This window comes from Pseudomonas sp. AC016, assembly GCF_979253365.1.
This window is the reverse complement of record NZ_CEEDCC010000001.1, coordinates 3154055-3208538: the sequence shown is the minus strand read 5'-3', so window position 1 is coordinate 3208538 and position 54484 is coordinate 3154055. Positions and strand designations below refer to the sequence as shown.

Here is a 54484-nt window from a genome sequence, read left to right as displayed (position 1 = left end):
GACGATATCGCCGCGTCGCACGTGGGCCAGCAGGGTGCCGATGGTTGCCAGTTGCGGGCTGACCGCGACATCGATCTCCCCGCCTTGCACCAGATCCACATACGCCGAGTTGTTGATCAGGGTCATCACCTTGCGTGCGCCCAGCCGTTTGGCGAGCAGCGATGACATGATGTTGGCTTCGTCGTCGTTGGTCAGGGCCAGAAACAGGTCGGTGTTGCCGATGTTTTCCTCGATCAGCAGATCGCGATCCGAGGAGCTGCCCTGCAGCACGACTGTGTTGTCCAGGTTCTCCGAGAGGTAACGGCAGCGTGCCGGGTTCATCTCGATGATCTTGACCTGATAGCGGCTCTCGATGGCCTCTGCCAGGCGCTCGCCGATGTTGCCGCCGCCCGCGATCACGATGCGTTTGTAGCTCTCGTCCAGACGGCGCATCTCGCCCATCACCGCACGAATGTCAGCCTTGGCGGCAACGAAGAATACTTCGTCATCGGCTTCGATCACGGTGTCGCCCTGCGGCAGGATCGGACGGTCGCGGCGGAAAATGGCGGCGACGCGGGTTTCAACATTGGGCATGTGCGCCTTGAGCTGGCGCAGTTGCTGGCCCACCAGCGGCCCGCCGTAGTACGCCTTGACCGCGACGAGCTGAGCCTTGCCCCCGGCAAAGTCGATCACTTGCAGGGCGCCGGGGTACTCGATCAGGCGCTTGATGTAATTGGTGACCACCTGCTCCGGGCTGATCAGCACGTCCACCGGAATGGCGCTGTTGTCGAACAGTTCCGAGCGCGTCAGGTACGCGGCTTCACGCACTCGGGCTATCTTGGTCGGCGTATGAAACAGCGTGTACGCGACCTGACAGGCAATCATGTTGGCTTCATCACTGCTGGTCACCGCAACCAGCATGTCGGCGTCGTCGGCCCCGGCCTGGCGCAACACGGCCGGATATGAGCCTTTGCCCTGCACGGTCCGAATGTCCAGCCGGTCGCCCAGGTTGCGCAACCGGTCACCGTCCGTGTCGACCACGGTAATGTCGTTGGCTTCGCCTGCCAAATGCTCGGCCAGCGTGCCGCCGACCTGACCTGCACCCAGGATGATGATTTTCAACCGTTCACTCCGTGGAAATTCCTGGGCACTGTTGCCCGTTGCATCTTCAAGCCCGCGTTGCGGCGATCTTGATCAGTTTGGCGTAGTAGAAACCATCATGACCGCCCTGCTGGGCCAGCAACTGGCGACCATGCGGCTGCTTGATACCCGCGTCACTGGCGATGTCCAGTTCCCTTGCCCCTGAAGTACGGGCCAGAAAGGCTTCGACCACTTCGGTATTTTCCGTTGGCAATGTCGAGCAGGTCGCGTAGATCAGCATGCCGCCCACCTCAAGCGTAGGCCACAGGGCGTCTAGCAGCTCGCCTTGCAGTGTCGCGAGCGCGACGATGTCGTCTGGCTGACGCGTCAACTTGATGTCCGGATGGCGACGAATCACGCCGGTTGCCGAACAGGGCGCGTCTAGCAGGATGCGCTGGAACGGCTTGCCGTCCCACCACTGCGCGGTTTCCCGTGCATCGGCGGCGATCAATTCGGCATCCAGACCGAGGCGGTCGAGATTCTCGCGAACACGCACCAGACGCTTGGCCTCCAGATCTACGGCGACCACGCCGTTCAACTGCGGCTGGACTTCCAGCAGGTGACAGGTTTTGCCGCCCGGAGCACAGCAGGCGTCGAGCACGCGTTGGCCGGGCGCGAGTTCCAGCAGGTCGGCGGCCAGTTGCGCTGCTTCGTCCTGAACGCTGATCCAGCCTTCGGCAAAACCGGGCAGTGAACGCACATCACAGGGCTCGGCCAGCACGATGCCGTCCTGACTGAACGTGCAGGCGCTGGCTTCAAGGCCTGCTGCCTTCAACAACTCAAGGTATTGATCGCGGCTGTGGTGGCGACGATTGACGCGCAGGATCATCGGCGGATGCGCATTGTTGGCGGCGCAGATTGCTTCCCAGTGCTCGGGCCATGCCGCTTTGAGGGCTTTCTGCAGCCAGCGCGGGTGAGCGGTGCGGACGACGGGATCGTGTTCCAGCTCGATCAGCAGCGCCTCGCCTTCGCGCTGGGCGTTGCGCAATACCGCGTTGAGCAGACCTTTGGCCCATGGCTTTTTCAGCTTGTCGGCGCAGCCCACGGTTTCGCCAATGGCGGCATGAGCAGGTATGCGGCTGTAGAACAGTTGATACAGGCCGACCAGCAGCAAGGCTTCGACGTCAGCGTCGGCAGCCTTGAACGGCTTTTGCAGCAGTTTGGCCGCGAGCGCCGACAGACGTGGCTGCCAGCGTGCGGTGCCGAATGCCAGATCCTGAGTCAGGCCGCGATCACGCAACTCGACCTTGTCCAGTTGGGTGGGCAGCGAGCTGTTGAGCGATGCCTTGCCGCTGAGTACGGCAGCCAGAGCCTTGGCGGCGGCCAGACGCGGGTTCATTGACCCAGCACCGTGCCAACGGCGAATTTCTCGCGACGGCTGTTGAACAGATCCGTGAAGCTCAACGGCTTGCCGCCCGGCAGTTGCAAGCGAGTCAGGCGCAGGGCGTTCTCGCCGCAGGCGACGATCAGGCCTTCCTTGCTGGCGCTCAGAATCGTGCCTGGTGCGCCCTGCCCTTCGGCCAGATAGGCGGCCAGGACTTTCAGCGCTTCGCTGTTCAACGTGCTGTGACAGATCGGCCATGGATTGAATGCACGCACCAGACGCTCCAGCTCATCGGCCGGACGGGTCCAGTCGATACGCGCTTCGTCCTTGTTCAGTTTGTGGGCGTAGTTGGCCAGGCTGTCGTCCTGAACCTCGCCGATCAGCGAACCGTCTGCCAGACCGGCAATGGCTTGCAACACCGCAGGCGGGCCAAGCTCAGCCAGACGATCATGCAGCGTGCCGCCGGTATCCTGCGCCGTAATCGGCGTGACGGCCTTGAGCAGCATGGGGCCTGTGTCGAGACCGGCCTCCATGCGCATCACCGTCACGCCACTTTCGGCATCACCCGCCTGAACGGCGCGCTGGATAGGCGCGGCACCGCGCCAGCGTGGCAGCAGCGAAGCATGGCTGTTGATGCAGCCCAGACGCGGGATATCCAGCACCACCTGCGGCAGGATCAGGCCGTAGGCGACCACCACCATCAGGTCCGGCTTGAGGGCCGCCAGTTCTGCCTGAGCTTCGGGGGCTCGCAGCGTCGGTGGCTGCATGACGGGCACGTTGTGCTCGAGCGCCAGCTGCTTGACCGGGCTGGGCATCAGTTTTTGTCCGCGACCGGCCGGGCGATCAGGCTGGGTGTAGACCGCAACGATCCGATGAGGGCTGTCGAGCAGGGCCTTGAGGTGTTCGGCGGCGAATTCCGGAGTGCCGGCGAAGACGATGCGCAGTGGCTCAGTCATGGACTTTCTCGTTCTGAAAAAAGAAAAAGGCCTTCGACAGGCCTTTTCGGGGTGATGACGGATCAGGCGTTGAGCTTGTGCTGCTTTTCCAGCTTCTTCTTGATCCGGTCACGCTTGAGGTTGGAGAGGTAGTCGACGAACAGCTTGCCGTTCAGGTGATCGCACTCGTGCTGAATGCAGATCGCCAACAGACCTTCAGCCACCAGTTCGTAAGGCTCGCCATCGCGGCCCAGCGCCTTGACGCGAACCTTCTGCGGACGGTCGACGTTCTCGTAGAAACCGGGCACCGACAGGCAGCCTTCCTGATACTGATCCATTTCATCGGTCAGCATTTCGATTTCAGGGTTGATGAACACGCGGGGTTCGCTGCGATCTTCGCTCAGGTCCATGACGACCACACGCTTGTGGACGTTGACCTGGGTCGCTGCCAGCCCGATGCCTGGCGCTTCGTACATGGTTTCAAACATGTCGTCGACCAACTGGCGAATGCCGTCGTCTACTATCGCCACAGGTTTGGCGATGGTGCGCAGGCGCGAATCGGGAAATTCGAGGATGTTTAAAATAGCCATATACGTAAGAGCTGCACTGTTAAGGTAAAGTCAATGTCGGCTGCGGGCTCGGACGTCAAAGCGGGCAGCCCATGATGGGACTCTATTGTTCACGCGAGGCAACATGATAAAGGGATTCACCGCATGAGGAAATCACTACTCGCCTTGCTGCTGTTGACCGCCAGCGGTCTTGTCCAGGCGCAGGTGCAACTCAGGGAAGGCCATCCGCAGAGTTATACCGTCGCCACAGGCGATACGCTCTGGGATATTTCCGGCAAGTTTTTGCGTGAACCGTGGAAATGGCGTGAGATCTGGCGCGCCAACCCGCAGGTGCGTGACCCCGACCTGATCTATCCGGGCGACACGCTGTCGCTCTCCTACGTTGATGGCCAGCCACGTGTGACGCTGAACCGGGGGGAATCCCGCGGCACGATCAAATTGTCACCGCGTGTGCGCAGCACGCCCGTGGTCGAAGCGATCCCCAGCATCCCGCTGGGCGCTATCAACGCCTTTTTGATCAGCAACCGGATCGTCGACAACGCCGAGCAATTCCAGCAGGCCCCTTACATTGTTGCCGGTAACGCCGAGCGCGTGCTCAGCGGCAGTGGCGACCGGGTTTACGCACGCGGCACGCTGGATCCGGCCCATACCGTTTACGGCATTTTCCGTCAGGGCAAGGTCTACACCGACCCGGACACTGACGAGGTGCTGGGCATCAACGCCGACGACATCGGCGGCGGCGAAGTCGTGGCCACCGAGGGCGATGTCTCCACTCTGATGCTTCAGCGCTCGACGCAGGAAGTGAGGCTGGGCGACCGCCTGTTTGCCAGCGAAGAGCGCGCGATCAACTCGACTTTCATGCCCAGCGCTCCACAGACTCCTGTTGAAGGATTGATTCTGGATGTGCCTCGCGGCGTGACCCAGATTGGCGTCATGGATGTGGTCACGCTGAACCGAGGGCGGCGCGACGGTCTGACCGAAGGCAACGTGCTGGCGATCTACAAGACCGGCGAAAAGGTACGTGACCGGGTAACCGGCGAGTCGGTGAAGATCCCGGACGAGCGGTCGGGGCTGCTGATGGTGTTCCGCACCTACGACAAGCTTAGTTACGCCTTGGTCCTGCACGCAAACCGATCTTTGGCCATTATGGACAAGGTCCGTAACCCATAGCGCCATGTTGCAGTTTTGATACGGAATTTTCCTGAGAGGCGCTCACTTATCAAATTGTTGTCAACAGAGTTATCCACAGGTTTGTGCACTGCTTGAGGTGCACAATTGATCAAGGACGATCTCATGCCGCTGTTCGAAAAAGCCGTTCCGTCTCCTTCGGAACTGGAAGCGCGTCTTCGCTTGCATCGCTTGCCAGAGGTCGGGCTGAAACGCTTCTCCCGCCTCATTGATGCCTTCGGCAGTGCTTCAGCGGCACTCGCTGCACCGGCCAGCGCATGGCGGGCACTGGGTCTTCCTACCGCCAGCGCAGAGGCTCGCCGCGACCCGTCGGTACGCGACGGTGCAAGCGCTGCATTGGCCTGGCTGGAGCGTCCCGGCCAGCATTTACTGATGTGGGACGACCCTGGCTACCCCGCCCTGCTGGCGCAGATCGCTGATCCACCGCCTCTGCTGTTCATTGTTGGAGACCCTTCGATCCTTGATCGCCCGCAGTTGGGAATGGTCGGCAGTCGGCGCGCGTCCAGACCAGGGCTGGACACCGCCGCCGCGTTTGCCCGAAGTCTGGCCGGCGCCGGTTTTGTGATCACCAGCGGTCTGGCACGTGGCATCGACGGTGCCGCGCATCAGGGCGCGCTGGATGTCGGAGGCCTTACAATCGGCGTCCTGGGCACGGGACTCGAAAAACTTTATCCACAGCAGCATCGGACACTCGCCGCGCAGATGGCCGCGCAGGGCGGCGCGGTGATTTCCGAGTTCCCGTTGGACGCGGGACCGCAGCCCAGCAACTTTCCGAGGCGCAACCGGATCATCAGCGGCTTGTCCCTTGGCGTGCTGGTTGTCGAAGCCAGTGTCGCCAGCGGCTCGCTGATCACGGCACGTCTTGCGGCGGAACATGGACGCGAGGTTTATGCGATTCCGGGCTCGATCCATCACCCAGGTGCCAAAGGCTGTCACCAGTTGATTCGGGATGGCGCGACACTGGTCGAAACGGTCGATCACATTCTGGAAGGCTTGCAGCACTGGCATGTGACCGCACCCGACACCGCTGAGTCTGCCTCGCTCCCCGTTTGCGATCATCCCCTGCTCGATTTGCTGCATGCGGCTCCTCACACCAGCGAAGGCTTATCGGTATCGATCGGTTGGCCGCTGCCCAAGGTGCTGGCAGCCCTGACCGAGCTGGAACTCGATGGACGGATCAGCAGTGAAGCCGGACGATGGTTCGCCAGAGCGCCCTGAGGTTAAACTGCCGCCAGGATTTCGTGGAGAGATGACAATGGTCAGCAGTTGGCGTGTGCAACAAGCCGCTCGTGATATTCGAGCCGGAGCGGTCATCGCCTACCCGACCGAAGCTGTCTGGGGGCTGGGGTGCGACCCGTGGGACGAAGAGGCGGTCTATCGCCTGCTGGCAATCAAGTCACGGCCTGTGGAAAAAGGCCTGATTCTGATCGCCGACAACATTCGCCAGTTCGACTTTCTGTTCGAGGACTTTCCCGAGCTGTGGCTGGACCGTATGGCCAGCACCTGGCCCGGCCCCAACACCTGGCTGGTTCCCCATCAGAATCTGTTGCCGGAGTGGATCACTGGTATTCATGAGACTGTCGCCTTGCGCGTGACGGATCACCCTACGGTGCGTGAGCTGTGTGCGCTGGTCGGTCCGTTGATCTCCACGTCCGCCAACCCTGCGGGTAGGCCTGCTGCCAAGTCGCGGCTGCGCGTTGAGCAGTATTTCCGTGGCCAGATCGATCTGGTGCTCGGCGGCAGCCTGGGCGGCCGCCGAAACCCCAGCGTGATTCGCGATATTGCGACAGCGCAGGTCGTTCGCGCAGGCTGAGCCAGGCGCGAACGGAGGCACGCTTCACGGGATCAGAATGGTCGATCCCGTGGTGCGACGGGCAGACAGCTCAATGTGCGCCTGGGCCGCATCAGCAAGCGCGTACTGCTTGATCTCGCCAACCTTCAGTTTGCCGCTGGCGAGCATGTCGAACAGTTCGTCGGCCATGGTCTGGAGGTTTTGCGCGTTGTTGGCGTAGCTTCCCAGCGTCGGGCGCGTGACGTAGAGCGAGCCCTTCTGCGAGAGGATGCCCAGGTTCACCCCGGAGACCGCTCCCGAGGCATTGCCGAAGCTCACCATCAGACCGCGCGGTGCGACGCAATCCAGCGACGTCAGCCAGGTGTCCTTGCCTACGCCGTCGTAGACCACCGGGCATTTCTGGCCATCGGTCAGTTCCAGTACCCGTTTGGCAACGTCTTCATGACTGTAATCAATGGTTTCCCAGGCGCCCAGCGCTTTGGCGTGCGCTGCTTTCTCCGGCGTGCTGACGGTGCCGATCAGTTTTGCGCCCAGCGCCTTGGCCCACTGGCAGGCCAGCGAGCCCACGCCGCCAGCGGCTGCATGGAACAGAATGATCTCGCCCGGTTTGACCTGATACGTCTGGCGCAGCAGGTATTGAACGGTCAGTCCCTTGAGTATCACGGCGGCGGCCTGTTCGAAGCTGATCGCGTCGGGCAGCTTCACCAGATTGGCTTCAGGCAGCGCATGAACATCGCTGTAACTGCCGAGCGGTCCGGTGCCGTAGGCAACCCGGTCACCGACCGCAAAGCGCGTCACTTCATCGCCCACGGCCTCGACCACGCCTGCCCCTTCGGTGCCCAAGCCGGATGGCAATTCGGGCGCGGGGTACAGACCACTGCGGTAGTAGGTATCAATGAAGTTCAGGCCGATGGCCTTGTTGCGCACAAGCACTTCCTTCGGACCGAGCGCTTCGGGCTCGAAGTCGATGTATTCAAGTACCTCGGGTCCTCCGACGGTGCTGAACTGGATACGCTTTGCCATTGTTCTCTCCATGATGATTAAACTGACTGCAAAGCGCCTATCCAACTCCTTCCCCAGACCCTCGTCAACTGCCACGCCCGCCCGCCGATGGTATGCTACGCGCCAATTTGCCTGCGCCGCTTGTGTTCCATGGGCTCAGCCGTTTGAAGTCAGCCGTAAGGGATCGCCATGAGTACCCGTACCGAGGCCGTGAAGGCTTACCTGCTCGACCTGCAGGATCGCATCTGTACTGCGCTTGAGCAGGAAGATGGCAACGCGCACTTCGTTGAAGACGCATGGACTCGCCCGGCAGGCGGCGGTGGCCGTACGCGGGTGGTCGAGAACGGCGCGGTCATCGAGAAAGGCGGCGTGAATTTTTCCCACGTGTTCGGCAGCAACCTGCCGCCTTCGGCGAGCGCGCATCGTCCCGAACTGGCCGGGCGTGGTTTCGAGGCCTTGGGGGTGTCGCTGGTCATCCATCCGCACAATCCGCATGTGCCGACGTCGCACGCCAACGTACGATTTTTCATCGCCGAGAAAGAAGGCGAAGAGGCGGTCTGGTGGTTCGGTGGCGGCTTCGACCTGACGCCCTACTACGGCGTCGAAGAAGACTGCATTCACTGGCACCGGGTTGCCGAGCGGGCCTGTGCGCCGTTTGGCGAAGACGTCTACCCGCGCTACAAGGCCTGGTGCGACAGCTACTTCCACCTCAAGCACCGCGATGAACCGCGCGGGATTGGCGGTCTGTTCTTCGATGATGTGAACCAGTGGGATTTCGACACCAGCTTTGCGTTCATCCGGGCGATTGGCGATGCGTTCATCAACGCCTATCTGCCGATCGTGCGTCGCCGCAAGGCCAATGCCTACACCGTGCAGCAGCGTGAGTTTCAGGAGTTCCGCCGTGGGCGCTATGTGGAATTCAACCTGGTGTACGACCGCGGCACGCTGTTCGGTCTGCAATCCGGCGGTCGTACCGAGTCAATCCTGATGTCGTTGCCGCCGCAAGTGCGCTGGGGCTACGACTGGAAAGCCGCGCCGGGCAGCGAAGAGGCCCGCCTGACCGAGTACTTCCTGACGGATCGGGACTGGCTGGCCGACGAGTGATTGCATAGTGCAGTGAGTGAAAGACTGTGGAATATGCCTCTTTTTCTCTGACATAGCGGTGTCTGGCAGCAAACAGAAAATGTGTGAGGCGGCTTGCCGGCGATGCAATCTTCAGGCGCCCCTTCAGTGACTGACACGACGCCTTCGCCGGCAAGCCGCCTCCCACGTCAGACAGCGTTTCTTCAGCAGGCTGAACGTCGTTTGCCAGACCGAGCGCTGCGATACATCAACAGGAACTCCAATGGATCAGTACGTCGTCTTCGGTAATCCCATCGGCCACAGCAAGTCGCCGCTGATTCATCGTCTGTTTGCCGAGCAGACCGGGCAGGCGCTTGACTATCAGGCGTCGCTCGCACCGCTGGACGATTTCACTGCGTTTGCCCAGGCTTTTTTTCAGCAGGGACGTGGCGCCAATGTCACGGTGCCGTTCAAGGAAGAAGCCTTTCGCCTTGCCGACCGTCTGACCGAGCGTGCCCAGCGCGCAGGTGCGGTCAATACGCTGAGCAAGCGGGATGACGGCTCCGTGCTGGGGGACAACACTGACGGCGCCGGTCTGGTGCGGGATCTGACCATCAATTGCGGCGTCAGTCTTCGCGGGCAGCGCATTCTGCTGCTGGGCGCGGGGGGGGCCGTCCGTGGCGCGCTTGAACCGTTGCTTGCACAACAGCCGCTGGCGCTGGTAATCGCCAATCGCACGGTGGAAAAAGCCGAAAGACTGGCTCAGGAATTCGCGGACCTGGGCCCGGTGTTTGCCAGCAGTTTCGACTGGCTTCAGGAGTCCGTGGACGTGATCATCAACGCCACCTCCGCCAGCCTTGCCGGTGAATTGCCGCCGATCTCGCCCAGCCTGATCGAGTCGGGCAAGACCTTCTGCTACGACATGATGTACGGCAAGGAGCCTACGGCATTCTGCCGCTGGGCCACTGAGCAGGGCGCTGCGCAGTCGGTCGATGGCCTGGGGATGCTCGTCGAACAGGCTGCCGAAGCCTTTCTGCTATGGCGCGGTGTCCGTCCGGATTCAGCGCCGGTGCTGGCTGAGTTGCGCAGGCAGTTGGCGAGCTGACGCACGTAATGATCCCGACACTGATCGACTTCAATCCTCAAACACAATCGGGCATTGATCAGCCCCTTCCAGCTTGTGCAGTTCCTCGATCACTTGCGGTCTTGCGTGGCGCAGCACCAGCGCCCTGCCCTGTCTGTTCAGTCGACGCGCTTCCTGATGCAGCATTTCAACGCCCGAGTAATCGATGAAGTTGATCTGTTGCGCTTCGATCACCACGCGCTGACCCTGGGTGCGTTGCAGGCGGGTCTGCAGGTAGTGGCTGGCACCGAAGAAGATTGAGCCGCCGACCCGCAGAATGTCCTCGTCACCTTCACGCAGTTGCTGCACGCGAGGTTGTGAAGTGCGTTTGAGGTAGAAGAATAGCGACGCCAGCACGCCCGCATAAATCGCGGTCTGCAGCTCCAACAGCAACGTGGCCAGACAGGTCAGCGCCATCACGAAAAACTCCGAGCGGCTGACCCGGAACAACGCGGTGATGCCACGACGATCAATCAGTCCCCAGCAGATCAGCAGAATGGACGCCGCCATGCTGGGGATCGGGATATGCGCGATCACTGAGGCTCCGGCAACCGCAAACAACGCGACCCACAACGCTGAAAACACTCCGGCCAAAGGCGAGCGGGCACCGGCTTCGTAGTTGAGTGCCGCGCGGGTGAACGAGCCTGCCGACAGATAGCCCGAGAACAGCGGACCGATCATGTTCGACAGACCCTGTGCCCGAACTTCCTGGTTGGCGTTGAGCATCTGTTGCGAGCGCGTCGACAGCGAGCGGGCAATCGACAGGCTATTGACCAGCCCGAGCATGCCGACTGCCACGGCCGTCGGCAGCAGTTTGAGGATCAACTCGGCATCCAGCGGCAGAGGGGCGAAGGGTGACAGGCTTCCGGCAAAGGCGCTGACCAGCCTGACGTGGCCGAACATTGCAGGCCACAACCAGACCAGCAGGCTGCTCGCGACCAGCGCGATCAACAGCGTGGGCCAGCGTGGCACCAGCGATTTCAGCACGATGCCCAGCGTCAGCGTCATCAGGCCCAGCGCGAGCGACACCGTGTCAACCTCACCCCGGTGTTCCAGCAGCGCTGTGAGACTGTCGAGGGCTGTGGTCTGGCTAGGCAGGTCGATGCCCATCAGATTGGGCATCTGCCCCAACGCGATCACGACAGCAGCCCCCAGCGTGAATCCGATCACAACGGAGTGCGAGACGAAATTCACCAGCGCGCCAAAGCGCACCATGCCAAGCAACAACTGGAAGACCCCGGCAATGAACGTCAGCAACAGGATCAGGGTGATGTAGTCCTGACTGGCCGGAACCGCAAGCGGGCTGACGCTGGCGTACAGCACGATGGAGATGGCGGCGGTCGGGCCGCAGATCAGGTGCCACGAAGAGCCCCACAGGCAGGCGATGATCACCGGAACGATAGCGGCATACAGACCGTATTCGGGAGGCAGCCCGGCGATCAGCGCGTAGGCGATGGATTGCGGCAGGGCCAGAATGGCACCACTCAAGCCCACCAGCGCGTCACGTCCGACGCTGGCGCGGGTCTGCTGAGGAAGCCAGGCCAGAAAAGGCAGGAATTTATGGCGGTTGAGCCAGCGCATCGGTCCCTCGTGATTGGTGGGTTGCCGTCAGATTACACGTCTGTGGCTGCACCCGGTTGTGCCCATATCCTGTGTTCGTTTTCAGTGCATGACCGCGTAGCCTGTGGGATGCCTCACCAGGTCTTCGACGTATCGCTGTCGCGCAGCAAACTAGGTGGGAGCGGACCGGGCGGCGTTCCGCTTGTCCGCGAATGCAGTATTTCAGCCACCGCATATGCGTCGGATGTACTGGCCTTTCGCGGACAAGTCCGCTCCCACAAAATCCAGTTTCTTCAGTGGCTTAGAGGTTGTTTGATAAGAGCGGACTTGTCCGCGAATGCAGTATTTCAGCCACTGCATATGCGTCGGATGTACCGGCCTCTTCGCGGACAAGCGGAACGCCGCCCGGTCCGCTCCTACGTTTCATAAACCGTGGACGGGTAGCAACTGCCACACCCTAATTCATCACATAACACTTCGACGTCGCGACGTTCTGGTCCGAGCCCATTCCGGCGCCTTTGAGCATGCAGATGGCATAGTGTTTCTTGTTGAGCACCGTCACCACCGGGCCGTCCTGCGCAACGTATGAAGAAACCACGTGGGCGCCGTCATTGAGCATCTTCTCCAGCGAAACGTCGGTCGCCTCCAGCTTGGTCGGGACTTCCAGCGCGTTGCCCGGCACCTTGGCCCCGGTCTCTGGTGGCCAGCCCGCCGCCGAGGCAAAAGTCGTACTGAGGACAAACGCCAGCGACAGCGACATCAGTAATTTATTCATCAGTATTCTCCAGTTCTGCAGGTAAGTACTGCACGGCCCATGAGCGTTCATGGCATACAGCGACGACCGTGTTTAGCACGTACCCGCGCACGCTTAAGAAACGTGAGGAAAACTTAATCTGCCGCTGCCCGCCTTATGGCTCAGCGAAAACGCCTGCTTAAAGCTTCGCCTTCACCGCTGCCAACCCTTCCTTATCGTCGATGGTTTTCACCCCATCCAGCCATTTCTCCAGCACCGCCGGGTTGGCCTTGATCCACGCCGTGGCGGCCTGGTTATTGCTGACCTTCTTGTTCACCACATCGGCCATGATGGTGTTTTCCATGTCCAGGGTGAAGCTCAGGTTGGTCAGCAGCTTGCCCACGTTCGGGCAGGCTTCGGCGTAGCCTTTGCGGGTCAGGGTGAAGACCGAGCCGGTGTCACCGAAGTATTTCTCGCCGCCCTTGAGGTAATGCATGCCCTTGATCTGCACGTTCATCGGGTGTGGCGTCCAGCCCAGGAACACCACGAAGGACTTACGCTTCACGTTGCGATTGACCTCGGCCAGCATTGCCTGCTCGCTGGATTCCACCAGCTTCCAGCCACCCAGATCGAACTCGTTCTTCTTGATGATTTCCTGCAACGACAGGTTGGCGGGCGCGCCGGAGCCGATGCCGTAAATCTTTTTGCTGAACTTGTCGGCGAATTTGTTCAGGTCGGCAAAGGTGTGCACACCCGCGTCCCAGACGTAGTCAGGCACGGCCAGGGTAAATTCGGTGCCTTCCAGGTTTTTCGCCAGTTGCGTGACGTCACCGGTGGCCACGAATTTGTCGTAGAAGCCCTGCTGCGCCGGCATCCAGTTGCCGAGAAACACATCCAGCTGCCCGTCTTTCAGGCCACCGTAGGCAATCGGCACCGCCAGGGTGTCGATCTTGGTCTTGTAGCCCAGTCCTTCAAGCACAACGCTGGTAATTGCGTTCGTTGCTGCGATGTCGCTCCAGCCCGGATCGGCCATTCGGACCGTGCTGCAACTCGTCTCCGCAGCGTGAGCCGCGACACTGCCCAACGTCATGACACTGACCGCCAGTGCGGTGAATAGCTTTCTCATTCGGTTTACCCCTTTTGGTTTTTTTGGTGTGGGCAGTGTCAGGGTTGTGGATAACGTGCCTTGCGCTCCAGATCGTCCAGATCAATGTGGTTGCGCATGTATTGCTGACTGGCGTCGACCAGTGGCTGGTGATCCCAACTCTTCAGCTTGCCGGTTGCCAGCGATTTGGCGACGAAGCGCCGTCTGCGCTGGCTGGCGAGCACCTGATGGTGTATCGCCGGTATGTCCCATTTGGCCCGAGCCTCGGCCAGGAAGTCGTTGAACAGTTGCTGGTAATCAGGGGACTGGCTCAGGTCCTCCAGTTCCTTCGGATCGTTCTTCACATCGAACAGCAGGCAAGGATCCTGCTCCGAATAGATGAATTTGTAGGCGCCGCGGCGGATCATCATCAGCGGGCTCGTCGTGCCTTCGGCCATGTACTCGCCAAAGACTTCATCGTGACCGGCCTTGCCTTTCAGATGCGGCATCAGGGAGCGGCCGTCCAGGGGCAGGCCTTTGTCCAGCTTGCCGTTGGCCATGTCGACAAAGGTCGGCAACAGGTCGGCGGTGGACACTGATGCCTTCACGCGACGCGGTTTGAACTGGTCCGGCGCGTAGACCACCAGCGGCACGCGCGCAGCCATCTCGAACCAGTGCATTTTGTACCAGAGGCCCTTCTCGCCCAGCATGTCGCCGTGATCGCCGGAGAACACGACGATGGTGTCTTCGGCCAGTCCGACTTCAGACAGCGTCTGCATCAGTTTTCCGACGTTCAGATCGATGTAGCTGCAGGCGCCGAAGTACGCACGCCGCGCATCACGAATCTTGTGCGTCGGCATGGGCTTGTCCCACAAATCGTAGACCTTGAGCAGACGTTGCGAGTGCGGGTCCAGCGCGTTCTGGTTGGCGTGCAGGGGCGGCATCGGAATCTCGACGTCGTCGTACAGGTCCCAGAACGGTCGGGTGATGGTGTACGGATCGTGGGGATGAGTCATGGAGACCGTCAGGCAAAACGGCGCATTACCGTCTTCGCGAACATGGTCGTACAGGTACTGCTGGGCCTTGAAGACCACTTCTTCATCGAAATCCAGCTGGTTGGTGCGCACGCATGGCCCGGCTTGTAGTACCGACGACATGTTGTGATACCAGCTCGGGCGTACGTCCGGCTCGTCCCAGTTCACGGACCAGCCGTAATCCGCCGGGTAGATGTCGCTGGTCAGGCGCTCTTCGTAGCCGTGCAACTGGTCAGGGCCGCAGAAATGCATCTTGCCGGCCAGTGCAGTCTTATAGCCCTCGGCACGCAGGTAGTGAGCGTAGGTCGGAATGTCAGCCGGAAAGTCGGCGGCGTTGTCGTACGCACCGATCTTGCTGGGTAACTGGCCGCTGACCAGCGTGAACCGCGAGGGTGCGCACAGCGGGCTGTTGCAATACGCCGAATCGAACACAACGCCTTGAGCGGCAAGGCGGGACAGGTTCGGCATCAGAATCGGAGAGGGGGCGTAGAACGGCAACATTGGCGCGGCCATTTGATCGGCCATGATGAACAGAATATTTTTGCGCTTCATGTAATCGCGGCATCCCATAGTGAACAGTTATGCGAAAGTGCTGGTAACGAGAATGAAGGCCATAGTAGCTGTGGTAAAGCCCATATGAAGAAATACCTAGGATAAGCTGCGCTTATGTATGAATCCCTCGGTGAGCTGTCACTGGATCTGTTGCGCTCGTTCGAGGCGGCTGCGCGCTTGCGCAGCTTCACGGCAGCGGCCATCGAACTGGGCACCACGCAGCCCGCCGTCAGTCAGCAGATCAAGCGGCTTGAAGAGCAGTTGGTAACCCGATTGTTCGACCGCATCTACCGGGGCATCGAGTTGACCGAAGCGGGCGAGGTCCTGTTCAGTCACGTGCAGACCGGCCTGCAATCCATCGAGAGCGGTCTGGTGGCGATCACCGACCAGCGCCAGCATGAGGTGCTTCAGGTCGCCACGGATTTTGCCTTTGCGTCCTACTGGCTGATGCCCCGCCTGCACCGTTTTCACAAGCTCAACCCGGACGTGGACGTCAGCCTGGTGACCAGCGAGCGCACCCACAGCATGCTGCGCCCGGATATCGACGTCGCGGTGTTGTTTGGTGATGGGCGCTTCAAGCAGGGCGAAAGCCATTGGCTGTTCAGCGAAGAGGTGTTCCCTGTGTGCAGTCCGCAACTGACTGCGGGGCGAGCACTGCCGTTGCCCCATGACACCTTGCGTGAGTTTCCGCTGCTGCACTTGCGCGGTGAAAGCAACAACAACTGGTTCGACTGGGGCGGCGTATTTCGGGCGCTGGACATTCCTCAGTCACCGGCACCCGGACAATTGCGTTTCGACAATTACACGCTGTTGATCCAGGCCGCGATTGGCGGTCAGGGCGTGGCCATCGGCTGGCGGCATCTGGTCGATGATCTGCTCGAGCAAGGCCTGTTGTGCCGCCCTATCGCGGCTTCGGCGGTTTCCGGTTACGGGTATTACGTGGTGCTGCCCCAGCGCAAACGCCGTGTGCAGATCGTTCAGCAGTTCGTCGATTGGTTGGCCAGTGAACAGACGCTGAGCGGTGTTTCCCTGGCGGGCAGACCGTTACCTTCCATTGCAGTGTGATCGGATTATTTCCAGGTCAGGGAGGACCTCATGTCGGGTATTCAGGGAGTGTCTTCTAAGACTGACAAGCCTCACCCAGCCTCTCTTTGCATGATGCTATGTCGAACGACAGGCAAAATCAGCGGTGTAACATTGCCCCGCCAAAACGTGACCGACTGGTCCGTTGAAGTGCAGATCAGTGAAAAGTGATCATTCATTTGCCTGAATATCAGGCATCAGATGCAGTCGCAGCTCGGGTTTTCGGGCTTGCACTGAATGCTGAGAGACCAAGACAGAGGATCATGAGAGATGCCGGATTTAATCATCGAAGGCAAGAAGCTTCACTATTCTGATCAGGGCAGCGGGCCGGTTCTTTTACTCGGGCACAGCTATCTCTGGGACCGGAACATGTGGAGTGCGCAGATTGACCTTCTGGCCAGCCATTATCGTGTGATCGTGCCGGACCTTTGGGGGCATGGTGAATCCGGTGCGTTTCCTGACGGCACACGGAATCTGAGCGACTTCGCCCGCCACGCGCTGGCATTGCTCGACCACTTGAACATCAGACGCTGCACCATCATCGGCCTGTCAGTCGGAGGCATGTGGGGCGCAATCGCTGCGCTTTCCGCGCCTGAACGTATCAACGGGCTGGTGCTGATGGACACCTATCTGGGCAGTGAGTCGGAGGCCATGAGAGCTTACTACTTCTCTCTGCTCGACAAAGTGGAAGCTGCGGGTGCCTTTTCCGAACAGTTGCTGGACGTGGTGGTGCCGATCTTCTTCCGTCCCGGCATCGATCCACAGTCTCCTGTCTGCCAGAGACTGCGAACGGCGCTGGCGAGCATGAGCTCCGAGCAATTGCGCCAGACTGTTGTGCCGGTCGGTCGCATCATTTTCGGACGCGAGGACCGACTTGGGCTTCTGCATCAACTGGACGCCGACACCACCTTGATCATGTGCGGCGATGCCGACATTCCAAGGCCGCCAACGGAAACCCGCGAGATGGCTCGCCTGATTGGCTGCCCCTATGTGCTGGTGCCCGAGGCCGGGCATATCGCCAATCTGGAAAACCCGGAGTTTGTGTCAGGTGCTCTGATGGCGTTTCTGGCCGGGCTGCATCAGAGGACTGCGTAGTGTGTTTCCCACGTTGGAATGCGTCCCGCGTGGGATGCGGACTTGTCCGCGAAGACTTTGTTTCAGGCGCTGTATAGGGATCGGATGTACTGGCCTCTTCGTGGACAAGTCCACTCCCACTTTGCGTTCTCAGCTTGAGATGCAGAGTTGTCCATGAAGGTGCCGGATCAATTCAGCACGCCATCCAGAATCGCGTACACAATCCCTGTGCCGACGGCGATCAGCACGACATCGGTGCCCAGACGACGCCATTCATATCCCTCGTAATGCGGTAGATATTGCAGCGAGCGGCGGTCCAGTCGTTTGCCGTAACCCGGTGGCAATGGCCGGCCTTTGGCGATATGAATACCCGGCGGCAACGGCTGACCACGGCCAATGACGTCACGGTGTTGCTGGAACGTCTCGCGCACCGGTCCGAAGTCCTGAGGCGGGCCGCGACGATTGTCCTGATGGGCTGGGCCCGGACCTTTGCCGTTGCCGCGATTGCCGGGGCCGTCATTGTCGCGCGGGCCTTGCTGGTGACCGCCACGGTTGTCGTCCGGACCGTTGCCACGCTGATCGGGCGGCGCGGCCTGGAGCAGCTGACTGGCGCTGATCATCAGGATGCCCAAGCCTGTGATGATGCGGTTTGGCAGTTTCATGGAGGTGCTCCTCAGCACTACGCGATGCAGCAAAAAGGGGGTCATGACCTGGTCATGAACCCCTCGTGTCTTACTGCATGATAGAACCGCTGCTGGCGCTTTGATTCCTCTGTATCAGAAACTTTACCCTTGGCTGACGCGGGCGTTACGTACACCCTCGGCCAGCGCAGCGCACAAGGTCAGTACGCCATCGACGGCCTGCTCCGGCGATTCTGCGTTGGCAATCTGGTCGACCAGTGCCGAACCCACCACCACGCCGTCTGCCAGACGTGCAATGGCCGCTGCCTGTTCAGGGGTACGAATACCAAACCCGACGCTGATCGGCAGATCGGTATGACGACGCAGGCGTGCGATGGCCTCGGTCACGTGTTCAGTGGTCGCCGAACCTGCACCTGTTACACCTGCAACCGACACGTAGTAAACGAAGCCGGAGCTGCGTTCCAGCACGCGTGGCAGGCGCGCATCGTCGGTGGTCGGCGTGGTCAGACGAATGAAGTCGATGCCCGAAGCCTGTGCAGGCGTCGCCAGCTCGGCGTCGTGCTCAGGCGGCAGGTCGACGATGATCAGACCGTCTACGCCTGCTTCCTTCGCTTCAGCCACAAACGCTTCGACGCCAAACCGGTGGATCGGGTTGTAGTAACCCATCAGCACGATAGGCGTGGTCTGGTCGTCGACACGAAACTCGCGAACCATCTGCAGGGTTTTCGGCAGCGTCTGACCTGCATCCAGCGCACGCAGGGTCGCCAGCTGAATGGCAACGCCGTCGGCCATCGGATCGGTGAACGGCATGCCCAGTTCGATCACGTCGGCACCGGCAGCCGGCAGGCCTTTCAGGACTTTCAACGAGGTGTCATAGCCGGGATCGCCCGCAGTGACGAAGGTGACCAGCGCCGCACGACCTTCGGTTTTCAGCTGGGCGAAACGTTGTTCAAGGCGGCTCATACCAGCATCTCCTGAGTCTTTTCGGCAGCGGCCATGTGGCTCATGACGGTCTGCATGTCTTTGTCGCCGCGCCCGGACAGGCACACGACCATCAAGTGATCGTCGCGCAGGTTGGTGGCGCGCTTCATGGCTTCAGCCAGGGCGTGGGCGGTTTCCAGTGCCGGGATGATGCCTTCGAGCAGGCAGCACTGATGGAAAGCGTCCAGGGCTTCTTCATCGGTGATGCTGACGTATTCGACGCGCTTCACTTCGTGCAGGAAAGCGTGCTCGGGACCGATGCCCGGGTAGTCCAGACCTGCGGAAATGGAGTGGGCGTCGGTGATCTGCCCATCCTTGTCCTGCAGCAGGTAGGTGCGGTTACCGTGCAGCACGCCCGGTACACCACCGTTGAGGCTGGCCGCATGCTTGTCGGTCTCGACACCATGACCGCCCGCTTCCACACCGATGATTTCCACGCTGGCGTCATCCAGGAACGGGTGGAACAGGCCCATCGCGTTGGAACCGCCGCCAACACAGGCGACCAGACTGTCAGGCAGACGCCCTTCCTTCTCCAGCATCTGCTCTTTGGTTTCCTTGCCGATGATGGCCTGGAAATCACGCACCATCGCCGGGTACGGGTGTGGGCCAGCCACAGTACCGATAAGGTAGAAGGTGTCGTCGACGTTGGTTACCCAGTCACGCAGGGCTTCGTTCATGGCGTCTTTCAGGGTGCCGGTGCCGGAAGTGACCGGAACGATCTCGGCACCCAGCAGCCGCATGCGGAACACGTTGGCCTGCTGGCGCTCGATGTCGGTCGCACCCATGTAGATCACGCAAGGCAGACCGAAACGTGCAGCCACGGTTGCCGTGGCAACACCGTGCATGCCGGCGCCGGTTTCAGCGATCAGACGCTTCTTGCCCATGCGCTTGGCCAGCAGCACCTGGCCGATGCAGTTATTGATCTTGTGCGCGCCGGTGTGATTCAGCTCTTCGCGCTTGAAGTAGATCTTCGCGCCACCGCAGAACTCGGTCAGGCGTTCGGCGAAATACAGCGGGTTCGGACGGCCCACGTAATCGCGCTGGAAGTACGCCATCTCTTTGATGAATTCAGGGTCGGACTTGGCGGCTTCATACTCGCGGTTCAGGTCGAGAACCAGCGGCATGAGGGTTTCAGCGACGTAGCGGCCGCCGAACGAGCCGAACAGGCCGTTGGCGTCAGGGCCGTTGCGCAAATTGGTCTGGGTCATGAAGTGCTCCAGTGGGTGTATCGAACGAATGAGGTGAGCCGGTCTGGCAATGAGTCCACTTTAACCAGCGCACGCCCGGATGAAAACCGATAAGATCGCCACAACCTGTCAGGAAAACTCACAGATCATGAGCCGCGATCTTCCCCCGTTGAACGCCTTGCGTGCCTTTGAAAGCACGGCCCGGCTGGGCAGCGTCAGTCAGGCTGCCGAGCAATTGCACGTTACGCACGGCGCCGTCAGTCGTCAGTTGAAGCTTCTCGAAGAGCACCTCGGCGTCAATCTATTCAGCAAGGATGGACGCGGCCTGAAACTCACAGATGCGGGCATCCGGCTGCGTGACGCCAGTGGTGAAGCATTCGACCGGCTGCGCAGTGTCTGTGCCGAGCTGAGCCAGGGCAGCGCCGATGCGCCGTTCGTGCTCGGATGTTCCGGGAGCCTGCTGGCGCGCTGGTTCATTCCACGCCTGAGTCGCTTGAATGCGGAGTTGCCGGATCTGCGCCTGCACCTGTCGGCAGGCGAAGGCGATCTGGACCCGCGCCGTCCCGGACTGGACGCCCTGCTGGTGTTCGCCGAACCGCCCTGGCCTGCCGACATGCAGGTGTTCGAGCTGGCCAGCGAACGAATCGGCCCGGTACTGAGCCCACGCTTTGCGCGTTTCGAAAGCCTGTGCAATGCGCCCGCCGAAGCGCTGCTGGACGAACCCCTGCTGCAGACCACCTCGCGGCCGCAGGCATGGCCAAGCTGGGCGCAACACAACGGCATCGACCCGCAGTCATTGCGGTTCGGACAGGGTTTCGAGCATTTGTATTATTTGCTGGAGGCGGCCGTGGCAGGCCTTGGAATTGCGATTGCGCCCGAGCCGCTGGTGGTCGATGACCTCAGGGCCGGACGCCTGGTTGCGCCATGGGGTTTCAGTGAAACCCCGGCGCAACTGGCGTTATGGGTGCCCAGACGTGTGGCCGATGACCGTGCGCAGCAATTGGCTCAGTGGTTGAAAAATGAGCTGCTGCGGTCTGGAGACCCGATCAGAAACTGATCAGTTGCCGCGCTTGCACAGCAGGTAGGCTGCCAGCAGGCCGAGGGCACCCACAGCAACGCCTGCGGTGGTCCAAGGGTGTTCCTGAGCGTAGTCACGAGTGGCCAGCGCATTTTCACGGGTCTTCTCTTTGACGTCTTCGTAGACATCGCTGAGCAGGCTGCGCGAATGGCTCAGAGCACTTTCAGCATTGGCCTTGAGGTTTTTCAGGGTTTTGCGCGACTCGTCGGAAGCATCGGCTTTCAGGCCCTCGAGCGACTTCAAGAGACTCTCGATCTCCGCTTCCATACTCTGCAACGAGGCCTTGCGAAGTGAAGTACTAGCCATGGTGTTTCTCCTGCAATGGTGAGTGGGCGTGTGATGATTCCGACTGCGGGCTCATTGGAAAGTGCGATGCCATTTTGCAAAGTCTGAACTTTTACCTGCTTTTTCCTGACAGAAGTCTGGAGCGTTGGTTTTAACGACGTGTTCAAAGACCTTCAGGAGAACTGCCATGAGTGATCATCACACGTACAAGAAAGTCGAAATCGTCGGATCGTCCACCACCACCGTTGAAGACGCTATCCAGAACGCTTTGGCCGAAGCCAGCAAAAGCATCAAGAACCTTGAATGGTTCGAAGTGACCGAAACCCGCGGCCACATCGTGGACAACAACAAGGTTGGCCACTATCAGGTCACCTTGAAAGTGGGCTTTCGCATCGAACGCAGCTGATCGTCCTTGAACCTTTCGGCTGGCCGATTGCCATAACCTGCGCTACACACTGACATGAGCCATCATGGCTCACAGGTGGGCGTAGGGATGTTCAATGGGCGCCTGTTCCGATGGCGTCTGCATTTGGCCGGACGAAAGGGGATACCCATGAAGAAGATTTTGTTGGCAGTAGGTTTGTTGAGCATCGCGGGCACCGCCCTGGCGGCAGGCAAGCCATGTGAAGAGCTGAAAAGCGAAATCGACGCCAAGCTTCAGGCCAAGGGTGTTTCTTCCTACACGCTTGAAGTGGTCGAGAAAGGCAGTGCTGCTGATCTGCAAGTGGTGGGCACCTGCGAAGGTGGCGCCAAGGAAATCGTTTACAAGCGCGGTTGATAGTCAGGCCGGCTCGATGTAAATCCAGCCCGTGCCAGACCCCGTGTTCAAGCTGTAAAAAAAAGCCCGCACCCTACGCTGAACAGTGATTCAGCGAATGGTGCGGGCTTTTTCGTGTCTGTGCAGCAAGCGTTTAGCCGTGTGCGACCTGAGCCAGGATCTCGTAGGACCGCAGACGGTCTTCATGCTCGTACATGTCGCAGGTAAAGATCAGCTCATCGGCATCGGTCTGCTCCAGCAGCACGTCCAGTTTGGCGCGGATCTTGTCCGGGCCGCCGACCATCGCCAGCCCCAGAAAGCTCGCCACCGCTTCACGTTCGTGCGGCAGCCACAGGCCGTCCATGGACTCCACCGGTGGACGCTGCATCAGGCTGTGACCACGCATCAGCGCCAGAATACGCTGGTGCACCGACGTCGCCAGGTATTCGGCCTTCTCGTCCGTCTCTGCGGCCGACAGCGGCACGCCCAGCATCACGTAAGGCTTGTCGAGCACCGCCGATGGCTGGAAGTGATTGCGGTAGACGCGAATCGCTTCGTGCATGTAGCGCGGCGCGAAGTGCGAGGCGAAGGCGTAAGGCAAACCGCGCATCCCTGCCAGCTGAGCGCTGAACAGACTTGAGCCCAGCAGCCAGATCGGGACGTTGGTGCCTGAACCTGGAACGGCGATCACTTTTTGATCAGGTGTACGCGGTCCCAGGTACTCCATCAGTTCGGTCACGTCATCCGGGAAGTCATCGGCACTGCCGGAACGTTCGCGGCGCAGCGCGCGGGCGGTCATCTGATCGGAACCGGGCGCACGGCCCAGGCCCAGATCGATGCGGTCCGGATACAGGCTCGCCAGGGTGCCGAACTGCTCGGCCACCACCAGTGGCGCATGGTTGGGCAGCATGATGCCGCCCGCACCGACACGGATGGTCGACGTGCCGCCTGCCAGATACGCCAGCAGCACCGACGTTGCCGAACTGGCGATGCCGTCCATGTTGTGGTGTTCGGCGACCCAGAAGCGGTTGTAGCCCAGTTTTTCGACGTGTTGCGCCAGGTTCAGCGAGTTGCGCAGGGAGTCGGCGGGGCCTTTATCGTGGCGCACGGGCACCAGATCAAGGGTGGAAATCTTTACATCTGCCAGACGTTTCATAGGCCAGGGTAGCTCCTCGAATTGTGTTGGGTCGGCTCAAGGAGCTGCCCACGATGAAACAACAGTGCGGGCACAAGCCTGGTGTTTCAATAGATGACGCGGAAAAAACCTACTTAAATACTAGGTCTTTAGTCGATTTGAACTTTCCAGTGCCGTCTATCCTCAGAATCCTGTCACGTGCAAAAGACTCAATCCATTCCTTCAAGGAGCGACCATGAGCATCGTCAAGAAAGCATCGGCACACTGGGCTGGTGATCTGAAAACCGGTATCGGCAGCATCTCGACTGAAACCGCGGCACTGCGCGAGCATCCATACGGCTTCAAGGCCCGCTTCGAAGGCGGCAAAGGTACCAATCCCGAAGAACTGATCGGCGCGGCACATGCGGGTTGCTTCTCGATGGCGCTGTCGATGATTCTGGGCGACGCAGGCTTCACAGCCGACAGCATCGATACCCAGGCTGAAGTCACGCTCGACCAGGTGGAAGGCGGTTTCGCGATCACTGCTGTGCATCTGATACTGAAAGCCAAGGTGCCAGGCGCGACTCAGGAGCAGTTCAACGAGTTGACCACTAAAGCCAAAGAAGGCTGCCCGGTGTCCAAGGTGCTGAACGCCAACATCACGCTCAAAGCTACCCTGCTGAGCTGATTCGGTAGTTCAGATTTCGTGTGAGGTGGCTGGCCGACGATAGCGTTGATCCAGTCGTTGCCAGGTTGGATGGGCTATTGATTCGCCGGCAAGCCGCCTCCCACAACAGTGTTCATTTCGCCGGTTATGTGTTCTGGAAGAGGGTCAAGCATGAAACGTTTTGCTTTGGCAGTGGCCTGTACCCTGCTGGCTGTAAATGCTGTGGCGGCCCCGAAGTCCTGTGATGAACTCAAGGACGAAATCGAGGCGCGCATCCAGGCGAACAATGTTACTTCCTACACGCTGGAAATCGTCACCAATGACGAAGTCACGGACCAGAACATGGTCGTGGGTAGCTGCGAGAACGGCACCAAAAAAATCATTTATCAGCGCAATGATCGCTGATCAGATGCAGTGAACATTCCCCTCCTGCGCGACCGTTTTTCGCTCGGCGTCGTACAGCCACGCATCGACATCATTGGTCAGTGACCTCACCTCAAGCACGTATCGCTGTCCCGCAGCGAAATGCGCGTAGTCGACTTCAACGAAGCAGGTGATTTCGGTGTAGTCGTCGCCCATCAGGCCCATGCTTCCATAACGATACTCATAGTCGTAACGCACTTGCAGCGAATGGCTGCCGGGTGTGACCTGGAAGTAGCGACCGTCATAGGTGTTCTTGCCGTCGAGCTTGTCGGCCATGACCACTTTGCCGGTGATGGTGCGCAGATCGACCCAGGCCATGTTCGGGTCAACGGCAGGCAATGGACCGGCGCAACCTGCAAGGGTTGTCAGGGCGAGAATCAGTGTCATGACGCGCATGCTGTGCTCCATTTCTGAACCGGCGGCGATGATAGTTGCGTCGGTCTTGTCTGTCCTGCATAACAGCACTGTGTTCCGATTTTAAGGCTGTGTATGCCACGACTCATTGTTTTACGCCTTTGGCAGGCTTTGCCGGTAGTGGCGGTCATGTTGCTGAGTGGCTGTTCCAGCGTGGCCTATTACGGTCAGTTGGCTCAGGGGCAATGGCAGCTTTTGCAGGCCCGCGAACCGGTGGACGAGATCATTGCCGATCCCGGTCGCGATCCAACGCTTCGGGCGCACCTGGCCCAGTCGCAAAAGGCCCGAGTCTTCGCCAGCGAACACCTGCACCTGCCGGACAACAAGAGCTATCGCCTGTATGCCGATCTGGGCCGTCCTTACGTGGTATGGAACGTGTTTGCCACAGATGAGTTCTCTCTGGATCCGGTGACCCACTGTTTTCCGATTGCCGGTTGTGTGGCTTATCGCGGCTATTACAGCCCGGGTGGCGCTCGCGGTGAAGCAGCCTTGCAGCGTCAGGCAGGCAAGGATGTGTACCTCAGTGGCGTAGAAGCCTATTCGACATTGGGCTGGTTCAACGACCCGATCCTCAGTTCGATGCTGGGCTGGGGCGATGAAAGGCTGGCTACATTGATCTTTCATGAGCTGGCGCATCAGCGTTTCTATGTGAAGGACGATACGGAATTCAACGAATCGTACGCCAGCTTCGTCGAGCAGGAAGGCACGCGTCAGTGGCGTGCTGCCCGTGGGCTGCCGCCTGAGAGCGTTTCGCAGTCCAGACGGCGCGATCAGTTCATTCAACTGGTGCTCGATACGCGTGAGCGTCTGAAAACGCTTTATCGCCAGCCGTTGACGCCTGACCTCATGCGTGAACGCAAGGCGGCCGAGTTCGAGCGCATGCGCCGTGACTATCGGACGTTGCGCGATGAGCAATGGGGAGGCGACAAACGCTTCGATGGCTGGATCAACAGCCCGATGAACAACGCCAAGCTGCTGCCCTTCGGGCTCTATGACCAGTGGGTGCCTGCGTTCGAAGCGTTGTTCAAGCAGGTGAATGGCGACTGGGAAGCGTTTTTTCAGGCAGTGGAGACGCTCGGTGGCTTGCCTGCCGATTCACGCAAGGCGGCTCTGCAGCGATTGATGCCGTGAGCGCGCCATGCCGCGCTGCTTCGCATCACGGCCGGACGCGGAGCGTCCTGAGCGGCGTTACCACGCTGGAGTGGGAACGATCATGGTCTCAAGCACACTGATCATGCCCATGCTCCGCGCTCGTCGTTGTGCACAAGGCCTCGTGGAGGAATGATCGTGCCCATCGCTCCGCGTGGGCATGCCTCCCGTGACGCTCCGCGTCACAAATGGCACAGACTGAGGATTCAGTGAGCCGAGCGCATGACGTGAATAACGCTGAAGCTTGGGCACACATCTGCGTCACTTCAACGCCAGACGCGCAGTGCCGCCTTACTTGCCCACAAAGGCCTCATGCAACTCGGCCACGGTCGCAAAGTGATACGTCGGGTTTTCCGCCGTGAGTTCTTCATGGCTGCCAAACCCGTATCCCACCGCAGCAACGTCCAGTCCGTTGCGGATGCCGCCGATCAGGTCGTGTTTGCGGTCGCCGATCATCAGGGTGTGCGCCGGGTCGAGCTTTTCTTCGGCGAGCAGGTGGGCGATGAGTTCGACCTTGTCGGTGCGGGTGCCGTCCAGTTCGCTGCCATAGATCACGATGAAGTGTCTGGCGAAATCGAAGTGCCGGGCGATTTCCCGGGCGAACTCCCACGGTTTGGACGTGGCGATGTACAGACGTCTGCCCTGCCCGCCCAGGGTTTCCAGCAGTTCGGCAATGCCATCGAACACTTCGTTTTCATACAGCCCGGTCACACGGAAGCGCTCGCGGTAGAAGCCGACCGCCTCCCATGCACGCGCTTCGTCCATGTCGTAAAACTGCATGAACGCCTGCAACAACGGTGGGCCGATGAAGTGTTCCAGTCTGGTGATATCCGGCTCGTCGATACCCAGATTTGCCAGCGCGAACTGGATCGAGCGGGTGATGCCCAGACGCGGGTCGGTCAGCGTACCGTCGAGGTCGAAAAGGATGTTCTGGTAATGCATGGGGGCCTCGAACTGCAGATTCTTCAGCATGGCTGGTCAAAGCCTTCTGCCAGGTGCTGGTCCTTGAGTTTCACGTAGTTGGTGGCGCTGTAAGGGAAGAATGCGATTTCCTTTTCGGTCAGCGCCCTCACCTGTTTGACCGGGCGGCCTACATACAAAAAGCCGCTTTCCAGCACTTTGCCCGGCGGCACCAGGCTGCCTGCGCCGATGATCACCTCATCTTCCACGACCGCGCCATCCATGATGGTCGAGCCCATGCCGATCAGGATCCGGTTGCCGATGGTGCAGCCGTGCAGCATCGCTTTGTGGCCGATGGTCACTTCATCGCCGATCAGCAATGGAAAGCCGTCAGGATTGAACGGCCCGGCGTGGGTGATGTGCAGCACACTGCCGTCCTGCACGCTGGTGCGGGCACCGATGCGAATGCGGTGCATGTCGCCGCGCACCACGCTCAATGGCCAGACGGAACTGTCGGCACCGATTTCCACATCGCCGATCACCACCGCCGAGTGGTCAACGAAGGCCCGTTCGCCGAGCGATGGTGTGTGGTCCTGGAACTTGCGAATGGCCACGATAGGCTCCTTCTTTGGCAGTGATAGGTGAGTGAAGCGGGTTTCGATGCTGCGGTCGGCGTCGATTGTAATTAAGATGCATGAGTGTTTCTTCCAGCCAAGGTGCAAAACCGTGAGCGCGAACAACCCGCTTCTGCAATCGTACGACCTGCCACCCTTCTCGGCGATCCGTGCCGAGCATGTCAAACCTGCCATCGAACAGATTCTGGCGGACAACCGCGCTGCAATTGCCGACATTCTCGCCAAACAGGGATCGACACCGACCTGGGCCGGACTGGTGCTGACCATGGACGAGCTTAACGATCGTCTCGGCGCTGCCTGGAGCCCGGTCAGCCATTTGAATGCCGTGTGCAACAGCGCCGAGCTGCGCGAAGCCTATGAATCCTGCCTGCCTGCGTTGAGCGCCTACTCCACGGAGATGGGCCAGAACCGCGAGCTGTTCCAGGCGTATGAAGCGCTGGCCAACAGTCCTGAAGCGGCGAATTTTGATGTCGGCCAGAAGACCATTCTGGAGCAGTCGCTGCGTGATTTCCGCCTGTCCGGTATCGACCTGCCGCCCGAGCAGCAGAAACGTTATGCCGAAGTGCAGAGCAAGCTGTCGGAACTGGGCAGCCAGTTCTCCAACCAATTGCTGGACGCCACTCAGGCGTGGACCAAATTGGTCGCCGATGAATCCGCCCTCGCCGGCCTGACCGATTCGGCCAAGCAGCAGATGGCGGCCGCCGCCAAGGCGAAAGGTCTGGACGGCTACCTGATCACACTGGAATTCCCGAGTTACTACGCGGTGATGACCTACGCCGAAGACCGCGCGCTGCGTGAAGAACTCTACGCGGCCTACTGCACTCGTGCGTCCGATCAAGGCCCGAATGCCGGCAAGAACGACAACGGCCCGGTCATGGAGCAGATCCTCGACCTGCGTCAGGAACTGGCCCAACTGCTGGGTTACGCGAACTTCGCGGAACTGAGCCTGGCGACCAAGATGGCCGAGTCCAGCGATCAGGTGCTGAGCTTCCTGCGCGACCTGGCCAAGCGCAGCAAGCCGTTTGCCGTGCAGGATCTGGAAGAGCTCAAGGCTTACGCCGCCGAGCAGGGTTGCCCGGATCTGCAAAGCTGGGACAGCGGCTTCTACAGCGAAAAACTGCGTGAGCAACGTTACAGCGTTTCCCAGGAAGTCCTGCGCGTTTATTTCCCGATCGACAAGGTACTGAGCGGCCTGTTTGCCATCGTTCAGCGTCTGTACGGCATCGAAATCGCCGAGCAGAAAGGCTTCGACGCCTGGCATCCGGACGTCCGTCTGTTCGAAATCAAGGAAAACGGTCAGCACGTCGGCCGCTTCTTCTTCGACCTGTACGCCCGCGCCAACAAGCGTGGCGGCGCCTGGATGGACGGCGCTCGCGACCGTCGCCGCACCGCCGAGGGCACCCTGCAGAGCCCGGTGGCCAATCTGGTCTGCAACTTCACCCCGGCAGTCGGTGGCAAGCCTGCACTGCTGACCCACGATGAAGTCACCACGCTGTTCCACGAGTTCGGCCACGGCCTGCATCACTTGCTGACCCGTATCGATCACGCGGGTGTTTCCGGGATCAACGGCGTGGCATGGGACGCGGTCGAGCTGCCAAGCCAGTTCATGGAAAACTGGTGCTGGGAGCCGGAAGGCCTGGCGCTGATTTCCGGTCACTACGAAACCGGTGCACCGCTGCCGCAGGACCTGTTGGAAAAGATGCTTGCTGCGCGCAACTTCCATTCCGGCCTGATGATGGTGCGTCAGTTGGAGTTCTCGCTGTTCGACTTTGAACTGCACGCCACCCACGGTGATGGCCGTAGCGTGTTGCAGGTGCTGGAAGGCATTCGTGACGAAGTGTCGGTCATGCGTCCACCGGCCTACAACCGTTTCCCGAACAGCTTCGCGCACATCTTCGCGGGCGGCTACGCAGCGGGTTACTACAGCTACAAGTGGGCTGAAGTGCTGTCGGCCGATGCGTTTTCGAAGTTCGAGGAAGACGGCGTGCTCAATGCCGAAACCGGTCGTGCTTTCCGCGAAGCCATTCTGGCCCGTGGCGGTTCACAGGCACCGATGGTGCTGTTCGTCGACTTCCGCGGACGCGAGCCGTCGATTGACGCACTCTTGCGCCACAGTGGTCTGAGTGAGGACGCGGCAGCATGACCGATACACCTGCGGTCGTTACCAAGAAGCGCTTCATCGCCGGGGCTGTCTGCCCGGCGTGCAGCGAGCCTGACAAGCTGATGATGTGGAGCGAAGACGACGTGCCGCACCGCGAGTGTGTGCACTGCGGCTATAGCGATACGCTCAACGAGCAGGGGCTTTCGGTGCCGAAAGAACTGGGCACACGGGTCAACAAGGTGGTGGTCAAGCCTGCTGATCCAAAGGTGCAGGGCGTGCAGTTCTTTCCGAATCCGAAGTTGAAAAAGCCGGTTGATCCGAGCTGAAGAAGTTCTGATGCCATGTTCCATAAGGGGCGCAAAGCGACCCCTTATGGACGGCAGGTGAACGGTCAACTTTTTATAGAGAGATCCATTTTCATGAATGCATTGACCAGTTCAAGCAGGATGTCGTCGTCTTTCGCGTCGGTCTTCTGGTTGCCGTCTACATCAGCTTTACTTTTGACAGTATCGTAAGGCACCCCTTTTCCGGGTGCTGTTACAAATGCAGTAAATTCGATATCTCCCCGTGTGCCTGTCCGCTCGTTGGCAAGCTCGCTGTTCCAGAATTCTACTATTACCTCGGGCGTGTCATCGCCCTCTATGTCCTCGACGGACAGCCTGACTTCATAGTTGGCCATTTCAATGTTCTCCTTTCTCTTATTCGGGTCGATCCATGAGCCATCGGACCGTGGCGGGTCATCTCTCAGTCAACTCAACGATTTTCTCCCTGAACGACAGGGCAAGGTCGATCAGCATGTCTTCAGCGATTTCAGGGTCGCCCTGAATGTCGAGTTCATATTCCTGTCGGGTGTCGAGCGTCAGCACAACAGCGCTTAAAAACTCATCATCTTCAAATAATTCAGCACTGATCTCGGGATACTTTTTTTTATTTAAATCATCTGCCGCCAATCGAACCACATACGTCGCCATCACCCACCTCGCTGTCAGGTAAGTTGCCAGCGTCGGGTCGAGTCTGGCGTCCAGTTACGCTAGTCCTCGCTGAGAAAATCGTCTACTGACAGAAATGACAGGTGGCACTATGTACGTGGCTGCCAGTCTGGTTTCCATGTATCAAGGGCTCGCCTGATCAGACGAGCCTTGTTCCAGCACCCACTTCAAGGCACCTGGATTTCCACCCGGGAAACCTTGCCATTCAGCCCGTTGTACTTGAAGTAGTTCACGCGGTAGTCGTCGGTCTCGAGCGTGCGTTCGAATTCATGAACGATAACGTGCTCGGAAATGCCGATGTCCCGTTTGACGTCGACCGTGGCGTAGTCGTCGTCAGTGCTGGCGTGGGGACTGTCGAAAACGGTAATCCGTGTGCCTTTTGCGATACCCGACAGCGAAAGCGATTGAGCCTCATCGTTCTCGCAACCCATTTCAGGCAGAAGCAGTGTTTGTGTACCGTTGGGTATCACGCACACCGTGTCTTGCGTCCTTTCGGCACTGAAGCTTTCCCACAAGTAGATACCGCCTCGGGTCAGCGCCCGTGTGTAGGCCAGTGTGTCGCCATTCTGATAGTTGTTGATGCCAATGAAGTTTGGCGTGACGCCACAGTTCTCAGTGCGGTGCATCAGGTAGGTCAGGTTGTTGTCGAAGGAGCCTGAGTCGAAGGTCGTGGAGGTGGCGGTGTGGAACTGATTCATCAGAAACAGCCGGTTCCAGCGCTTGCCTGTTTCCCGGGCCACTGTTCGGGTATTCAGCGGCACATCGCTCCAGCGTGTCGGGCACGAAAAGTCATGAAAAGCCAACAGACTTGTGGCCACCGCCCCCAGCGTGTCCCAGCGGTTCTGTACCAGCCAGTCCTGGTCATAAAGCACTTTGACGGCTTTGTTCCCCACGGCGTAGTCGCCTTCCAGTTCCGATCGGTCAGTCAGCAAAATAAGGCGATTATTGCTACGCGCCATTTCATCCAGCGTCGGCCACTGTTCGTTCGCGAAGTTGTCAGGATCGAATGAGTAATCGGCCAGTTCAGGAACGCTGGCGAAGACCTGCTGAAGGTCGTCGCGGGTCACGTAGCTTTCCAGGAACAGCGTGACCACTTCAGCTGGATTGGCTTTGAGGAATGGAATGAATTCATTTTTCAGATGATTGCCCCAAGGTCCATAGCAGGCGAGGCTCTTGTGACACACGATTATTCGGTTGAAACCCTTCTGCTTGTGATCCGTGTAAAGGTCGAGCATGAAGCCCCGCACGCCATCTGATAACTGCTGGGGCATTTCCTTGAGGTTCTGGTTTATTTTTTCGTACGAATTGTGGGTCGTGACCCAGTGGTACTGATCAAATGGCTTGCTGCCGTCAGAATGCCCGGCCGCATGGGCCTGCATGAAGGAGAGCGATAACATTGAAGCGCCTGTCAGGGCCGCTACGGAAAAAACGGTGTGCATGCCTGAAATCCTTTTCAGTGCGGATAGTGAGATTGGACGGGCTTTTCCATAAGCCGTCCGGGGACGAGTGATAACGGAATGGCGTCGGCAAGGGAAACGCTTTCCTGTTACCGGATTTAAAGACGGGCATCGCCTGTCACTGACCCGCTGTGCCGTTTGTCAGGGTTGTTGGTATTTGTGAAGTGGTCATTTGTATAGTGATGTACTGTATATAAAAACAGTATTCAGGCGACACTCCATGTCCAGTTCCTCTCCGATTCGCGGCCGCGGAACCGCCACCAACCCGCACAACCGCTTCGCACCCAGTCGTTCCGTTGCCGAGGACGATGGCTGGTATCAGGAAGTGCCGATGACACAGGGCACGACAGTCACCTTCGAGACCGCCAAGAGCATCATCACCCGCAACAGCTCTCCGGACATTCCCTTTGATCGCTCGATCAATCCGTATCGAGGCTGTGAGCATGGCTGCATTTACTGCTTCGCCAGGCCCAGCCATGCGTACTGGGACATGTCGCCGGGCCTGGATTTCGAGACGAAGCTGATCGCCAAGACCAACGCGGCGGCGTTGCTGGAACAACAGCTGTCCAAGCCCGGTTACCGCTGCGCGCCAATCACGCTGGGTGCCAATACCGATCCTTACCAACCCATCGAGCGTGAGCATAAAATCACCCGCGCCACGCTGGAGGTATTACTGCGCTATCGTCACCCGGTCAGCATCATTACCAAAGGCTCGCTGATCCTGCGTGACCTGGATCTGCTGGCGGAAATGGCCAGGCTGCGGCTGGTATCGGTGTTCATCAGCCTGACGACGCTGGACGACGAGCTCAAGCGCATCCTCGAGCCCAGGGCCGCAGCACCCAAGGCACGGTTGAGGGCGATCAAGGTGTTGCGTCAGGCCGGTGTGCCGGTTGGCGTGCTGTGTGCGCCGATCATTCCGATGATCAACGACAGTGAACTGGAAGCCATGCTGGGCGAGGCGAAGGCGGCAGGAGCCTTGAGCGCAAGTTATGTGATGCTGCGCCTGCCACTTGAAGTGGCGCCCTTGTTCGACGAGTGGCTGAAGACGCATTACCCCCAGCGCGCCGATCATGTGTTGAGTCTGATCCGCCAGAGCCGGGGCGGTGCGCTGTATGACAGCCAGTTTGGCACTCGCATGCGCGGTGAAGGTCCATTTGCAGACCTGCTTGCTCAACGTTATGCGATGTCGATCAAGCGGTTGGGATTGAACAGGCGTGAGAGTTTCGTGCTCGATTGCGATGCGTTTTGCCCTCCGGGCGGGCAGATGTCATTGCTGTAACGAACTTGGGACTATCGTGCAAACCCGCATTCCAGAGCGGTCGCATTCAGTTTCACTTAAGCTTGGGCGTTTAGTCTGTAACTCGGAGTGACACCAGCGGTAGCGTTCAAAGGATTTGTTCGTGAGGCCAAACAACAGGGATCACATCCGGCTCTGGTTAAGCACGCATGAGAAATCCACATCAATCCGTCAGAGAGGATGAAGACATGAGAGACATGGATAAACAGCCGTCGGCTACGTCGGCCAGCACACATAGCCACTCGGATAGCGCCGACGTAGCGTTGAAACATATCGTCGATGGCTTTGTACATTTTCGTAAGGAAGTCTTCCCCCAACAGGAAGAACTCTTCAAGAAACTGGCTACCGCACAATCGCCGCGAGCCATGTTCATTACGTGCGCGGATTCGCGCATCGTTCCCGAGCTGATCACTCAGAGCTCGCCGGGCGACCTTTTCGTGACCCGTAACGTCGGCAACGTCGTTCCGCCTTACGGCCAGATGAACGGTGGTGTATCCACGGCTCTGGAATACGCGGTCGTTGCGCTGGGCGTACAACACATCATCGTCTGCGGTCACTCTGACTGCGGTGCCATGCGGGCGGTGCTCAATCCCGACAGCCTGGACAAGATGCCGACGGTAAAAGCCTGGCTGCGCCACGCAGAGGTTGCCCGTACTGTCGTTGAACAGAATTGCAGTTGCAGTGGCGAGCTGGAAACCATGCAGGTCCTGACTCAGGAAAACGTGATTTCCCAATTGCATCACTTGCGCACGCACCCTTCGGTTGCAGCCAAGATGGCCAGCGGTCAGCTGTTCATTCACGGCTGGGTCTACAGCATCGAAACCAGTGAAATCCTGGCCTATGACGCTGAAAGTGACCGCTTCGTGCCGCTCGACGGCTCGGGCCCGACACCGATGGCTTCCCCGAAAGCACGCTTTTCAGCTGACTGATATCAGTCACGACTGACGGCACACCCTTCTTTAGCTGGTGGCGGCTGCGCATGGAGCGCGCCGCCAGCTTTGCCTCGTCTGAAGAATCCCGGAGAAGTGTCATGGGTGCTACAGCATTGAAATCTGTTTTACCACGGGAGCTGCTCGCTTCCGTGGTCGTGTTCCTGGTAGCCCTGCCCTTGTGCATGGGGATCGCAATCGCATCCGGCATGCCACCTGCCAAGGGCCTGATCACCGGCATCATCGGTGGTCTTGTCGTCGGCTGGCTGGCCGGCTCGCCCTTGCAGGTCAGCGGTCCGGCTGCAGGTCTGGCGGTACTGGTCTTCGAAGTGGTGCGCGAGCACGGAATGGCGATGTTGGGGCCGATTCTGTTGCTGGCAGGCCTGCTTCAATTGCTGGCCGGTCGCTTCAAGCTCGGTTGCTGGTTCCGTGTCACGGCACCGGCCGTGGTCTACGGCATGCTCGCCGGTATCGGCATTCTGATCGTGCTGTCACAGGCCCATGTGATGTTCGACAGCGGACCGAAACCCTCCGGGCTGGATAACCTGATCGGTTTCCCGACGACGCTGGTCCAGGCCTTTGGGCCGGGATCGGGTATGCAAGCCGGTATGCTGGGCCTGGGTACCATCCTGATCATGTGGGGCTGGGACAAGATTCGTCCTGCGTCGCTGCGCTTCGTTCCGGGTGCGCTGCTGGGTGTCGGTATCGCGACCGCCATCAGCCTGTTCATGGCGTTGGACGTCAAGCGTGTCCAGGTACCTGAAAACCTCTCCGACGCCATCGACTGGCTGCGCCCCGCCGACCTGATGAACCTGGCCGATCCTGCGATCCTGATCGCGGCCATCGCCGTGGCTTTCATCGCCAGTGCCGAAACACTGCTCTCTGCCGCAGCGGTGGACCGCATGCACAGCGGCGTGCGTTCGGACTTCGACAAGGAATTGAGCGCTCAGGGCGTGGGTAACATGCTGTGCGGCCTGTTGGGCGCCCTGCCTATGACGGGTGTGATCGTGCGCAGTTCGGCCAACGTTCAGGCCGGTGCGACAACCCGCTTCTCGACGATTTTCCATGGCCTGTGGCTGCTGGCGTTCGTCCTGCTGCTGTCCAGCGTGCTGCAAAGCATTCCGGTCGCGAGCCTTGCCGGTGTGCTGGTGTACACCGGTCTGAAGCTGGTCGATCTGAAGACGTTCAAGGGGCTGGGTCGCTACGGTCGCATGCCGATGTTCACCTACGCTGCAACCGCTGGCGCGATCATCTTCACTGACCTGTTGACCGGCGTTCTGGTCGGCTTCGGTTTGACCCTTGTCAAACTGGCGCTCAAGGCGTCGCGACTGAAGATCAATCTGGTCGAGCTGCCGGGCAAGAACGAATACGAGCTGCGTCTGGTGGGTGCCGCGACGTTCCTGAAAGTGCCAGCGCTGACTCAGGTGCTGGGCACTGTTCCGGTCGGCAGCACGTTGCATGTGCCGTTGAACAACCTGTCCTACATCGACCACTCCTGTCTGGAGCTGCTTGAAGACTGGGGGCGTGCCAATGCCGCTCACGGGACCAAGCTGGTGATTGAACCTCGGGGCTTGAAGCGTCGACTCGAAGGAAGGGTGTACACCAACACGGGGATTGGTTCAGGCGCCGCCTGATTCAATCTGCTGTTGATGATCGGCACAGGGAGCCGGATGGGTCTTCGCGTAGCAGCGGAGCATCATTCGGCTCCTTCCTTTGCGGCGAAGACATGAATTCGGTGGCGAATCAGCCCGCGGAACGTTCCAGTTCCAGACCGATACCCAATTGACGTGACAGACTCGGCCAGCGCTTCCAGGCGGCTTCGGTGTCGGGGCTGCTCAGTTTCTCGCGATAGGCCTCGACCGAGTCCAGCGCGAAATCCTCATCATCAAGCAATTGATCAACCGCGTGATGGACGGCCTCGTCCAGTTGATTGGCAAACTGTTCGCCGATCAATTGGTGAGCAATCACGCTGGCAACCGTCGTATTGGAAGGAATCAGCGGCTGGCCGAAGTGCTTGATATAAAGATCGTTTACTTCCTCGACCAGACGGTGCGCCAGATAGGCCTCATCCAGCAGGCTGTCGAGTCCTTCATGGCCCTGCATGATTTCAGGTGGTGCGGTAAAAAATTGCTCGGCAATCTTGAGTACCGGTTTGATCTGGCCTTCGATGCCTGCCTCGATCGCCACTTCATGAGCGGCGTCCAGCAGGTCGGGGACCAGGTCGATATAAGCGGTGACAAAACGTGTCAGTGCGCCCTGTGCGTCAACTTCGGGCAGGTGGATGGCAGGATGAAGGTGCGGAAGCTGAATTTTCAGCTGTTGCAGCAGTTGGCCTGTCTCGGCCTCGTGCTGTTGTGCTCGTTGTATCTGCTCGCGCAATGCGGCCGTGTTCATGACGGTATGGGCTCCTGAAAGCATATAACCAGGTGGGTGTTATTGATCAAAGTCATACGTTAGCTTGATTAACTAAATACCTCAGACGTTTTTGTCATAACCGATTCACATTTATATGTTTTCGCTCTAAAAACCCTCTTTTTGAGCGTTTTCCCAAGGACCAATCGGCCAATCAGCTCACTGTTTGCCACTGTGCACTCATCCGGCGCTGCGTTGCGTTCCTCGTGCCGTGTCTATACTCGACGTTTGAGGAAGTCGGCTTGTGGCCTCTGGTCACGGTCCTGCAGTCGGTAGCCCACTGCCTTGCCCGCGGCGTGATCCGCGTAGAACAAGAGTGTGTGGGGGAACCCGAAATGCGGCATCCAAGGGTCTGGATGGGCCTGCTGCTGTGGTCAGCGTTCGAGCAGACACATGCAGACTGGACGACCAATATGTCACCCGGCGCGTCGGTGGTCAGCGGAGCCGTTTTCGATCTGCACATGACCATCTTCTGGATCTGCGTGGTGATCGGCGTGGTGGTGTTTGGCGCCATGCTCTGGTCGATAGTTGCGCATCGTCGCTCCGCAGGCCAGAAGGCTGCGCATTTCCATGAAAACACCACGGTCGAGATCCTCTGGACTGTCGTCCCGTTCCTGATACTGGTCGCCATGGCCATCCCGGCCACCCGCACACTGATCAGCATGTACGACGCCAGCGAGTCGGACGTCGATATCCAGATCACCGGTTATCAATGGAAATGGCACTACAAGTACCTGGGACAGGACGTCGAGTTCTTCAGCAACCTCGCCACCACCACTCATCAGATCCACAACCGTGACGACAAGGGCGAGCACTACCTGCTGGAAGTGGATCAGCCTCTGGTGCTGCCCGTCGGCGAGAAGATCCGCTTTCTGGTCACTGGAGCCGACGTGATCCACTCCTGGTGGGTGCCAGCGTTTGCGGTCAAGCGTGACGCGGTCCCAGGGTTCATTCACGAAGCCTGGACGCGGATCGAGAAGCCCGGCATCTACCGAGGCCAATGCACCGAACTGTGCGGCAAGGACCACGGCTTCATGCCCATCGTGGTCGATGCCCGCTCGCCCGCCGATTATGAAAACTGGCTGGCCGGGCGCAAGCAGGAGGCCGCGAGGCTCAAGGAGCTGACCAGCAAGGACTGGACCCGCGAAGAGCTCATCGCCCAAGGCGACAAGGTCTATCACACCGTTTGCGTGGCCTGTCATCAGCCTGAAGGGCAAGGCCTGCCGCCGATGTTCCCGGCTCTCAAGGGCTCGAAGATCGCTACCGGCCCGATTGCCGATCACTTGAACATCGTCGTCAACGGCAAGCCGGGCACAGCCATGGCGGCGTTCGGCAAACAGCTGTCAGAGGTGGATATCGCCGCCGTCGTGACCTACGAACGCAACGCCTGGGGCAACAACAAGGGCGACATGGTCACGCCCAGGGAAGTGCTGACGCTCAAGCAGGTGCAGCCATGAATGGGGTGCCGTTTCGCAGCGAAGGAGACCGTGGGAGGCGCCACCACGTCTTCGACGTAGCGCTCTCGCACAGCAAAAACGGGACTGTGGGAGGCGGCTTGCCGGCGATGAACGATGACGCGATTTTTCTGATACACCGCATTGATTTCATCGCCGGCAAGCCGCCTCCCACAAGAGCAGTGTCCGCTCAGCACATTTTTTGCCTCGGGAGACCGACATGAGTGCAGTGATTGACGACCATGGCCACGCTGGCCATGAGCATGCCCAAGGTCCTGCCAAGGGCCTGATGCGCTGGGTGCTGACCACCAATCACAAGGACATCGGCACGATGTACCTGTGGTTCAGTTTCACCATGTTCCTGCTGGGCGGTTCGTTCGCCATGGTGATTCGCGCCGAGCTGTTCCAGCCGGGTCTGCAGATCGTCGAGCCGGAGTTTTTCAACCAGATGACGACCATGCATGGCCTGATCATGGTCTTCGGCGCCGTGATGCCTGCTTTCGTCGGACTGGCCAACTGGATGATTCCCTTGATGATCGGCGCGCCGGACATGGCGCTGCCGCGCATGAACAACTTCAGCTTCTGGCTGCTGCCTGCGGCATTCCTGCTGTTGGTTTCAACCCTGTTCATGCCCGGCGGCGGACCCAATTTCGGCTGGACCTTCTATGCCCCGCTGTCCACGACCTATGCACCCGAAAGCGTGACCTTCTTCATTTTTGCCATTCATATGATGGGTATCAGTTCCATCATGGGGGCGATCAATGTGATCGCGACCATTCTCAACCTGCGCGCGCCCGGCATGACGCTGATGAAAATGCCGTTGTTCGTCTGGACCTGGCTGATCACCGCCTTTCTGTTGATCGCCGTGATGCCGGTGCTGGCCGGGTGCGTGACCATGATGCTGATGGACATTCACTTCGGCACCAGCTTCTTCAATGCGGCAGGCGGCGGTGATCCGGTGCTGTTCCAGCACGTGTTCTGGTTCTTCGGTCATCCCGAGGTGTACATCATGATCCTGCCTGCCTTCGGTGCCGTCAGTTCGATCATTCCTGCGTTCTCGCGCAAACCGCTCTTCGGCTACACCTCGATGGTCTATGCGGTTGCGGCCATTGCGTTTCTGTCCTTCATCGTCTGGGCGCATCACATGTTCGTGGTCGGCGTACCGTTGGTGGGCGAGCTGTTCTTCATGTACGCCACCATGCTGATCGCCGTGCCGACCGGCGTGAAGGTGTTCAACTGGGTCAGCACCATGTGGAAAGGGTCGCTGACGTTTGAAGCGCCGATGCTGTTTGCCGTGGCGTTCGTGATTCTGTTCAGCATCGGCGGGTTTTCCGGGCTGATGCTGTCGATTGCGCCTGCGGATTTTCAGTATCAGGACACTTACTTCGTGGTGGCGCACTTTCATTACGTGCTCGTGCCCGGAGCGATCTTCGGGATCTTTGCATCGGCGTATTACTGGCTGCCGAAGTGGACCGGGCACATGTACGACGAAACCCTGGCCAAGCTGCATTTCTGGCTGTCTTTCGTGGGCATGAACCTGGCGTTCTTCCCCATGCATTTCGTCGGCCTGGCCGGCATGCCGCGCCGGATTCCGGATTACAACCTGCAGTTCGCCAATTTCAACATGCTCTCGTCGGTTGGCGCCTTCACCTTTGGCGCAACCCAGCTACTGTTTCTGTTTATCGTGATCAAAACCATCCGGGGCGGCGCACCGGCACCGGCCAAACCCTGGGACGGTGCCGAGGGGCTGGAGTGGAGCCTGCCCTCGCCTGCGCCGTATCACACCTTCAGTACACCGCCGGACGTGAAGTGAGTTGCGCATGAATCAGACATTGCCTCTCAAACGACTCACCACCCGCCTGCTGCTGATGGCTTTGGTCATGTTCGCCTTCGGCTTCGCGCTGGTGCCGCTTTACGACGTGATGTGCAAGGCCTTCGGCATCAATGGCAAAACCGGCGATCAGTATCAGGGCACGCAAATTATCGATGAAACACGTCAGGTGAAAGTGCAGTTCCTGTCATCCAATTCGGCTGGCATGGTCTGGGCGTTCTATCCCCGGACGGACCAGATAGAGGTTCATCCGGGTGCGGTCAACGAGATGATATTCGTGGCGCAGAACCCGACCGACCAACCGATGAAAGCCCAGGCCGTACCCAGTATCTCGCCGGGTCAGGCCGCGGCCTATTTTCACAAGACCGAGTGCTTCTGTTTCACCCAACAAGTGCTGCAACCGGGTGAGCGTATCGAGATGCCGGTGCGTTTCATCGTCGATCGCGACCTGCCCGCAGAGGTGAAGAACCTTACGCTGGCCTACACGCTGTTCGACATCACCGAGCGCCGCACGCCCGCTGTGCCAGTGGCCAAAAGGCTCGAAAGAGCGGTGGTCAAAGGAGACTGAGATGGCAACGCCCCACGAGCATTACTACGTTCCGGCCCAGAGCAAATGGCCGATCATTGCCACCGTGGCGCTGTTGATCACGATGTTCGGGCTGGGTACTTGGTTCAACGACATGAAAGCCGAGCGGCCCGATTCCAATGGTCCGTTGATCTTCTTCATCGGCGCGCTACTGGTGGCGTACATGATGTACGGATGGTTCAGCGCAGTGGTGAAGGAAAGTCGGGCAGGTCTGTACAGCGCGCAGATGGACCGCTCGTTTCGCTGGGGCATGGCCTGGTTTATCTTCTCCGAGGTGAGCTTCTTTCTGGCGTTCTTCTTCGTACTGTTTTACGTGCGCATCTGGGTCGGGCCGTGGCTGGGCGGCGAAGGGGCGAACGGGATCTCGAACATGCTCTGGCCGAACTTCCAATACACGTGGCCGATGCTCGATACGCCGGACCCGAAACTCTATCCGGCACCCAGCGGCATTGTTGATCCGTGGAAACTGCCGTTGCTCAACACCGTGCTGCTGGTCAGCTCCAGCGTGACGATCACGTTCGCCCATCATGCCCTGAAGAAAGGACACCGCTCCGCGCTGAAGCGCTGGCTGGCGCTGACCATCCTGCTGGGCTGTACCTTTCTGTTCTTTCAGGTCGAAGAGTACATCCATGCCTATCAGGAACTGGGTCTGAAACTGGGATCCGGCATCTACGGCGCGACCTTCTTTCTGCTGACCGGGTTTCACGGCGCCCACGTCACGATGGGCACGCTCATTCTGTTGGTGATGCTGATCCGCATTCTGCGCGGGCATTTCGACGCCGAGCATCAATTCGGCTTCGAAGCGGCGAGCTGGTACTGGCATTTCGTGGACGTGGTGTGGGTCGGGCTGTTTGTGTTCGTGTACGTGATTTAGAGGGCCTTCCGATTGTGTACGCGGCTGGCTCTGATCGTTCCCACGCTCCGCTTGGGAACGCCTCTCAGGACGCTCTGCGTCCGCTTTGTGACGCAGAGCATGCAAAGCATGGACACGATCATCATCAGGGTGACGGCAGTTGCCCGCTGTAGAACCCCCAGGTGATCAGAATCAGGGTCAGCCCGGCGAGGATGACGCGCAACGCCAGAACCTTGAGCAGACGGGTCGAGTGATCGTCGTCGTTGACCAGAAAGAACAGGCCGCTGAACAGGCTGGCCACCGTGGCAGCCAGCATTAGAACAATCGCTGCTTTGAGCATGAGAGGACTCCAGGAGCAATCGCGATGATGCATTGGAGTATAGGTCCGGCCATCATGCCGGACCGGAGGCTGTGATGAAGCGCTTCGCACCGGGAGTGTGGCCGACGCTGATCGTGTTGCTCCTGCTGCCGGTTCTGATCTCTCTGGGATTCTGGCAACTGGAACGGGGCGAACAGAAGCGCTTGATGCTCAGCCAGTACAACGAGCGCCGCGCCGCGGTCCCCGTCAGCATCGGCGAGTTGTTGTACGCCGAGGTCCCCGCCTGGCGTCGTGTGCACATTCGTGGCCACTTCGATTCAGCCCATAGCGTTTTGCTGGACAACAGCATTCGCGACGGCCGTGCGGGCGTCGAGCTGCTCCAGCCCTTCATGGATCACGCCAGCGGGCTCTGGCTACTGGTCAATCGCGGCTGGCTGCCCTGGAAGGACCGACGCGCGAGGCCGGTCGTCAATACGCCCAATAACGTGCAGGAGCTGGACGCGTGGGTCTACGTGCCCGCCCGTGCGCCCTTTCAGCTTGAACCTGATGCGCCACAAGGCTCCTGGCCAAGGCTGGTAAACGCAGTTTTTGCCGACCAGCTGTGGAGCGAACTGGGACGTGAAGGTTATCCCCATGAACTGAGGCTTGAACCGGGACCGGTGGCCTACCGGGTCGACTGGCCGGTGGTAGCGATCAGCCCTGAAAAGCATGTGGGCTATGCGGTGCACTGGTTTGCGCTGTCCACCGCGCTGCTGTGCCTTTATCTGTACCGAGGCCGGGTGCTCGGTCGAACCGCGCAGGAGGACAAGCATGGGAACCGCCATGAACCCCATCGACATGCCTGATGCAAGGCGTCGGCGCAAAGGACGTCTGCAATTGCTGTTGGTGGTGCTGATCGCCTTTGCGCCCATGATTCTGGCCACGTGCATGTACGTCTTCGGGTTCTGGGTGCCCGAGAGCCGCAGTTATCACGGTTACCTGATCGGCAATGGCCAGAGCCGTATGGATCTGGGTATCTCGGCCGGGGAGCGACGCTGGCAACTGCTGGTCAGCACGCCCGGTCGCTGCGAGACGACGTGTCAGCAGCTGGTGTATCTGGCGCGGCAGGTGCAGATCGGGCTGGGGCGGGACGCGGCTCGTGCCAGCCATGCGCTGGCCGGTGCTCAGCCGCTCGACGCTGACTACGCTGCGAAGCTGAACCGGGAATACCCGCGCCTGCTGCGTTATCCACTGGACCTGTCGCGCTACCGCACGCTCGCGCCCGACCTGCAGACGCCTTACCTGTGGATCATCGATCCGCACGGCAATCTGGTGCTGCGCTACGACGCAAACGTCAACGGCAAGGACCTGCTCGAAGACCTGCGCCGCCTGCTGAAACTCTCGAACATCGGCTGAAGGGAGATGGTCATGACCCGCCCCGGATTTCGTCTTGCGTTAATGGCTACCGTCCTTGCGCTGGTGGTCGTGATGCTCGGCGCCTACACGCGCCTGACTCACGCGGGGCTGGGCTGTCCCGACTGGCCGGGCTGCTACGGCTTCATCGGCGTGCCCGGCACCGAGCGGCAGCTTGAGCATGCGCAGCTGAATTTTCCGGATACGCCCGTGGAGGCGGACAAAGGCTGGAGCGAGATGACCCATCGTTATTTCGCGGGCGGCCTGACGCTGCTCATCCTGCTGCTGGCGGCGCAGGCCTGGAGGCATCGGCATCTGGCGGGGCATCCGTTCAAGCTCGCGGCGGGACTGCTGGGCATCGTGGCCGCGCAGGCAGCGTTCGGCATGTGGACCGTTACGCTGCAGCTCTGGCCGCCCGTGGTCGCGGTTCATCTACTGGGTGGCGTCGCAACCTTGAGCCTGTCGTTCCTGCTGAGCCTGCGCCTGAGCGGCGTCCGCCCTGCTCTGCAACGAATACCTGCGCGCCTGCGGATGCTGGCAGTGCTCGGGCTTATCCTCCTGGCCTTGCAGATCGCGCTGGGTGGCTGGGTGAGCGCCAATTACGCGGCGATGGCCTGCACGGATCTGCCCACGTGTCAGGGGCGCTGGTGGCCGGAGGCAGACTTCAGCAATGCGTTTCATCTGACCCAGCACATCGGCCCGAATTATCAGGGTGGCCATCTCGACAGTGAGGCGCGTACGGCCATCCACCTCACGCACCGGATGGGCGCGGTGCTTGTCTCGCTGACCCTGCTTGCGCTGGCCTGGCAGCTCAGGCGTGTCGGTCTCAACAGGCTGGCGGTGCTGCTGGTGTCGGCGCTCGGTGTGCAACTTCTGTTCGGGCTGGGCAACGTGCTGTTGCACTTGCCGTTGGTCCTTGCGGTGGCACACAGTGCGGGCGGCGCGGTTCTGATGCTGTGCGTGACCTTGATCAACTATCGCGTCGCAGGGCCGTGGCCAGTGCCGCGTATCGAAAACGGCGCACTGGCAAGCATCGCCCGTGCGAGCCTGACATCGAGAGATGCCTTGAAATGACTTCACTGACCCGCCAGCGTTCGCTGTACAGCCTGTGGCAGGACTACCTTGAGCTGACCAAGCCCAAGGTGGTCCTGCTGATGCTGATCACGTCCATGATCGGCATGTTTCTGGCGACTGACACGGCGGTGTCATGGATAACGCTGATCGTCGGCAATCTGGGCATCGGTCTGTGCGCGGCGGGTGCGGCTGTGGTGAATCATGTGCTGGACCGGCGCATCGACGCGCAGATGGCGCGCACTCATCATCGGCCGATTGCTCAGGGACGCGTCCCGCCTGTCGCGGCGCTGAGCTTTGCGCTGTTGCTGGCGCTGTCGGGTCAGGCGTTGCTGTTCATCTTCATCAACGCCCTGACCGCCTGGCTGACACTGGCATCGCTGCTCGGTTACGCGGTGATCTACACCGGCTTTCTCAAGCGTGCCACGCCGCAGAACATCGTCATCGGCGGGCTGGCCGGGGCTGCGCCGCCATTGCTGGGCTGGGTGGCGGTGACCGGGGAGGTCAGCGCCGAGCCGTTGCTGTTGGTGCTGATCATCTTTGCCTGGACGCCGCCGCACTTCTGGGCGCTGGCCATCCATCGCAAGGCCGAGTACGCCCGCGTCGAGATCCCGATGCTGCCGGTGACCCACGGCGAGCACTACACCAAGCTGCATATCGTGCTGTACACCTGCATCCTGCTGGCGGTCAGTCTGCTGCCGTACGTGATTCACATGAGCGGCCTGCTTTATCTGCTTTGCGCGCTGGCGCTGGGGTTGCGCTTCCTGCGATGGAGCTGGGTGCTGTACCGTGGCACTCGACCGCACGCCGCGATCGACACGTTCAAGTACTCTGTGTGGTACCTGTTCCTGCTGTTCATCGCGCTGCTCGCCGATCATTACCTACTGTTGATGCCATGACCCGAACCCAGAAAACCGTCTTCATCCTTGTCGCTGTCGTTGCCCTGATCATGGGCCTGACCATCAACCGCGTGCTGTCCGGCAAAGGCCCGGGAGACCAGACGGCATTGATCGACGCAGGCGTCATCCTGCTGCCGCAAAGCCGCAGCCTGCCTTCGTTGAGCATGAATGATCAGAACGGCGCACCGGTGGCCGTGGACGAGCTGAAGGGTAAATGGACGCTGGTGTTCTTCGGCTACACCTATTGCCCAGACATCTGCCCCACCACGCTGGCGCAGCTACGTGACATCAGAACGAAGCTGCCTCAGGAAGCCGTGGACAACATGCGCGTTGTGCTGGTCAGCGTCGACCCCAACCGCGACACGCCGCAGCAGCTCAAGCAGTACCTGGGCTACTTCGACCCGCGCTACATCGGCCTGACTGCGCCTGTGGCGGACATCCAGAAACTGGCCAGCGCACTGAGTATTCCGTTCATTCCGGCAGACACCAGCAAGCCGGGTTACACCGTCGATCACAGCGGCAACCTGGCCCTGATCGGTCCGGACGGCAGACAACGCGGCTTCATCCGCTCGCCACTGAACGCGCAGAAGCTGGTGGCGCAGTTACCGGTGTTGCTGGAAAGGGATTGAGGCGTAGCTGGAAGCGCACGGATCGACAGATTGTTCCCACGTTCCTGCGCTCATCGTTATGCACGTCATGCGCCCGGCTCACTGAATCTGCAACCTGTGCCATTTGTGACGCAGAGTGTCACGGGCTGCATGCCAACGCGGAGCATGGGCACGATCAGTGTCGGATCAGGCTTGATCGTTCCCACGCTCCAGCGTGGTAACGCCGCTCAGGACGCTCCGCGTCCGCTCTGGAGTGTGACGCAGAGTGTCACAGGCTGCATGCCAACGCGGAGCGTTGGCACGATCAGGCAGTTAGCGGTCAGGGATTCAGAACGCCGGAACCACTGCGCCTTTGTACTTCTCGGCCAGGAAGGTTTTGACTTCCGGGCTGGTCAGCGCAGCGGCCAGTTTCTTCATCGCGTCCGAGTCCTTGTTGTCCGGGCGGGCAACCAGAATGTTGGCGTAAGGCGACTCTGCACCTTCGATGATCAGCGCGTCCTTGGTCGGATCAAGCTTGGCGCTCAGCGCGTAGTTGGTGTTGATCAGCGCCAGATCGACCTGGGTCAGCACGCGTGGCAGCGTGGCGGCTTCCAGTTCGCGGAATTTCAGGTCTTTCGGGTTGTTCACCACATCCGAAGGCTTGGACAGAATGCTGGTCGGGTCCTTCAGAGTGATCAGACCGGCCTTGGCCAACAGCAACAGCGCACGACCTTCGTTGGTGGCATCGTTGGGCAGCGCGACGTTGGCACCGTTTGGCAGCTCATCCAGCTTCTTGAATTTGTCCGAGTAGGCACCGAAGGGCTCGACGTGAACCTTGGTCACGGCGACCAGATCGGTGCCCTTGCCCTTGTTGAACTCATCCAGATACGGCTGGTGCTGGAAGAAGTTGGCGTCCATGCGCTTCTGCGACACCTGCACGTTCGGCTGGATATAGTCGTTGAAGACCTTGATGTTCAGGTCCACGCCTTCTTTGGCCAGGGTCGGTTTGACGAACTCCAGGATCTCGGCGTGGGGCACGGCCGAGGCTGCGACCGTCAGGGTTTCGTTGGCCTGTGCGGACAGTGCGGTTACGGCGGCAAATACGGCCAATAGCTTTTTCATGCAACAACTCCTTTGAGGCCCGCCTGTGGCAGGCCGATGCCAACTGATTCGATCAACGATGTGTGAAGTGCGCGACCAGTCTGTCGCCGACGGTTTGCAGAATCTGCACCAGCACCAGCAACAATACGACCGTCACGAACATCACATCGTTCTGAAAACGTTGGTATCCATAACGAATGGCCAGATCGCCCAGCCCGCCTGCACCCACAGCACCCGCCATGGCGGTGAAGGACACCAGTGCAATGGCGGTGACGGTAATCGCTGCGAAGATGCCAGGCCGCGCCTCGGGCAGCAGCGCCTTGAGAATGATCTGCCGGGTGGTGGCGCCCATGGCCTGTGTGGCTTCGATGATGCCGCGGTCGACTTCACGCAGGGCGGTTTCCACCAGACGTGCAAAGAACGGCGTGGCGCCGGCAATCAGCGGCGGCAGCGTACCCAGAATGCCCAGCGATGTGCCGGTGATGATCTCGGTCAGCGGCATCATGACGATCAGCAGAATAATGAACGGCAAGGCACGCAGCATGTTCACGATCAGCCCGACCGTGGCGTACAGCTGTTTGTGTTCCAGCAGTTGGCGTGGCGAGGTCAGGAACATCAGCACGCCCAGCGGCAGGCCGAGCAGGATGGTGAAGCCCAGCGACACACTGAGCATGATCAGCGTATCGCCGGTGGCGACCCAGATTTCATACCAGTCGACGTTGGAGAACAGGTTCAGAAAGGCGTCCATCAGCGCAGCACCTCCATGTGGACATCAGCGGCGGTGAAGCGCGCGAATGCAGCGTCCATGTCGCCGCCGGTAATGGCCAGCGTCAGTTGCCCGTAAGGTGTGTCCTTGATGCGGTCGATGCGACCGGCCAGGATGCTGTAATCGACGCCGGTTTCCCGCGCCACGGTGCCCAGCAGCGGCGCGTAGGTCGCATCGCCCTGAAAGGTCAGGCGCACGATACGGCCCTGAACGTGGGCGAAGTCGTCGCGTTGTTCGTTCTCATCGATCTGTTCGTCTTCCTGCACGAAGCGCTTGGTGGTCGGGTGCTGCGGATGCAGAAACACATCGGCCACCTTGCCCTGCTCGACGATCACGCCGGCGTCCATGACGGCGACCTGATCGCAGACGCGACGAATCACGTCCATCTCGTGGGTAATCAGCACGATGGTCAGCTTCAGCTCACGATTGATCTCGGCCAGCAGTTGCAGGACCGACGCAGTGGTCTGCGGGTCCAGTGCGCTGGTGGCTTCGTCGCACAGCAGAATCTTCGGCTTGGTGGCCAGGGCGCGGGCAATGCCGACGCGCTGCTTCTGGCCGCCTGACAACTGCGCCGGGTATTTTTTCGCGTGATCGGACAGTCCAACCCGCTCCAGCAACTCGGCGACGCGCTGGTCGATGTGGTTGCGCGACATGTCGCCTGCCAGGGTCAGCGGCATGGCGACGTTGTCGGCCACGGTCTTGGAGGCCAGCAGGTTGAAGTGCTGGAAGATCATTCCGACCTGCTGACGAAAACGACGCAGGCCATTGGCGTCCAGCGCAGTGACGTCTTCACCGTCAACCACGATCTGTCCGCCGCTGGGCGTTTCCAAGCGGTTGATCAGGCGCAGCAGCGTGCTTTTGCCAGCACCGGAATGACCGATCAGGCCGAACACCTGGCCGTCTTCGACGCGCAGGCTGGTGGGGTGCAGGGCCGGAATTTCCTTGCCTGCCACCCGATAGGTTTTGTGGACGTTATGAAACTCGATCACGGAGCGAACCTTGTGGGGGCGCGTTAAAAAATCAGCGCAGCGGGCGGTGCCTGCTTGCTTCGTTACCTCGGCCGGATTGAGCCGGGCGCGCATTTTAGCCTGTCCGGCCCGCTGTGCTTAGCATTTATTTGCAGGGCGACCTGCCGGACGGACATAACGTGACCGCTGGCGCCAATGATCAAAAAATAAACGGAACGGCTGTTTTTCAACCCGGTCACTTCTTGGATACCGTGATTTCCGGCGAACGCCCAGGGAGTCGTAATCAGCGAACCCAACTCCATGATTGGGTCGAAAATGAGGAGTTTTTCTGATGTCTGATGAGAAAACACCGGTGACCGAAACGTCCAAGAGCGAATTGGCCGGCACCGACACACTGGATCGTGGCAACACCAACGCCAAGCTGGACAGCCTCGAGCAGTTCCGTTCCGACGCCACTCAACAGGCGCTGCGCACCAATCAGGGTGTGAAGATTGCCGACAACCAGAACACCCTCAAAGTAGGCAGTCGTGGCCCATCACTGCTCGAAGATTTCATCATGCGTGAAAAGATCACGCACTTTGACCATGAGCGCATCCCGGAGCGTATCGTCCACGCCCGCGGTACTGCTGCGCATGGCTATTTCCAGACGTATGAAAACCATGGCGCACTGAGCAAGGCAGGTTTCCTGCGTGATCCGGGCCACAAGACCCCGGTGTTCGTGCGTTTCTCCACCGTCCAGGGTCCACGCGGCTCGGGCGATACCGTGCGTGACGTGCGCGGCTTTGCGGTCAAGTTCTACACCGAAGAAGGCAACTTCGACCTGGTTGGCAACAACATGCCGATCTTCTTCATTCAGGACGCCATCAAGTTCCCCGACTTCGTGCATGCCGTGAAGCCCGAGCCGCACAACGAAATTCCTACCGGCGGGTCGGCTCACGACACGTTCTGGGACTTCGTTTCGCTGGTGCCGGAATCCGCGCACATGGTGCTCTGGACCATGTCTGACCGTGCCATTCCGAAAAGCCTGCGCACCATGCAGGGCTTCGGCATTCACACGTTCCGCATGATCAACACCGAAGGCAAATCCAGCTTCGTGAAATTCCACTGGAAGCCGAAGTACGGCGTCTGCTCGCTGGTCTGGGATGAAGCCCAGAAGCTGGCCGGTAAAGACACCGACTTCCACCGCCGCGACCTGTGGGAATCCATCGAGATGGGCGACTATCCCGAGTGGGAACTGGGCGTACAGATCGTGTCCGAAGAAGACGAGCACAAGTTCGACTTCGACCTGCTGGACCCGACCAAGATCATTCCCGAGGAACTGGTGCCGGTCACGCCGCTGGGCAAGATGGTGCTCAACCGCAACCCGGACAACTACTTTGCCGAGACCGAGCAGGTCGCGTTCTGTCCCGGCCACGTGGTGCCGGGTATCGATTTCTCCAATGACCCGCTGCTGCAGGGTCGTCTGTTCTCCTACACCGACACGCAAATCAGCCGTCTGGGTGGGCCGAACTTCCACGAGATCCCGATCAACCGTCCTGTTTCGCCTAACCACAACGGCCAGCGTGACGCGCAGCATCGCACCACCATCGACAAGGGCCGCGCTTCCTACGAGCCGAACTCGATCGATGGCGGCTGGCCGAAAGAAACTCCAGCGGCAGCCGTCGATGGCGGTTTCGAGACCTATCCCGAGCGCGTCGAAGCGCACAAGGTGCGTGAGCGTAGCGAATCGTTCGGCGATCACTTCTCCCAGGCCACACTGTTCTTCAACAGCATGAGCCACCACGAGAAAGAGCACATCATCGCGGCCTACAGCTTCGAGTTGGGCAAGGTCGAGCGCGAGTACATCCGTGCCCGTCAGGTCAACGAGATTCTGGCCAACATTGATCTGGAACTGGCTGGCCGTGTTGCAGCGAACCTCGGTTTGCCAGCGCCGACCGCGCGTACGGTTCCAGCGAGCAAGGCGTCCGTGAAACCGTCCCCTGCGCTGAGCCAGGACAATCTGCTGTCTGGCGATATCGCTTCGCGCAAGGTGGCGATTCTGGTTGCCAACGGTGTTGATGGGAAAGCAGTCGATGCCATGAAAGCTGCACTGGAAGCCAAAGGCGCCCATGCCAAGGTACTCGGCCCGACCTCTGCTCCGGTCAAGACAGCCGATGGCAAGAGCTTGCCGGTCGATGCTTCAGCCGAAGGCCTGCCATCGGTAGCGTTCGACGCAGTGTTCGTACCGGGTGGTGCCGACTCTGTGAAAGCCTTGAGCACCGACGGTGTGGCGTTGCACTTCATCCTGGAAGCCTACAAGCACCTCAAGGCCATCTCGCTGTCCGGAGAAGCCAAAGAGTTGTTGAAGCTGCTGCATCTGGATGAAGACACCGGCCTGCTGTGCGTATCGGATAGCGCTTCGTTTGAAGCGTTCTTTGACGCCATTGCACAGCACCGTGTCTGGGCGCGTGAGCCGAAAGCCAAGGCTGTTCCGGCTTGAGGATCCAGCCCGTCCAGGTATGCCTTGACGACCGATGATCATTCCCACGCTCTGCGTGGGAATGCCTCTTGGGAAGCTCTGCGTCCGCGCTTGCGTGACGCAGAGCGTCACGGCTGCATGTCCACTCAGAGACCTATGATCGTTCCTACGCTCTGCGTGGGAATGCCTCTTGGGGCGCTCCGCGTCCGCTCTTGAATGTGACGCAGAGCGTCATGGGCACGATCGGATTCCGGTAGGGAAGCTCGATCAGGACCTGGCGGGCGTCAGCACGATGTAGGCCTGTTCCTTGCGATTGATCTGGCGGCTCATGTCCAGTTCGAAATCCGGATTGATCTTCACCACGCGCTTGGTCAACAGCGTCGCCAACCACGGGTAATCGTCGGTGCGCGGCACGACCAGCAGCACATCACAATTGAACGCCACGGTATCTGCCGCAATGTCATCCAGTTGCCGACGCAGTTTCGGCATGTCGCCGATCTTCAGGTCGATGGTGGTGCTCATGGCCGATGGATCAATCAGTTTCGCCACGCGGCGCGCTTCGGCTTCGCGCAACTCAGCCTCTGCCTTTTCCAGCTCAGCCTTGCGGGCATGCGCGATAGCGCCGTTCACGCCGCTGGTGAGCGCCGGTGCCTTGGGCATCAGCGCACGGGCACGGCTCAGGGCGTTGGCGGCAGCGTTCATGTCACCTTTCTGCAGGCCGATCTGGCTGCGGCTCAGGTAGGCCTCGGCCAGCCGACGCTGGAAGGCTTCAAGACGAATATCGGTGGGCGCCGCTGCCTGCAAGGCAGCGAGCTGATCTTCAGCCGTCGCCAGCTCATTGCTGGTGATGCTCTGATCGAGCTGTGCGAACCCGCTCGGCTGAGCTTCGGCCACAGGCGTCTCGACAGTGGGCGCACTCTGACAGGCACCCAGCAGGATGGAAAAGGCGATCAGCAGCAGATGGCGTGGGGCGAGCGGCTTCATTCCTGCGATTCTCTAGTTTGCGCAAAAAACGAGCAAGTCTACACCGCTCGCTTGGGGAGAACAAAGCTGAGCAAGAACAACGCCGCAGCGGATACCACTATAGACGGTCCGGCCGGGGTGTCCTTGAACCACGATAACGATAGCCCAATACACACGGCCGTCACGCCCAGCACGCTCGCGCCGAGTGCCATCTGCTCCGGCGAGCGAGCGTGACGTTGTGCCGCAGCTGCCGGAATGATCAGCAGCGATGTAATCAGCAGCACACCGACGATTTTCATCGCCACGGCGATCACTACGGCGATCAACAGCATCAGCGCCATACGCAGTGCCGCCACGGGAAGGCCCTCGACCTTCGCCAGTTCCTCATGCACGGTCACGGCCAGCAAAGGCCGCCACAGCGCCACGATCATCACCAGCACCAGGGCGCTGCCACCCAGAATCCAGGCCAGATCGGTCGGGCTGATCGCCAGCAGGTCGCCGAACAGATACGCCATCAGGTCGATGCGCACTTCATGCATGAAGCTGAGCACCACCAGCCCGAGCGACAGGGTACTGGGCGCGAGTATGCCCAGCAGGGTGTCCGACGCCAGTGGCTGGCGCTGCTGCAGCGTGACCAGCAACACCGCCAGCAGCAGGCAACCGCAGGTCACCGCGATGGTCGGGCTGACATCCAGCAGAAAGCCCAGGGCCACGCCCAGCAGAGCCGCATGAGAAAGGGTGTCGCCAAAATACGCCATGCGCCGCCAGACCACGAATGACCCCAGCGGGCCAGCAACCACGGCCAGAGCAACGCCTGCGAGCAAGGCATACAGTAGAAAATCAGCCATGCTTGCAGCTGTCTCCGTGAACATGAGTGTGGGAATGCGGCGTAGCGTTCGAGGCATCGCTCACGACTTCGCCATGCAGATCATGGGCGTGGTCGTGATGGTGGTGATAGATCGCCAGACTCTGCGCGTTCTTGCCGAACAGCTCGACGAACGCCGGGTCATGGCTGACCTGTTCGGGATGACCGGAGCAGCAGACGTGGCGGTTCAGGCACACCACCTGATCCGTGGTGCTCATCACCAGATGCAGATCGTGGGACACCATCAGCACGCCGCACTTATGGCGGTCGCGCAAACGAGTGATCAGGCTGTACAGCTCGGCCTGCCCGGCCACATCGACGCCTTGCACCGGCTCGTCGAGCACCAGCAGTTCCGGTTCGCGCAATAGGGCACGCGCCAGCAGAACACGCTGCATCTCGCCGCCGGAAATTCCCTGAAGCGGACTGTCGATCACCTTTTCGGCGCCGACTTCCTCCAGCGCGGTCATTGCAGCGGCCCGGTCCACGCCGGGCACCAGACGCAAGAAGCGCAGCACGGACAGCGGCAGGGTCTGATCGACATGCAGCTTCTGCGGCATGTAGCCGATGCGCAGCTTATGCTTGCGCCACACAGTGCCCGAGTCAGGCTTGAGCAAACCCAGCACAGCACGCACCAACGTGGTCTTGCCTGCGCCGTTGGGGCCGATCAGGGTCACGATCTCGCCGGGTTTTACGCTCAGCTGAATGTTATCCAGCACGTTTTGCCCGGACAGCGTGACGGCCACCTGTTCCAGGCGAATCAGCGCATCACTCATCAGGCAGCCTTGCAACCAGCGCAGATGCCGACGATTTCGACGGTCTGACCTTCGACCTCGAAACCGACCTCGACCGCAGCGTTGACCACGGCATTGCTGATGGCCGGGTGCTGCAACTCGATAGCCGCATGACACTCGCGGCAGATCAGGAACTGGCCCTGATGAGCGTGGGTCGGGTGGTTGCAGCCGGTGAAGGCGTTAAGGGAAGCGATGCGATGGACCAGGCCGTTTTCCAAAAGGAAATCCAGGGCGCGGTAGACCGTTGGCGGCGCAGCGCGACGGCCATCTTCTTCGCTCAGGACCGCAAGGATGTCGTAGGCACCCAGCGGCTTGTGACTTTGCCAGACCAGTTCCAGCACGCGGCGGCGCAACGCGGTCAGTCGCAGGCCTTGTCTGGCGCACAGCGCGTCGGCTTCGGCGAGGGCCGAATGCACGCAATGGGAGTGATCATGGGGGCGACTAGCCAGGGGAGTATTGGGCATGAGCAGCGACGATATTTGCCAGAGACGTTATTATGTTACCTGTTCCCGCCCGATATGAGTGTTTTACGTGCGCCGTTTTCTTAACCTTTGCGTCATTTTGTGGGCCAGTCTGTTGGCCGTCTCTTCCGCCCAGGCCGAGGTCAGGGTGCTGACCAGCATCAAGCCGCTGCAGCTGATTGCCGCAGCTGTGCAGGATGGCGTTGGTACGCCTGAGGTGTTGCTGCCGCCGGGTGCGTCGCCGCATAACTATGCGCTGCGGCCATCCGACGTACGGCGCGTCAGGGACGTGCAGTTGCTCTACTGGATCGGTCCCGGCATGGAAACGTTCCTGCCGCGAGTGCTTCAAGGGCGCAGCCAGCCTTCGGTCGCGGTAGAGAAGCTGCCCGGCATGCACCTGCGCCACTTCGGCGCGGACAATGCCTCGCACGATGATCATGATCACGACGACCACGCGCATGGTGCGGAT

58 protein-coding genes (2 of these 58 cut by a window edge) are annotated in these 54484 nt (G+C 60.0%); 29 read left to right on the top strand and 29 right to left on the bottom strand.

Annotated features, from left to right (window positions below):
* From trkA to def, 4 genes are all read right to left on the bottom strand, one after another.
* Positions 1-1101, bottom strand: the 5' portion of a protein-coding gene (gene trkA / locus AC0IXS_RS14595; protein ID WP_004882473.1) for a Trk system potassium transporter TrkA. The gene continues 273 nt to the left of window position 1, outside the view; the window shows 1101 of its 1374 coding nt (coding positions 1-1101); its start codon is at positions 1099-1101; its stop codon lies beyond the left edge, outside the window.
* A gap of 46 nt (positions 1102-1147) precedes the next feature.
* The gene (gene rsmB, locus AC0IXS_RS14590) at positions 1148-2458 is read right to left on the bottom strand and encodes a 16S rRNA (cytosine(967)-C(5))-methyltransferase RsmB (RefSeq protein ID WP_122667979.1); all 1311 of its coding nucleotides are present in this window, start codon (positions 2456-2458) and stop codon (positions 1148-1150) included.
* The gene (fmt, locus tag AC0IXS_RS14585) at positions 2455-3399 is read right to left on the bottom strand and encodes a methionyl-tRNA formyltransferase (protein WP_191953890.1); all 945 of its coding nucleotides are present in this window, start codon (positions 3397-3399) and stop codon (positions 2455-2457) included. The genes rsmB and fmt overlap by 4 nt, the downstream gene beginning before the upstream one ends.
* Positions 3400-3461: 62 nt before the next feature.
* The gene (gene def, locus AC0IXS_RS14580; RefSeq protein WP_004882476.1) at positions 3462-3968 is read right to left on the bottom strand and encodes a peptide deformylase; all 507 of its coding nucleotides are present in this window, start codon (positions 3966-3968) and stop codon (positions 3462-3464) included.
* Between the two features lie 123 nt (positions 3969-4091).
* Between def and AC0IXS_RS14575 the strand changes: the two genes are divergently transcribed.
* The 3 genes from AC0IXS_RS14575 (at position 4092) to tsaC (ending at position 6948) form a co-directional block, all read left to right on the top strand.
* Positions 4092-5117, top strand: coding sequence for a LysM peptidoglycan-binding domain-containing protein (locus tag AC0IXS_RS14575; protein WP_122436749.1), 1026 nt, complete (start codon positions 4092-4094; stop codon positions 5115-5117).
* 123 nt (positions 5118-5240) lie between these two features.
* Entirely contained in the window at positions 5241-6353 is a 1113-nt protein-coding gene (dprA, locus tag AC0IXS_RS14570; RefSeq protein ID WP_088236338.1) for a DNA-processing protein DprA, read from the top strand.
* A gap of 37 nt (positions 6354-6390) precedes the next feature.
* On the top strand, positions 6391-6948 hold the full coding sequence (gene tsaC, locus AC0IXS_RS14565) for an L-threonylcarbamoyladenylate synthase type 1 TsaC (protein ID WP_004882479.1): 558 nt from the start codon (positions 6391-6393) through the stop codon (positions 6946-6948).
* 24 nt (positions 6949-6972) lie between these two features.
* Here tsaC and AC0IXS_RS14560 read toward each other — a convergent pair whose 3' ends face one another.
* Positions 6973-7950: an NADPH:quinone reductase gene (locus tag AC0IXS_RS14560; RefSeq protein WP_088234251.1), complete on the bottom strand. Its 978-nt coding sequence runs from the start codon at positions 7948-7950 to the stop codon at positions 6973-6975.
* A gap of 168 nt (positions 7951-8118) precedes the next feature.
* Here AC0IXS_RS14560 and hemF point away from each other — a divergent pair, with 168 nt between their 5' ends.
* Together hemF and aroE are read left to right on the top strand one after the other, a co-directional pair.
* The gene (gene hemF, locus AC0IXS_RS14555) at positions 8119-9033 is read left to right on the top strand and encodes an oxygen-dependent coproporphyrinogen oxidase (protein WP_025996505.1); all 915 of its coding nucleotides are present in this window, start codon (positions 8119-8121) and stop codon (positions 9031-9033) included.
* Positions 9034-9274: 241 nt separating this feature from the next.
* A complete protein-coding gene (gene aroE / locus AC0IXS_RS14550; protein ID WP_122667977.1) occupies positions 9275-10096 on the top strand; it encodes a shikimate dehydrogenase in 822 nt (273 codons plus the stop codon).
* 30 nt (positions 10097-10126) lie between these two features.
* Here the strand turns inward: aroE and AC0IXS_RS14545 are convergent, their stop codons facing one another.
* The 4 genes from AC0IXS_RS14545 to betC all read right to left on the bottom strand — a co-directional run bounded on the left by AC0IXS_RS14545 (position 10127) and on the right by betC (position 15077).
* Entirely contained in the window at positions 10127-11695 is a 1569-nt protein-coding gene (locus tag AC0IXS_RS14545) for a SulP family inorganic anion transporter (RefSeq protein WP_096767815.1), read from the bottom strand.
* Between the two features lie 436 nt (positions 11696-12131).
* The gene (locus AC0IXS_RS14540; protein WP_122667975.1) at positions 12132-12449 is read right to left on the bottom strand and encodes a hypothetical protein; all 318 of its coding nucleotides are present in this window, start codon (positions 12447-12449) and stop codon (positions 12132-12134) included.
* A 157-nt stretch (positions 12450-12606) separates the two neighbouring features.
* Positions 12607-13533: a choline ABC transporter substrate-binding protein gene (locus AC0IXS_RS14535; RefSeq protein WP_122667974.1), complete on the bottom strand. Its 927-nt coding sequence runs from the start codon at positions 13531-13533 to the stop codon at positions 12607-12609.
* Positions 13534-13571: 38 nt separating this feature from the next.
* Positions 13572-15077, bottom strand: a complete 1506-nt coding sequence (betC, locus tag AC0IXS_RS14530) for a choline-sulfatase (RefSeq protein WP_471824961.1) — start codon at positions 15075-15077, stop codon at positions 13572-13574.
* Positions 15078-15191: 114 nt separating this feature from the next.
* Here betC and AC0IXS_RS14525 point away from each other — a divergent pair, with 114 nt between their 5' ends.
* Positions 15192-16142 carry a choline sulfate utilization transcriptional regulator gene (locus tag AC0IXS_RS14525; RefSeq protein WP_471824960.1) on the top strand — a complete coding sequence of 317 codons (951 nt, stop codon included), beginning with the start codon at positions 15192-15194 and terminating at the stop codon, positions 16140-16142.
* 288 nt (positions 16143-16430) lie between these two features.
* Positions 16431-17255: an alpha/beta fold hydrolase gene (locus tag AC0IXS_RS14520; RefSeq protein ID WP_471824958.1), complete on the top strand. Its 825-nt coding sequence runs from the start codon at positions 16431-16433 to the stop codon at positions 17253-17255.
* A gap of 167 nt (positions 17256-17422) precedes the next feature.
* Here the strand turns inward: AC0IXS_RS14520 and AC0IXS_RS14515 are convergent, their stop codons facing one another.
* The 3 genes from AC0IXS_RS14515 to trpB all read right to left on the bottom strand — a co-directional run bounded on the left by AC0IXS_RS14515 (position 17423) and on the right by trpB (position 20064).
* Positions 17423-17896: an anti-virulence regulator CigR family protein gene (locus AC0IXS_RS14515; RefSeq protein ID WP_449117592.1), complete on the bottom strand. Its 474-nt coding sequence runs from the start codon at positions 17894-17896 to the stop codon at positions 17423-17425.
* Between the two features lie 123 nt (positions 17897-18019).
* Entirely contained in the window at positions 18020-18838 is an 819-nt protein-coding gene (gene trpA / locus AC0IXS_RS14510; RefSeq protein WP_057409868.1) for a tryptophan synthase subunit alpha, read from the bottom strand.
* Positions 18835-20064 carry a tryptophan synthase subunit beta gene (gene trpB, locus AC0IXS_RS14505; RefSeq protein WP_004882491.1) on the bottom strand — a complete coding sequence of 410 codons (1230 nt, stop codon included), beginning with the start codon at positions 20062-20064 and terminating at the stop codon, positions 18835-18837. Before trpB ends, trpA begins: the two co-directional genes overlap by 4 nt.
* 79 nt (positions 20065-20143) lie before the next feature.
* On the opposite strand from trpB, the gene AC0IXS_RS14500 reads away from it, so the two are divergent.
* The gene (locus AC0IXS_RS14500; RefSeq protein WP_471824955.1) at positions 20144-21100 is read left to right on the top strand and encodes a LysR family transcriptional regulator; all 957 of its coding nucleotides are present in this window, start codon (positions 20144-20146) and stop codon (positions 21098-21100) included.
* Here AC0IXS_RS14500 and AC0IXS_RS14495 read toward each other — a convergent pair whose 3' ends face one another.
* Positions 21101-21427, bottom strand: coding sequence for an ElaB/YgaM/YqjD family protein (locus AC0IXS_RS14495; protein ID WP_004882493.1), 327 nt, complete (start codon positions 21425-21427; stop codon positions 21101-21103). It lies immediately after the preceding gene.
* Positions 21428-21593: 166 nt separating this feature from the next.
* On the opposite strand from AC0IXS_RS14495, the gene AC0IXS_RS14490 reads away from it, so the two are divergent.
* A complete protein-coding gene (locus tag AC0IXS_RS14490; protein WP_004882494.1) occupies positions 21594-21812 on the top strand; it encodes a dodecin in 219 nt (72 codons plus the stop codon).
* 147 nt (positions 21813-21959) lie between these two features.
* Positions 21960-22184: a DUF1161 domain-containing protein gene (locus AC0IXS_RS14485; RefSeq protein ID WP_004882495.1), complete on the top strand. Its 225-nt coding sequence runs from the start codon at positions 21960-21962 to the stop codon at positions 22182-22184.
* Positions 22185-22317: 133 nt separating this feature from the next.
* Here the strand turns inward: AC0IXS_RS14485 and AC0IXS_RS14480 are convergent, their stop codons facing one another.
* The gene (locus tag AC0IXS_RS14480) at positions 22318-23319 is read right to left on the bottom strand and encodes an LLM class flavin-dependent oxidoreductase (RefSeq protein ID WP_471824953.1); all 1002 of its coding nucleotides are present in this window, start codon (positions 23317-23319) and stop codon (positions 22318-22320) included.
* A 214-nt stretch (positions 23320-23533) separates the two neighbouring features.
* On the opposite strand from AC0IXS_RS14480, the gene AC0IXS_RS14475 reads away from it, so the two are divergent.
* Together AC0IXS_RS14475 and AC0IXS_RS14470 are read left to right on the top strand one after the other, a co-directional pair.
* On the top strand, positions 23534-23965 hold the full coding sequence (locus tag AC0IXS_RS14475; protein ID WP_057409870.1) for an OsmC family protein: 432 nt from the start codon (positions 23534-23536) through the stop codon (positions 23963-23965).
* A gap of 150 nt (positions 23966-24115) precedes the next feature.
* The gene (locus AC0IXS_RS14470) at positions 24116-24349 is read left to right on the top strand and encodes a DUF1161 domain-containing protein (protein WP_004882498.1); all 234 of its coding nucleotides are present in this window, start codon (positions 24116-24118) and stop codon (positions 24347-24349) included.
* On the opposite strand, the gene AC0IXS_RS14465 is transcribed toward AC0IXS_RS14470, so the two are convergent.
* Positions 24350-24763, bottom strand: coding sequence for a PA0061/PA0062 family lipoprotein (locus tag AC0IXS_RS14465; RefSeq protein WP_043302961.1), 414 nt, complete (start codon positions 24761-24763; stop codon positions 24350-24352).
* A 93-nt stretch (positions 24764-24856) separates the two neighbouring features.
* Between AC0IXS_RS14465 and AC0IXS_RS14460 the strand changes: the two genes are divergently transcribed.
* A complete protein-coding gene (locus tag AC0IXS_RS14460) occupies positions 24857-25912 on the top strand; it encodes an aminopeptidase (protein ID WP_191953886.1) in 1056 nt (351 codons plus the stop codon).
* Positions 25913-26221: 309 nt separating this feature from the next.
* Here the strand turns inward: AC0IXS_RS14460 and AC0IXS_RS14455 are convergent, their stop codons facing one another.
* Complete coding sequence (locus AC0IXS_RS14455; protein ID WP_057409893.1) at positions 26222-26872, bottom strand: HAD family hydrolase; 651 nt, start codon at positions 26870-26872, stop codon at positions 26222-26224.
* Between the two features lie 23 nt (positions 26873-26895).
* Positions 26896-27444: a gamma carbonic anhydrase family protein gene (locus tag AC0IXS_RS14450; RefSeq protein WP_057409872.1), complete on the bottom strand. Its 549-nt coding sequence runs from the start codon at positions 27442-27444 to the stop codon at positions 26896-26898.
* 112 nt (positions 27445-27556) lie between these two features.
* Between AC0IXS_RS14450 and prlC the strand changes: the two genes are divergently transcribed.
* Positions 27557-29608 carry an oligopeptidase A gene (prlC, locus tag AC0IXS_RS14445; protein ID WP_471824951.1) on the top strand — a complete coding sequence of 684 codons (2052 nt, stop codon included), beginning with the start codon at positions 27557-27559 and terminating at the stop codon, positions 29606-29608.
* Positions 29605-29892 (top strand): YheV family putative zinc ribbon protein, encoded by a 288-nt coding sequence (locus AC0IXS_RS14440; protein ID WP_004882506.1) that lies wholly within the window; start codon positions 29605-29607, stop codon positions 29890-29892. The genes prlC and AC0IXS_RS14440 overlap by 4 nt, the downstream gene beginning before the upstream one ends.
* A 65-nt stretch (positions 29893-29957) precedes the next feature.
* On the opposite strand, the gene AC0IXS_RS14435 is transcribed toward AC0IXS_RS14440, so the two are convergent.
* The 3 genes from AC0IXS_RS14435 to AC0IXS_RS14425 form a co-directional block, all read right to left on the bottom strand.
* The gene (locus AC0IXS_RS14435; protein WP_137202759.1) at positions 29958-30245 is read right to left on the bottom strand and encodes a hypothetical protein; all 288 of its coding nucleotides are present in this window, start codon (positions 30243-30245) and stop codon (positions 29958-29960) included.
* Positions 30246-30303: 58 nt separating this feature from the next.
* The gene (locus tag AC0IXS_RS14430) at positions 30304-30537 is read right to left on the bottom strand and encodes a hypothetical protein (RefSeq protein ID WP_004882508.1); all 234 of its coding nucleotides are present in this window, start codon (positions 30535-30537) and stop codon (positions 30304-30306) included.
* A 185-nt stretch (positions 30538-30722) separates the two neighbouring features.
* On the bottom strand, positions 30723-31952 hold the full coding sequence (locus AC0IXS_RS14425) for a phosphoinositide-specific phospholipase C-related protein (protein ID WP_206756825.1): 1230 nt from the start codon (positions 31950-31952) through the stop codon (positions 30723-30725).
* Positions 31953-32232: 280 nt separating this feature from the next.
* Here AC0IXS_RS14425 and AC0IXS_RS14420 point away from each other — a divergent pair, with 280 nt between their 5' ends.
* The 3 genes from AC0IXS_RS14420 to AC0IXS_RS14410 all read left to right on the top strand — a co-directional run bounded on the left by AC0IXS_RS14420 (position 32233) and on the right by AC0IXS_RS14410 (position 35872).
* A complete protein-coding gene (locus tag AC0IXS_RS14420) occupies positions 32233-33291 on the top strand; it encodes a PA0069 family radical SAM protein (protein ID WP_057409876.1) in 1059 nt (352 codons plus the stop codon).
* A 206-nt stretch (positions 33292-33497) separates the two neighbouring features.
* On the top strand, positions 33498-34238 hold the full coding sequence (locus AC0IXS_RS14415) for a carbonic anhydrase (protein WP_025996481.1): 741 nt from the start codon (positions 33498-33500) through the stop codon (positions 34236-34238).
* Positions 34239-34339: 101 nt separating this feature from the next.
* On the top strand, positions 34340-35872 hold the full coding sequence (locus AC0IXS_RS14410; protein ID WP_004882513.1) for a SulP family inorganic anion transporter: 1533 nt from the start codon (positions 34340-34342) through the stop codon (positions 35870-35872).
* Positions 35873-35981: 109 nt separating this feature from the next.
* Here AC0IXS_RS14410 and AC0IXS_RS14405 read toward each other — a convergent pair whose 3' ends face one another.
* Positions 35982-36632, bottom strand: coding sequence for a hypothetical protein (locus tag AC0IXS_RS14405; protein ID WP_122667965.1), 651 nt, complete (start codon positions 36630-36632; stop codon positions 35982-35984).
* 353 nt (positions 36633-36985) lie between these two features.
* Here AC0IXS_RS14405 and coxB point away from each other — a divergent pair, with 353 nt between their 5' ends.
* From coxB to AC0IXS_RS14385, 4 genes are all read left to right on the top strand, one after another.
* Positions 36986-38107, top strand: a complete 1122-nt coding sequence (coxB, locus tag AC0IXS_RS14400) for a cytochrome c oxidase subunit II (protein WP_191957355.1) — start codon at positions 36986-36988, stop codon at positions 38105-38107.
* A gap of 217 nt (positions 38108-38324) precedes the next feature.
* The gene (ctaD, locus tag AC0IXS_RS14395; RefSeq protein ID WP_137202761.1) at positions 38325-39917 is read left to right on the top strand and encodes a cytochrome c oxidase subunit I; all 1593 of its coding nucleotides are present in this window, start codon (positions 38325-38327) and stop codon (positions 39915-39917) included.
* 7 nt (positions 39918-39924) lie between these two features.
* On the top strand, positions 39925-40503 hold the full coding sequence (locus AC0IXS_RS14390; protein WP_191953882.1) for a cytochrome c oxidase assembly protein: 579 nt from the start codon (positions 39925-39927) through the stop codon (positions 40501-40503).
* A gap of 1 nt (position 40504) precedes the next feature.
* Positions 40505-41395 (top strand): cytochrome c oxidase subunit 3, encoded by an 891-nt coding sequence (locus AC0IXS_RS14385; RefSeq protein WP_122667963.1) that lies wholly within the window; start codon positions 40505-40507, stop codon positions 41393-41395.
* Between the two features lie 124 nt (positions 41396-41519).
* Here the strand turns inward: AC0IXS_RS14385 and AC0IXS_RS14380 are convergent, their stop codons facing one another.
* Positions 41520-41714 (bottom strand): twin transmembrane helix small protein, encoded by a 195-nt coding sequence (locus AC0IXS_RS14380; protein WP_057409883.1) that lies wholly within the window; start codon positions 41712-41714, stop codon positions 41520-41522.
* 74 nt (positions 41715-41788) lie between these two features.
* Between AC0IXS_RS14380 and AC0IXS_RS14375 the strand changes: the two genes are divergently transcribed.
* From AC0IXS_RS14375 to AC0IXS_RS14355, 5 genes are read left to right on the top strand one after another with little or no spacing between them, the layout of a single operon-like run.
* The gene (locus AC0IXS_RS14375; protein WP_057409884.1) at positions 41789-42538 is read left to right on the top strand and encodes an SURF1 family protein; all 750 of its coding nucleotides are present in this window, start codon (positions 41789-41791) and stop codon (positions 42536-42538) included.
* Positions 42504-43088, top strand: a complete 585-nt coding sequence (locus AC0IXS_RS14370) for a hypothetical protein (RefSeq protein ID WP_057409885.1) — start codon at positions 42504-42506, stop codon at positions 43086-43088. The genes AC0IXS_RS14375 and AC0IXS_RS14370 overlap by 35 nt, the downstream gene beginning before the upstream one ends.
* Before the next feature lie 12 nt (positions 43089-43100).
* Positions 43101-44159 carry a COX15/CtaA family protein gene (locus tag AC0IXS_RS14365; protein ID WP_471824945.1) on the top strand — a complete coding sequence of 353 codons (1059 nt, stop codon included), beginning with the start codon at positions 43101-43103 and terminating at the stop codon, positions 44157-44159.
* Entirely contained in the window at positions 44156-45055 is a 900-nt protein-coding gene (gene cyoE / locus AC0IXS_RS14360) for a heme o synthase (protein WP_137202765.1), read from the top strand. Before AC0IXS_RS14365 ends, cyoE begins: the two co-directional genes overlap by 4 nt.
* Positions 45052-45684: an SCO family protein gene (locus AC0IXS_RS14355; RefSeq protein WP_004882524.1), complete on the top strand. Its 633-nt coding sequence runs from the start codon at positions 45052-45054 to the stop codon at positions 45682-45684. The genes cyoE and AC0IXS_RS14355 overlap by 4 nt, the downstream gene beginning before the upstream one ends.
* A 306-nt stretch (positions 45685-45990) precedes the next feature.
* Here the strand turns inward: AC0IXS_RS14355 and AC0IXS_RS14350 are convergent, their stop codons facing one another.
* From AC0IXS_RS14350 to AC0IXS_RS14340, 3 genes are read right to left on the bottom strand one after another with little or no spacing between them, the layout of a single operon-like run.
* The gene (locus AC0IXS_RS14350; RefSeq protein ID WP_004882525.1) at positions 45991-46764 is read right to left on the bottom strand and encodes a MetQ/NlpA family ABC transporter substrate-binding protein; all 774 of its coding nucleotides are present in this window, start codon (positions 46762-46764) and stop codon (positions 45991-45993) included.
* Positions 46765-46816: 52 nt separating this feature from the next.
* Positions 46817-47491, bottom strand: coding sequence for a methionine ABC transporter permease (locus AC0IXS_RS14345; RefSeq protein ID WP_004882526.1), 675 nt, complete (start codon positions 47489-47491; stop codon positions 46817-46819).
* The gene (locus AC0IXS_RS14340) at positions 47491-48498 is read right to left on the bottom strand and encodes a methionine ABC transporter ATP-binding protein (protein ID WP_471824942.1); all 1008 of its coding nucleotides are present in this window, start codon (positions 48496-48498) and stop codon (positions 47491-47493) included. The genes AC0IXS_RS14345 and AC0IXS_RS14340 overlap by 1 nt, the downstream gene beginning before the upstream one ends.
* A 310-nt stretch (positions 48499-48808) precedes the next feature.
* Here AC0IXS_RS14340 and katE point away from each other — a divergent pair, with 310 nt between their 5' ends.
* Complete coding sequence (katE, locus tag AC0IXS_RS14335) at positions 48809-50956, top strand: catalase HPII (RefSeq protein ID WP_471824940.1); 2148 nt, start codon at positions 48809-48811, stop codon at positions 50954-50956.
* Between the two features lie 246 nt (positions 50957-51202).
* On the opposite strand, the gene AC0IXS_RS14330 is transcribed toward katE, so the two are convergent.
* Genes AC0IXS_RS14330 through AC0IXS_RS14315 form a run of 4 tightly spaced genes read right to left on the bottom strand, consistent with a single transcriptional unit; the run spans position 51203 to position 54018 of the window.
* Complete coding sequence (locus tag AC0IXS_RS14330) at positions 51203-51919, bottom strand: PA5502 family lipoprotein (protein ID WP_029243062.1); 717 nt, start codon at positions 51917-51919, stop codon at positions 51203-51205.
* A 38-nt stretch (positions 51920-51957) separates the two neighbouring features.
* Positions 51958-52746, bottom strand: a complete 789-nt coding sequence (gene znuB, locus AC0IXS_RS14325; RefSeq protein ID WP_004882531.1) for a zinc ABC transporter permease subunit ZnuB — start codon at positions 52744-52746, stop codon at positions 51958-51960.
* Entirely contained in the window at positions 52739-53536 is a 798-nt protein-coding gene (gene znuC, locus AC0IXS_RS14320) for a zinc ABC transporter ATP-binding protein ZnuC (RefSeq protein ID WP_449122085.1), read from the bottom strand. Before znuC ends, znuB begins: the two co-directional genes overlap by 8 nt.
* Positions 53536-54018 carry a Fur family transcriptional regulator gene (locus AC0IXS_RS14315; RefSeq protein WP_057408094.1) on the bottom strand — a complete coding sequence of 161 codons (483 nt, stop codon included), beginning with the start codon at positions 54016-54018 and terminating at the stop codon, positions 53536-53538. Before AC0IXS_RS14315 ends, znuC begins: the two co-directional genes overlap by 1 nt.
* Positions 54019-54085: 67 nt before the next feature.
* Here AC0IXS_RS14315 and znuA point away from each other — a divergent pair, with 67 nt between their 5' ends.
* Positions 54086-54484 carry the 5' end (the start) of a zinc ABC transporter substrate-binding protein ZnuA gene (gene znuA / locus AC0IXS_RS14310; protein WP_122667959.1) on the top strand. Its footprint extends 546 nt past the window's final position, so only the first 399 of its 945 coding nucleotides appear in the window; the start codon lies at positions 54086-54088; its stop codon lies beyond the right edge, outside the window.

Excerpts from the sequence above, each read along its gene's own strand:
- ctaD (WP_137202761.1), top strand. The coding sequence starts at position 38,325 with ATGAGTGCAGTGATTGACGACCATGGCCACGCTGGCCATGAGCATGCC.
- AC0IXS_RS14545 (WP_096767815.1), bottom strand. The coding sequence starts at position 11,695 with ATGCGCTGGCTCAACCGCCATAAATTCCTGCCTTTTCTGGCCTGGCTT.
- AC0IXS_RS14385 (WP_122667963.1), top strand. The coding sequence starts at position 40,505 with ATGGCAACGCCCCACGAGCATTACTACGTTCCGGCCCAGAGCAAATGG.
- def (WP_004882476.1), bottom strand. The coding sequence starts at position 3,968 with ATGGCTATTTTAAACATCCTCGAATTTCCCGATTCGCGCCTGCGCACC.
- tsaC (WP_004882479.1), top strand. The coding sequence starts at position 6,391 with ATGGTCAGCAGTTGGCGTGTGCAACAAGCCGCTCGTGATATTCGAGCC.
- AC0IXS_RS14375 (WP_057409884.1), top strand. The coding sequence starts at position 41,789 with ATGAAGCGCTTCGCACCGGGAGTGTGGCCGACGCTGATCGTGTTGCTC.
- AC0IXS_RS14380 (WP_057409883.1), bottom strand. The coding sequence starts at position 41,714 with ATGCTCAAAGCAGCGATTGTTCTAATGCTGGCTGCCACGGTGGCCAGC.
- coxB (WP_191957355.1), top strand. The coding sequence starts at position 36,986 with ATGCGGCATCCAAGGGTCTGGATGGGCCTGCTGCTGTGGTCAGCGTTC.
- AC0IXS_RS14315 (WP_057408094.1), bottom strand. The coding sequence starts at position 54,018 with ATGCCCAATACTCCCCTGGCTAGTCGCCCCCATGATCACTCCCATTGC.
- znuB (WP_004882531.1), bottom strand. The coding sequence starts at position 52,746 with ATGGCTGATTTTCTACTGTATGCCTTGCTCGCAGGCGTTGCTCTGGCC.
- AC0IXS_RS14410 (WP_004882513.1), top strand. The coding sequence starts at position 34,340 with ATGGGTGCTACAGCATTGAAATCTGTTTTACCACGGGAGCTGCTCGCT.
- AC0IXS_RS14390 (WP_191953882.1), top strand. The coding sequence starts at position 39,925 with ATGAATCAGACATTGCCTCTCAAACGACTCACCACCCGCCTGCTGCTG.
- AC0IXS_RS14370 (WP_057409885.1), top strand. The coding sequence starts at position 42,504 with ATGGGAACCGCCATGAACCCCATCGACATGCCTGATGCAAGGCGTCGG.
- trpB (WP_004882491.1), bottom strand. The coding sequence starts at position 20,064 with ATGACCCAGACCAATTTGCGCAACGGCCCTGACGCCAACGGCCTGTTC.
- AC0IXS_RS14465 (WP_043302961.1), bottom strand. The coding sequence starts at position 24,763 with ATGCGCGTCATGACACTGATTCTCGCCCTGACAACCCTTGCAGGTTGC.
- AC0IXS_RS14480 (WP_471824953.1), bottom strand. The coding sequence starts at position 23,319 with ATGAAACGTCTGGCAGATGTAAAGATTTCCACCCTTGATCTGGTGCCC.
- AC0IXS_RS14515 (WP_449117592.1), bottom strand. The coding sequence starts at position 17,896 with ATGAAACTGCCAAACCGCATCATCACAGGCTTGGGCATCCTGATGATC.
- AC0IXS_RS14560 (WP_088234251.1), bottom strand. The coding sequence starts at position 7,950 with ATGGCAAAGCGTATCCAGTTCAGCACCGTCGGAGGACCCGAGGTACTT.
- AC0IXS_RS14425 (WP_206756825.1), bottom strand. The coding sequence starts at position 31,952 with ATGTTATCGCTCTCCTTCATGCAGGCCCATGCGGCCGGGCATTCTGAC.
- AC0IXS_RS14540 (WP_122667975.1), bottom strand. The coding sequence starts at position 12,449 with ATGAATAAATTACTGATGTCGCTGTCGCTGGCGTTTGTCCTCAGTACG.
- AC0IXS_RS14520 (WP_471824958.1), top strand. The coding sequence starts at position 16,431 with ATGCCGGATTTAATCATCGAAGGCAAGAAGCTTCACTATTCTGATCAG.
- katE (WP_471824940.1), top strand. The coding sequence starts at position 48,809 with ATGTCTGATGAGAAAACACCGGTGACCGAAACGTCCAAGAGCGAATTG.
- fmt (WP_191953890.1), bottom strand. The coding sequence starts at position 3,399 with ATGACTGAGCCACTGCGCATCGTCTTCGCCGGCACTCCGGAATTCGCC.
- AC0IXS_RS14350 (WP_004882525.1), bottom strand. The coding sequence starts at position 46,764 with ATGAAAAAGCTATTGGCCGTATTTGCCGCCGTAACCGCACTGTCCGCA.
- AC0IXS_RS14575 (WP_122436749.1), top strand. The coding sequence starts at position 4,092 with ATGAGGAAATCACTACTCGCCTTGCTGCTGTTGACCGCCAGCGGTCTT.
- rsmB (WP_122667979.1), bottom strand. The coding sequence starts at position 2,458 with ATGAACCCGCGTCTGGCCGCCGCCAAGGCTCTGGCTGCCGTACTCAGC.
- hemF (WP_025996505.1), top strand. The coding sequence starts at position 8,119 with ATGAGTACCCGTACCGAGGCCGTGAAGGCTTACCTGCTCGACCTGCAG.
- trpA (WP_057409868.1), bottom strand. The coding sequence starts at position 18,838 with ATGAGCCGCCTTGAACAACGTTTCGCCCAGCTGAAAACCGAAGGTCGT.
- AC0IXS_RS14470 (WP_004882498.1), top strand. The coding sequence starts at position 24,116 with ATGAAACGTTTTGCTTTGGCAGTGGCCTGTACCCTGCTGGCTGTAAAT.
- AC0IXS_RS14500 (WP_471824955.1), top strand. The coding sequence starts at position 20,144 with ATGAAAACCGATAAGATCGCCACAACCTGTCAGGAAAACTCACAGATC.
- AC0IXS_RS14460 (WP_191953886.1), top strand. The coding sequence starts at position 24,857 with ATGCCACGACTCATTGTTTTACGCCTTTGGCAGGCTTTGCCGGTAGTG.
- dprA (WP_088236338.1), top strand. The coding sequence starts at position 5,241 with ATGCCGCTGTTCGAAAAAGCCGTTCCGTCTCCTTCGGAACTGGAAGCG.
- AC0IXS_RS14415 (WP_025996481.1), top strand. The coding sequence starts at position 33,498 with ATGAGAGACATGGATAAACAGCCGTCGGCTACGTCGGCCAGCACACAT.
- AC0IXS_RS14345 (WP_004882526.1), bottom strand. The coding sequence starts at position 47,491 with ATGGACGCCTTTCTGAACCTGTTCTCCAACGTCGACTGGTATGAAATC.
- AC0IXS_RS14535 (WP_122667974.1), bottom strand. The coding sequence starts at position 13,533 with ATGAGAAAGCTATTCACCGCACTGGCGGTCAGTGTCATGACGTTGGGC.
- AC0IXS_RS14490 (WP_004882494.1), top strand. The coding sequence starts at position 21,594 with ATGAGTGATCATCACACGTACAAGAAAGTCGAAATCGTCGGATCGTCC.
- AC0IXS_RS14440 (WP_004882506.1), top strand. The coding sequence starts at position 29,605 with ATGACCGATACACCTGCGGTCGTTACCAAGAAGCGCTTCATCGCCGGG.
- AC0IXS_RS14475 (WP_057409870.1), top strand. The coding sequence starts at position 23,534 with ATGAGCATCGTCAAGAAAGCATCGGCACACTGGGCTGGTGATCTGAAA.
- betC (WP_471824961.1), bottom strand. The coding sequence starts at position 15,077 with ATGAAGCGCAAAAATATTCTGTTCATCATGGCCGATCAAATGGCCGCG.
- cyoE (WP_137202765.1), top strand. The coding sequence starts at position 44,156 with ATGACTTCACTGACCCGCCAGCGTTCGCTGTACAGCCTGTGGCAGGAC.
- AC0IXS_RS14430 (WP_004882508.1), bottom strand. The coding sequence starts at position 30,537 with ATGGCGACGTATGTGGTTCGATTGGCGGCAGATGATTTAAATAAAAAA.
- znuC (WP_449122085.1), bottom strand. The coding sequence starts at position 53,536 with ATGAGTGATGCGCTGATTCGCCTGGAACAGGTGGCCGTCACGCTGTCC.
- AC0IXS_RS14405 (WP_122667965.1), bottom strand. The coding sequence starts at position 36,632 with ATGAACACGGCCGCATTGCGCGAGCAGATACAACGAGCACAACAGCAC.
- AC0IXS_RS14355 (WP_004882524.1), top strand. The coding sequence starts at position 45,052 with ATGACCCGAACCCAGAAAACCGTCTTCATCCTTGTCGCTGTCGTTGCC.
- AC0IXS_RS14330 (WP_029243062.1), bottom strand. The coding sequence starts at position 51,919 with ATGAAGCCGCTCGCCCCACGCCATCTGCTGCTGATCGCCTTTTCCATC.
- AC0IXS_RS14495 (WP_004882493.1), bottom strand. The coding sequence starts at position 21,427 with ATGGCTAGTACTTCACTTCGCAAGGCCTCGTTGCAGAGTATGGAAGCG.
- AC0IXS_RS14485 (WP_004882495.1), top strand. The coding sequence starts at position 21,960 with ATGAAGAAGATTTTGTTGGCAGTAGGTTTGTTGAGCATCGCGGGCACC.
- aroE (WP_122667977.1), top strand. The coding sequence starts at position 9,275 with ATGGATCAGTACGTCGTCTTCGGTAATCCCATCGGCCACAGCAAGTCG.
- AC0IXS_RS14525 (WP_471824960.1), top strand. The coding sequence starts at position 15,192 with ATGTATGAATCCCTCGGTGAGCTGTCACTGGATCTGTTGCGCTCGTTC.
- AC0IXS_RS14455 (WP_057409893.1), bottom strand. The coding sequence starts at position 26,872 with ATGCATTACCAGAACATCCTTTTCGACCTCGACGGTACGCTGACCGAC.
- AC0IXS_RS14365 (WP_471824945.1), top strand. The coding sequence starts at position 43,101 with ATGACCCGCCCCGGATTTCGTCTTGCGTTAATGGCTACCGTCCTTGCG.
- AC0IXS_RS14435 (WP_137202759.1), bottom strand. The coding sequence starts at position 30,245 with ATGGCCAACTATGAAGTCAGGCTGTCCGTCGAGGACATAGAGGGCGAT.
- AC0IXS_RS14420 (WP_057409876.1), top strand. The coding sequence starts at position 32,233 with ATGTCCAGTTCCTCTCCGATTCGCGGCCGCGGAACCGCCACCAACCCG.